This is a genomic window from Neobacillus paridis (assembly GCF_016765675.1).
Lineage (GTDB): Bacteria > Bacillota > Bacilli > Bacillales > Cytobacillaceae > Neobacillus > Neobacillus paridis.
Genome location: NZ_JAESWB010000045.1, coordinates 1 through 57671, shown reverse-complemented (window position 1 = coordinate 57671; position 57671 = coordinate 1). Strand labels below are relative to the sequence as shown.

Here is a 57671-nt window from a genome sequence, read left to right as displayed (position 1 = left end):
CCCTTTTGCATAGGTCACTACTTCTCCTGCTGCCGTTCTTCCTTTTGCATAAAGCGAGTCTTGATCCTCTACACTACGGAAACCATCCGTGATCACGACCCTAATTCCTTTTTTCGCCGCTTGCTGGATTAAGTTTTGGCTTTGTTCCTCCACAACTGGATTTAGCTTCGTCGGTAATGGTACAGAATGATCTATGTTTGGATCGGAAAAAAAACCGGATGCTTTTATAAAGAAAAATACTATCACCAGGACCATAAGGATATAAACAGTGCTGCCCATTCTTTTTCGATTCAAAACTTTCTAGTCCTTTCGCATCTATAATCCTTACTTTCTTAGACGAAAAATATAGCTTAATGGTTTCATCATTTTAACGCTTGGTTAGCCAAGCGAGATTTCAATTCGGCCAAAATGAAGCCATTGCATGAAAATTCCCTTATCTTGTAAAGAGTTAGATAAGAAATGGTTGCAGAGAAGTTCTACAAGATTGATAATATTTTGTAAAAGGTCATAATTGAGGAGTAGGAAAATGGATATTTTATTAAAACAAGTTTTTGTCGGCGCGCCAAAAACAGTCGGGAGAAAAGACGCCGCAAATGTCATGGATCGTGAGTGGACGAGTGCGATTTTTAAGGAGCCGGTTCAAGGGGCTGTTTGGGTCAGCAAAATAGGTTTAACTGGTGATGACCAGGCAGATAAGAAGCACCATGGCGGACCGGAAAAAGCCGTATTTGCGTATTCATATGAAAACTATTTGTATTGGCAAAAGGAACTGGACTTGCCTGAAATCACAGCTGGTGGTATGGGAGAAAATTTTGTGATGGAGCATGTCTTGGAGGATGCGATTTCTGTTGGAGATACCTTGCAAATTGGTGATGCAGTTGTTCAGGTATCTCAGCCGCGGCAGCCATGCTGGAAACCGGCGCGTCGCTTTCAAGTAAAAACATTGGCACTGCTGTTGCAGAATACTGGCAGAACCGGCTGGTATTTTCGCGTGTTGAAGGAGGGGCAGGTTCAAGAAGGACAAACCTTCACTTTAATTGACCGGCCGTATCCGAACTGGACGATTCAAAAATGCAATGAGATTGTCCATGCGAAAAAACCGGATTTGAAGTTAATGAAAGAGTTGGCGGAGTGCGATCTGCTGTCATCAGGCTTCCGGGATACGCTGGAAAAACGGCTGAAAACTGGTGGGGCCTTGGATATTAGGAAACGTGTATTTGGACCAAATGAATGACTGCTGTCTTGATTTTGTCCGTGAAATCCAATAGGAAAAGAAGATATTGATAGAGGGGGGCAAAACAATACGTAAATGGTTTTAAATGATAATGTTTGACAAATTTCCGAATAGTAGGAAAATGTAGTTAAAAAAATGAAACAGGTGAAGTTATTTTGGCAGGAACAGAAGAAATGCTTAAGGCTCTCAAAAATATCCTATCCCCGGAACAAGTATCGACCAACCAAACGATTTTACAACAGCATAGTAAAGATGAATCATATCATACTCCTAGCTTACCAGACATCGTGGTTTTTCCAATGACGACTGAAGAAGTCTCTAAAATTATGAAATTAGCCTATCAATACAAAGTGCCGGTTGTTCCGTTTGGCAGAGGGTCAAGCCTAGAAGGCCACGTGATTCCGTATAACAAAGGGATTACGATTGATTTTTCCTTAATGAATAAGGTTTTAGAGATAAAGGAAGAGGATTTTCTTGTAAAAGTCCAGCCTGGAGTTACCCGAACGCAGTTAAATAAAGAATTGAAGAAATATGGCCTGTTTTTCTCCGTCGATCCGGGGGCGGATGCAACCCTGGGAGGCATGGCAGCCACCAATGCCAGCGGAACCACCTCTGTCAGGTATGGAGTGATGCGTGATCAAGTCCGGGATTTGGAGGTTGTGCTGGGAGACGGAACGGTCATCCATACAGGAAATTTAGCGGCAAAATCATCATCAGGTCTTCATTTAAACGGTCTATTTGTCGGCTCTGAAGGCACGCTTGGCTGCTTTACCGAATTAACACTGCGAGTCTATGGGATACCGGAATACGTAATGGCTGCCAGGGCCTCCTTCCCAACGGTTCACGATGCCGTTTCTGCAGTGGTTGGGATATTATCTGCAGGAATACCAATTGCCAGGGTTGAGCTTATAGACGAACAGTCGATGAAACAAGCCAATTTATTCAGCGAAACAGATTATCAAGAAGTACCAACCTTATTCATGGAATTCCATGGAAATGAGGCCGGACTCAAGCAAGATGTTGAATTTATGAAAGAAATTGTCGCTGACTATCGTTGTCAAGGCATTGAATTTGAGACCGATCAGGCGGAACTTAATCGATTATGGGAAGCTCGCCATAATTTAGCTTATGCCTATATTCACGGCTATCCGGGCAAAAAACTAATGGTAACGGATGTTTGTCTGCCGATTTCCGAGTTGGCAGGAGCGATTGAACATGCACGGGAGGAACTTGAAAAATTTGGGCTTCCAGGTGGAATTGTCGGCCATGTAGGTGACGGTAATTTTCATGCATTGTTAATGATTGATGTGACGAGCCAAGAGGAAATCAAAAAGGCAGACAAATTTAATGAATCGATTGTATTATATGCACTCGAGCGCGGTGGAACGTGCACAGGCGAGCACGGTGTTGGCGTTGGTAAACAAAAATATCAGGAGAAAGAACACGGAGCAGCCTTAATGGTGATGGAAAAGATTAAACGGGCTCTGGACCCGGATAACCTTTTGAACCCGAATAAGATTATGAAGCTTACAGACTGATATCATTTAAAAGAATTGAGGCGGCTTTTAAAAAAGTACGCTTCTTTTTGCAATAAAAGCATGGTGACGCTAGAAAAAATCAATAGAAAGGCAATAACGCTGCTGCACTGGTTGCCATGAAGGAAGTATATCATAACTTTTTGATTGAACTTGAATATTTTTGGAAACAAAGTAACATAAAGCTTAAAGTTTAGAGGAGATCGAGATGGAACAGTATCAGCTTGTTTATGATGCACTAAATAAAATGAATATTCCCTATGACGTAGTGGAGCATCCGCCAGCTTTTACAACAGAGGAAGCAGACAGTTATATTGTTGGCAAGGAAGGGGTGCGGACCAAAACACTCTTACTGTGCAATAAAAAGAAGACAGCCTATTATTTAGTTATTATGGATGATGCCAAACGGCTCGACATGGAGAAACTGGCGGAAATGGTTGGTGAAAAACGGCTCAGCTTTTGTTCGCCGGAAAGATTAATGGAAAAAATGGGATTAATCCCCGGCATCGTTTCGGTCTTTGGATTGCTGAATAATACTGATCATGATATAAAGGTTTACTTAGATAACGAGATGCTATCCGAAAAATATATAAGTTTTTCTCCAAATGACAGTACAAAGACAATTTTTATATCAATAGAAGATATGTATAAATTCTTACTGGTGTTAGGCTACGAATATACCATTTTGGAGTTGTAATCATCGGATTCTAATAAAAAAAATGGGAGTATCCAGCAAAACAGAGCCATGTAACGTTTATGATAAAAAAAGTGATAAACTAGAATCATAGAAAAGAGGATGAGGAGACAACGATGAAATACGAAACAATTATATTTGATATTGATGATACCTTGTTTGATTTTGGTAAGGCCGAGGATCATGCTCTGCGAAAGGCCTTTGAACAATTTGGCTTGCCTTCAGGGGCCACGCAGTTCAAAATGAGTTATAAGGAATTTAATAAGCCATTGTGGCGGGATTTGGAAAAGGGGCTTATTACACTGCAGGAGTTAGGAGTAGAAAGATTTAGGCGGTTGTTCGTTCACCATGGACTTAAAATCGATGCCACTGAGTTTTCTCGCGTGTTTTTGGAATATTTGGGTCAAGGAACCTATCTAGTCCCGGGAGCGGAGGAATTATGCAACAGTCTTGAAGACTTCCAACTGGCAGTGATTACGAACGGTTTTGGTCAGGCACAGAAAGCTAGAATTGCCGGTTCGTCTTTGGCTGATACTTTTGAACAGATTATTGTCTCGGAGGAAGCCGGTTTTCAAAAGCCGGAAACGGGTATTTTTGAGTATGCTTTTTGCAAATTAGGAATTGCTGACAAAGACAGAGTACTGATGGTCGGGGATTCGCTGACTTCCGATATTCAGGGTGGATTGAATTTTGGGCTCGACACATGTTGGTTCAATCCGCACCATAAGAAAAACACAAGTGGTATAAAGCCAACTTATGAAATTCACAGACTGCAGGATCTCTTGGAAATAGTTGATAACATGGATTATCTGTTAACGGCATCTTCATGAAAAAACGTTATGCGATAACCAGTCATTCAAAAGGGGCTGTCCAGAAAGTCTATTTTTGAGTAAAAAACACCGAAAATAAAACCCAAGAATGCCATAAAATCAACATTCTTGGGTTTTTCTATTTTTAATTTTCGGGCTGAAAAACCACTTTTCGGACAGCCCCTTAGTTGAAATATCCTAACTTCCATTAAGTGGATACTTTGTTTCAGCACCTATGACTATTATTTCTTTATCCTTTGTCTTTCCCTCCTTGATTGATCACCAAAAAGCCAGATACGTCTTAAGATTATTTCAGCCAAAACGGCAAACCAAATGCAAGACCAATGACGACGATGATAAAAATCCATGAAAGCGGGTGGGCCCAGTTATTTGTCCAGCCAACGCCAAAGCGTTTTTCCAAAAAGATTGCTGGGTCTTTCGGATTAAAGTAGAACACTCCAAGCTTCCAATAACGGTCATCGTCGCGGTCAATCACTTTCCCATTTTCCATTGCAGCCTTTTTCCCTATTCTGCTGCCGCCTTGACCGGTAGTGACAGATAAAATGATCGAGCCCGCACAAACAAGAATCACATATACGATTGGTACGTAAAGCTGTAATTGTGTATTTATCGGATAGATCAGTGCCAACTGTGGCAGCATCAACATAGCAATTAGGCCGGTACCCATTAAAAGTGTAAACAGCGACCATCTTCTTCTAAAAATAATATTATGTTTTAGTGACTCTTCCGGATTTTCTGCAGAAACCTGCTGCTTTGCTTTCGAGATAATGACATTGATAAACAAAAACAACAAAGTTAAATAGATTTGGATAATTGGCATCAGCATAACTGAACGGTATGATTTCGTTCCCCAGTTGGTTACTTCACCGCTGAAGTTATATTGCATTGGAAATCTCGCAGGAATTTGCTGATAGTTTATAAGTGTTATTACAATGGTCACGATTGAAATCAGGAATGGAATGATATACCAGTAGTTCGAGTAAGTCAGTTTTTGGCGGCGAAATTGTGTATTAACGGTAATAACCTGCGGCTTTTTCGTCCATTCCGGATATCGACTTTTAAGCTCTTTCATTTGCCTGTGAAAAATAAGGTAGACGATAAAACTTGCCAAAATATAAGCACTAATTAAAATCGCAAATAAAATACCGACGAAATTTTCGTCCTGTCCCCTGGCAGTAAGCAAAAGAACAGCTGTCATGATAACAGCTAGCATGCTTGTTAACCAGGCGTATGTTTTACGCATTTTTTTTAGATCGGCCCGCTCAAATGCTTCTTCAGGGATGGACACCCCAAAGCTTTCAGTTTTTCGCGTCCAATAAGGTACAAAAATTAGGGCAATATACATGGGAACCATTATTACCAATAATAATAAGATCATTGAAGAATTCATGGTCAATCACTCCTTTATTGATAAAATTCGGCAAAAATTTGATGACATAGTTCTTGAAACTCTGCTTCGGAAACCCCTTTGCAAACGGATTCCGCGATCAAAGGGCGAATCTTGGCTGAAAGCTCTGTCCAGTAAACCGCATCTGCTTTTGGAACTCCATCGGGATTAATCACGACTCCCTTTTGGCGGTGGATTAAAATAAATCCCTCCTGCTTTAACTGCTGATAAGCTTTGTTAACAGTATGAAGATTTATTCCGAGATCCGCGGCCAGCGCTCGAACAGACGGCAAGGCTTCACCAGGACTCAGTTCTTTTTTCGCAATACCGGCGATAATTTGATTCTTTAACTGTGTATAAATTGGTTCCTCCGATTCCAGGTCAAGTGTAATAAACACATGCACCACCCTCCTTTGTGTTATCTGTTATATTAATAGTATAACAATTATAACATAATGTCAATATGAAATAGCAAAAACCTGCTGCCCAAAGTAACATGCGGCCAGCAGCAAGTAATGCAACTCCATCCGCAAGTAAATGTTCCCATCGTAAGTAACGCAACTCCATCCGCAAGAAAAGATTACCTAATCGCAAGTAGCGCGGCTCCATCGGCAAGTAAAGGCAGCCCTCATCCGTAAGTAACGCGCATCCAACTGTAAGTATCGACGTATACGAATTAAGACTGTGGAAATAATAAAATTTTCACAATACTTCACAGGGATTTCACAAATATGTTTTATACTGCAAAGGCAGACAGCTAATTCAATATTAAAACTAGACAAAGGGTGGAAATATGAGAAGGAAATCGCTGCTTATGCTATTAATAGGAACGATCATGATTATCGCTGCAGGTTGCGGTACGGCAAAGGAAAAAAATCAGAGCAGCCAAGATCAGGGGATGCCGGAAATGATAGATGTGACCTTGAAAATTGACCCAGAGCATCCACAGCCCAATAAAGAAGTTACAATCAGTGCAACGGTGACGCAAGGTAAAGAAAAAGTTGACGATGCGGATGAAGTGGTATTTGAGGTCTGGAAGGACGGACAAGAAAAACACGAAAAGATCAAAGGTGAGTCGAAAGGAAATGGGGTCTATTCGATTACCAAAAGCTTTTCGGAGTCTGGCGTCTATTACGCTATTTCCCATGTAACGGCAAGAGATATGCACAACATGCCAAAAAAGGAATTTACCGTAGGTGATGTCAGTGCTGATCAGCAAAAATGAACAACCGACCAAGCCCATGAAGCAGAACATCATGAGGGACATTAACTGTTCACAAATATTTACGCCTGGTTTCATGATCAGGCGTCTTCTTCATATATAATAAAGGAAGATTGAGGGGATTCGATGAAAAGGATCGGCATCATTTCTTTTATCATTTGTTTCATACTTCTGGCAGGCTGTAGTAAGGAAGAAATCCCAGTCCCTCCATCCATGAACAATATGTTAATTGTCTCCAATTTGAAAAAGCCAGAAATCTCCTTCGTTGATTTACAAAAGGGAAAATCGGAGGTAAGTAAATTAAACTTCCGAATTACCGCTATGGAAAAAATCAATCAAGATACGATTATTTTGGCTGGGGATCTTGAAGATTCACTCTACCGTCTTCAATTGAAAGATGGTGAATTAACAAAGTTAAAGAATACCGGCAAAGGTGTGAATGATCTGTTATATCGGCCCAAGGACCACCTGCTGTTTTTCTCCAATGGCAAGAAGAATAAAGTCGGATTTTACGATGTTGAAAAGGATACAGTTATCGCCGAAGTGAGCACCGATAAATTTCCGACCTCAATGGCAGTTAATGATAAGAAAAATCTTTTATATGTAGTAAATGTTAAAGCAGCCTCGCTCTCTGTCATTGACATCGGTTCCAAAAAGGTAATCTCTCATTTTCCCATCGTGACAAGACCGAATGGGATCTTTTTCGACGGGAACTATGTTTGGATCGGGGGACACGGACCCTATGGGTCACTAAATGAAAATATATATATTTACGATCCTGATACTGGGAAGGAAGTAGACCGTGTAAAGGTTGGGGTGATGCCGGTAGATTTCTACGGAGACGATTCCAGTGCATATGTATACGCGATTTGTCACGGCTCGAGCAGCGTATACAGAATTAATATTAAAAACAGATCGGTCAGCGAGCCTTTGGAGGTGGGGGCCAACCCATATGATATTATTGGAGACAAGCAAAGAATTTACGTGTCAAGTTTGGACGGAGACTCGCTAGCGATAATTGATCGCACCACATTTACAATTAACAGGGAAATTCGGCTGAAAAACGGGCCACATATGATGATTTTAGGTGAGGGAAATGAGTAAATATAAAGTATTGATCGCAGATGACGAAGTACAAATGCTGATGTTAGTCAGCTCCTATTTGGAAAAGGAAGGCTATGAAACTGTTACCGCTGAAGATGGAGCAGAAGTGTTAAGCCGCTGGAGCCAAGGGTCGTATGATTTAGTGATACTAGACATCATGATGCCGACATTGGACGGTTTTGCTGTTTGTCGAAAAATTCGTGAGGTGTCCAATGTACCGATTATTATGTTGACGGCTAAAAGTGAGGAGCTCGATCGAATTCGCGGTTTAAAATTGGGCGCTGATGACTATATTGTGAAACCGTTCAGTCCTAAGGAATTAATGGCCCGTGTAGAGGCATTGCTGCGGAGGTCAAATAATTTCCGACCACAAAAGCATGTGCTGGAACTTGGTGATTTGATCATTGATTTGGATGGTCATACGGCAGAAGTAAAAGGAAAACGGTTGAATTTAACAAGGAAAGAATTTAGTCTGTTAGAATTCTTTTTTAACCACCAAGGACAGGTGTTTTCGAGAGAGCAGCTGTTAGAGCACGTGTGGGGGTTGGAGAGTACTGGAACCTTGAGAACTGTCGATACTCATATCAAAACGCTGCGAATAAAACTAGGCTCTTCAGGTGATTTGATTAAAACGGTTTGGGGAGTGGGGTACAAATTCGAGGAGTAAACTATGGTCTAAAGCAGAAAATTTGGACAACCATTTCGATTGTAGCAGTCATCACGATCATCTTTGGAACAGGGTTAACCTACTACTTATATGAAAAATTTTATGTTGAAAAGCAAAAAGAAATCTTGATCATGCAAGGGGAAGAACTGAAAAAATTCTATCATCAAGCTGCCAATAAAACAGAGTTTAACAAACGCGTCAAATGGACAGACGAGAGTTCCGATGCCAAGGTGATTTTTACTGAAGATCCAATGCTATTAAGCGCTGGGATTCCTTATGAGGAGTTTGCTGATAATAGTTTAATTACATTTGATGAAAGACAGAAGCTGCTTGCAGGGAAAAAGGTCATTTTTATCAGGGAGCATCCGCGCTTTCATCAGGATATTCTGGCGGTTACAATCCCGCTATTGAAAAATGGTCAATTGGCAGGGGCACTGTTTCTTTATATGCCGCTTGCAGATGTTTATGAACCGTTTAAATCCATTCGACCTGTTCTGATACTATCATTGATTGTTCTCTTGATCATCGTGCTCTGGCTGGGACACAAAATGACGAATCGACTGATTAAACCATTAAAAGAAATGGAAGCTATTTCGAAAAAAATGTCCCAGGGCGATTTTTCCAAAAGGATTGAAGTTCAGCAATCGGATGAGGTAGGCAACCTGGCAGCATCCTTTAATACTCTTGCCTCATCGCTGGAGGCGGTTGATCAGAAGCGCCGGGAGTTTCTGCAAAATGTTTCCCATGAATTACGGACACCGCTTAGTTATATGAAAGGATATACGGAAGCAATTCTCGATGGGGTCGCAGGAGATACGGCGGCAGTCGAAAAGTATGTTACCATTATTCACAATGAAACGGATCGGATGCAGCGGCTCGTTCATGATTTGCTAGATTTGGCACAATTGGAGGATGATTCCTATCCGATGAGGAATGAACCTTTGCCGTTTGCCCAATTGATTACCGATGTGGTTGACCGCTTTGAACTAACAGCCAGTCAAAAAGGGATTCAGTTGATACAGAATCTAGATGATGAAATTATTGTCAATGGGGACTCCGATCGGCTAGAGCAAGTGGTCAGCAATCTTCTTGCCAACGCGTTTCGCTATACACCTCCGGGAAAACCGATTCAAATTACTTTAATGAAAGAGCGTATGACTGCCGTATTAAGGATTCAGGATTCGGGACCGGGGATTCCAAAGGAAGAATTGCCAAAGGTTATCGAGCGCTTTTATCGTGTTGACCACGCCAGAACACGAAAAGAAGGCGGTACAGGACTGGGGCTGGCAATTGTTTATCAAATTGTAAAAAAACATCATGGGGAATTCCTAATAGATTCCGATATCGGCTGTGGAACAACAGTCATGGTGAAACTGCCCCTATTTGTCGGATAAGAAGAGCATGGGGAGAGATCTTTATTCATCTTCCCATGCTCCAGCTATCTTTCAGATTGTTTTGACTGATTGTACTTATGGGGTATATTCCATTGTTGTTTTTTCGGTTGTTTCATTTTTTAAACTGTTCCTCTTTTAACCAAAAAATCCTAGTGCATATTTTACGGCCTCATGTATATCCTCTGTATCATATGCCTGCATATCCTCAAAACTAATCCGCATCTTTACATTTTCCAAGTCGTAGCCGCTGTCCAATTCAAGATCAAGCAGTACTTCATAGCCCTCGGAATTAACTGATGTATCAATGATATTAAAGGTTTGGATGGCTGTACCGGTGTCATACTCGATTGGGTCAAAGAAATCAGTCATTTGCATTCCTCCAGCGTAAGATTCAGTTGTAGCATTTGCTAATTTTTTGTTGTCCATACATGAACCGTTACAGTGATTAGGTAAAAGCTGCCAAAGCAGCTGGTGGTATTATCCTTTGAAATTTCTGAAAAAATATTGCCCTTATGGCGGTAATGAAGATTCCATAAGATTACAAAAACCCCTTGAACTTCATTTGTGATTCAAGTAAGATATAACTACGTTATTTTGAAAGGGTGACCAAAGGGCGATGATCAATTAATCCTATCTTAGAGAGCATTCGGAAAACGAAATTTATTCTGGGTAGGATTAATTGTGGCGTTTTTATAATTGGTATAGCATTTTTTATGGTGTACCATGACTTTTTGCGGCAAATTACCTCCTATCCGGATGTTGTGGATAAGGAGGTTTCTTTATGGATAAAGCAGATTCAAATGTGTCAATTGGGGCATTGTTTAAAAATAGAGTGATTCAGACGTTATTGCTTTCGACACTTTTTCTGCAAATTGGGGTATGGGTACGAAATTACTCGATTTTGTTATTTGTTGTAGAGCAAACGAATGAAAACCCGGTGGCGGTGTCATTCATCTCCGTTGCTGAGTTTGCGCCTATTTTTCTGTTTTCTTTTATCGGGGGAACGTTCGCCGACCGCTGGAAGCCGAAACGAACCATGATTTGGTGCGACTTTCTCAGTGCTGTTTCGATTTTTGTTGTGCTGCTGACGCTCGTTTTTGGCAGCTGGAAAGCGATTTTCTTTGCGACGTTTGTGTCTTCAATTCTCTCGCAATTTTCCCAGCCGTCAGGAATGAAGCTGTTTAAACTGCATGTGAAAGAAGAACTGATTCAAATGGGGATGTCCATTTACCAGACGATTTTTGCCTTGTTTATGATCCTTGGACCAGTTCTCGGCACCTTTGTTTACCAGCAGTTCGGCATAGATGTTGCGATTGCCGTAATGGGGGTAGCATTCCTGTTTTCGGCGGCAATTTTATTCTTATTGCCAGCCGACTTTGAAATGGAGAAGAAGGCAGAAACAACTAGCTTAGTCCAAGAAATGAAGGACGGGTTTCAGTATGTATTAAAAAGCAGGGTGCTGACTTTACTCGGCGGCTGTTTTGCCACAGCGGGCCTAGCGTTGGGATTAACACAGCCACTTGGTGTGTTTCTTGTCACGGAACAACTTGGCCTGCCGAAAGAACAGCTGCAGTGGCTGATGGCAGCGTTTGGTGTCGGTATGATATTAGGCGGCGGCTTAACTATAGGCATATCGAAGAAAGTTTCACCGCAGATCTTGCTCGCCATTGGAATGTTGGCATGTGCCATCGGATTTTTCGTGATGGGTATTTCCAAACTGTTCTGGCTGACTTTAGCGGCAGAATTTTTCAGCGGTGTATTTAATCCAGCGATACAGATTGGAATCAATACGATGATTTTGAAAAATACCGAAGCTGAATTTATTGGCCGGGTGAATGGAATTTTAAACCCAATCTTTATGGGAACGATGGTGGTCATGATGACCGCGAGCGGTTGGCTGAAGAAGACTTTCTCACTTGTCGCGATGTATGAAACCACCGCGCTGCTGTTCATTCTCGGCATTCTCTTTCTTGTTCCGCTATTCAGGAGTTCGGCTGCTGTATTGAGTAAAAGTGAAAGGGCATAACGGCTGAATAATGGGTGTCAGGAATGATGTTGTAATTCAATTATTCCTGGCGCCTTTTATTTTGAAAAAAATAATCTGGAAAGTGTGATTAAGTTAATTATTTTGCCAAAAGGTTTGTGATAGAATGGATTGTTGAAAAGAATGGAAGGTGGCATATGAAATGAGTTTCTACCAGGTTTTAGTTTTCATTCATATATTTTCGGCAATTATTGGCATGGGGCCAGGATTTATTCTAACCACAGTAGTTAAATCTGGAGATAACATGACAGAGTTAAGACACTCTTATGCGATTCGCCATCGTCTGCATATTTATGTAATGATTGGCGGTACTTTGCTTCTTGTGACGGGTTTGCTAATGGGGTGGATGAATCCAAGCCTATTTCAGATGGGATGGTATGTCACAAGTTTAGTGCTCTTTCTTGCCGCGTTGGCAATTGGCCCAATCATGTTAACACCAAGATCGAAACCAATTAAAACACTGCTTGCAACCCATAAAGGCGAAGAAATCCCCGAAGAATATCGCCGTTTATCAAAAGAACTGTTTTTCTATGAAAATGTTGAAAACATCATTTTTATGATCATTATTGCACTGATGATAACAAAACCTTTCTAAGCTTAACCAAACTTGGGCCTTACCTGTCCAGGTTTTTTTATTTTCTTAACTAATAGGGTCAAATATCATTATATTGGAAATATTTTAAAAATTATTAAATTCTATTTTAATATAAATGAATTATCAGGAGGATCCAAAGAATATTTTTAATTGGCAGGAACTTCATTGTTGCTAAATGAACAAAAAGCAAATAAAATAAAGTTTATATAAAAAATATAATAATAATATAATGACAAAATTATTTTAATCCTATTTTACTATACTTTTAGGGTTAAAAATTGTTCGAAAAAACATCAAAGATTGGAGAGGTGCGAATGAAAAAGAGGAAAATTAGTTTAGCGTGGCAAATTTTTATTGGACTGGCATTGGGGATTATGGTTGGTGCTATTTTTTATGGAAACCCGCATGTGGCTGAGATTTTACAGCCTATTGGAAATACTTTTATTCGTTTAATCAAAATGATTGTTGTACCGATCGTCGTTTCAAGCATTATTGTCGGAGTGGCCGGTGTTGGCGACATGAAATCGTTAGGTAAACTCGGCGGAAAAACACTCATTTATTTTGAAATCATTACTACTATTGCTATTGTAGTTGGCTTGTTTGCTGGAAACGTATTTCATCCCGGAACAGGTATTGATCGTTCACAACTAACCAAAACGGATATTAATACTTATGTGGAAACGGCGAAAACAACTGAAACCCATTCAATGGTCGATACCTTCGTCAATATCGTCCCAACAAATATTATTCAGTCATTGGCAAATGGCGATATGTTAGCGATTATATTCTTTTCTGTGATGTTCGGACTCGGAGTCGCGGCTATTGGAGAAAAAGGGGAACCGATTTTAAAGTTCTTTAGAGGAACGGCTGATGCCATGTTTTATGTGACAAACCAGATTATGAAACTGGCGCCAATTGGCGTTTTTGCTTTAATTGGAGTTACGGTTTCGATGTTTGGTTTGTCTTCGTTAATTCCACTTGGCAAACTAGTGATTGTCGTTTATGGCGCCATGGCTTTCTTTATTCTTGTGGTGCTCGGTATAACTGCAAAAATTGTCGGAGTAAACATTTTTAAATTTCTCAAATATCTAAAGGACGAACTGTTGTTGGGTTATTCCACCGCAAGTTCCGAGACAGTCCTTCCAAGGATCATGGAGAAAATGGAAAAGTTAGGATGTCCGAAGGCAATTACTTCGTTTGTGATTCCAACCGGGTATTCCTTCAACCTTGACGGATCTACTCTTTATCAAGCAATTGCAGCGTTGTTTATTGCCCAAATGTACGGCATTCATATGAGCATTACTCATCAGATTACTTTGGTGCTTGTGTTGATGGTTACATCAAAAGGAATTGCTGGTGTCCCTGGAGTATCCTTCGTTGTCCTTCTAGCGACATTAGGCAGCGTGGGAATTCCTGCAGAAGGGCTTGCCTTTATTGCTGGGATTGACCGGATCCTTGATATGGCCCGGACATGTGTCAACATTGTCGGAAACTCATTAGCGGCAATCGTTGTTTCCAGATGGGAAGGACATAAGCTTGATAAACAGGAAGAAAAATTAGCTGCATAAAGCAAAAAACATTGGGTGTCTGGCACTTTGATAGTGTCAGGCACTATTTTTTGTCCATCAGGATCCTTAGCCCAGTCCCTTTAAATGTAATTTCTTGTTCATTTTCTGTTCATATTGCGGCTATAAACTAGTGATGTCAAAAGGAAAGTGAGGGAAAGAAAATGAACATGGCGTGGAAAGAAATGAAGAAAAATAAAGGACGATTTTTAATTCTGGGCTCCATCATTTTTCTAGTTAGTTTATTAACATTTATTATATCTGGCTTAGCAAATGGATTATCACAAGATAACGCTGCACTCATTAAGGATTTGCCAAATGGTCAATTTTTCATGACAAAGGAAGCAAACCAAACCTATAATCTTTCAAAAATTAGTAATAAGACCCAAACTAGCGTGTTAAGAAAACACAAGGATGCTGTAGCATTTTCCATTCAAATGGGATTTATCAATGAAGGTTCTGGAAAACAGCGGAGCGTTGCTTTTGTTTCTTCAACTGCTTCGCCGTTATTTTCGAAGGTAAATAAAGGCGAGGTTGTTCTCGATCGTTCGCTTGAGAGTGATGGAATTAAGATTGGTGATACTCTAACGAATAATCAATACAATGGCAAATTTATTGTCAAAGGCTTTGTGGACCAGAGCAAATTTAGTCATGCACCTGTCGCCTTTATTAATATCGACGATTACAAACAAATTTACCGGATTCAGGAAATGCAGCTGATTTTCATACCGGGCGGGGATTCCGGAGAAACCATCACGGGCCTAAAATCCTTTTCGAAAGATCAGTTTCTGAACACTATTTCCAGTTATAAAGCAGAACAACTGTCACTTAATATGATGGTTTGGTTTCTCGTTGTTATTAGCGGTATGTTATTTGCCATCTTTTTTTATATGATGAACGTTCAAAAAATTGGTTTATACGGAATTCTAAAGGCGATCGGTGTGAAAACAAGTGTCCTGTTTACAATGATGTGGACGCAAATGATATTTATTACCATTTTTGCGCTGACTATTTCTATTGCACTGGGCCAGGTTTTTAATCTCATAGCACCCAAAGGGTTACCGTTTAGTTTAACGGTGGGAACTACTGTTCAATTGTCGCTTACATTCTTGTTGATCGGGTTTGTCGGAGCGACGCTTTCAGGAATTCAGATTAAGCAAGTCGGACCATTACAAGCAATCCAACAAGGAGAGGTTTAATATGACAATTTTTACAATCGATAAGGTTAGAAAAACGTTCATGAATGGTGAAATGAAGGACGAAATCCTTAAAGGAATCAACCTTTCTCTTAAGGAAGGCGAGGTGACAGCACTAGTAGGCGCCTCTGGCTCAGGGAAAAGCACTCTCCTTACTATTGCAGCAGGACTTCAGCCGGCCTCAGATGGTAAAGTATTATTTGAGGGGCAAAATATCACTGCTATGAACCAGGAACAGGTTCGGAAGATACGGGCAAGTAAATTTGGCTTTGTGTTTCAATTTGCCCATCTCGTACCGTTTCTTACCGTTGAAGAACAATTGATGCTGATGCTGGATGTTGCCGATACCAAGTTGAAAAAACGTCAACAAAAAAAGGAAATTGCCAAAATCCTTAAATTAGTTGGAATGGAACATAGAAAGGATGCTTATCCGGCTTCATTGTCCGGCGGGGAGAAGCAGAGGGTGGCAATAGCCCGAGCTATCATCCATAAACCGAAAATTCTTTTTGCCGATGAACCAACTGCCAGCCTGGATTCGAAAAAATCAAAAGATGTCATGCTCCTCATCAGGGATCTGACGAAAATGCTGAAAATGGCAACACTAATGGTGACTCATGATGAAGAAATGCTTTCCTATGCGGACCATGTTGTCAAAATGCGTGATGGTTTGGTGCAGTAGGAGAAGTTTCTATCAGAGCTTTTTTAACGTAACGAATAGAGGGATAGTTAATGACGAATATTCTGATTGTCGATGATGATATTTATATTTTACAGCTATTAGAGATTCAGTTAACCGAGCTGGGATACGGAGTATTTAAGGCGAAGGACGGTACCGAAGCGCTGCGGATCTTAAAAAAGGAAATCTGTCATTTAGCCGTCGTGGATGTAATGATGCCGTTTATGGATGGATTTTCACTGACAAAGGAAATCCGCAGGCAGTATGATATTCCAATTATTCTATTAACGGCCAAAAATCAAATTGATGATAAGGAGCAAGGCTTTCAGGCAGGTACTGACGATTATTTAGTAAAGCCGTTTGAACCGAAAGAATTAAGCTTTCGGATCAAGGCATTGCTGCGAAGATATGATCATCAACCGGATGATGCCATTGTTCGCATTGGCAATACAACGATTAATAAAAAAAGCTATGAAGTGACAATTGGGAATCGGACGTTCCTTTTGCCGTTGAAGGAATTTGAATTGCTTTATTTTCTCATGTCCCATCCAGCACAGGTTTTCTCCCGAGACCACTTGATTGAACAAATTTGGGGTGTGGATTATGAAGGTGATGAGCGTACGGTGGATGTCCATATTAAACGATTACGAGAACGTTTTTCGGGACTAACTGAGGATTTTCAAATTAAAACCATAAGAGGAGTCGGATATTCACTGGAGGCAAAAGGCCGATGAAGTCTCTTTATGTAAAATTTATCGTCATTACTGTTGGGATTATGATGTTAAGCAGTACTACTGCTTTCATCGTCTCTAATGTCTATTACCAGCAAAAATTAAAACCGTATAATGACCAAAAAAACACAAAAATTGCCCAGGATATTGCCACATTTGCTGGAAAGCATTCAGAAATTGATTTGAATGATTACCTAGAAAGCATCTCGGCCATTGGCTATCAAATCTACTTGGTTGATCCTAACGGTAAAGGAACATTTTTTGGAGCCACCTTCAGAGATAAACATTTGACTCATGCAACAGTTGAACGGGTACTGACTGGCAACGTTTATCATGGGATTCTGAATTTTCCTCGGAAAACCTTTGTCACAGGTTTTTTTGCCAATGAATTAAAAAATACCATTGGTGTTCCGCTGACATATAAAGGGAATATTTATGCTCTTTTCATTCGACCGGACATTAAACTGCTGTTTAACGAGATGCATTTTCTATTCGCCTGGATGCTTGGATTATCGATTTTTTTGAGCATTGTGTTGGTTGTTTTTAGCACCAAATATTTAGTCAGACCCATTTCAAAGCTAACCAATGCAACGAAATCACTGGCACGCGGCAACTTTAATGTTAAGCTCGACATCACTAGGCACGATGAGCTGGGCGAACTTTCCCATAGCTTTTTACAAATGGCGAGAAAATTAGAACAGATGGATGAAATGCGGAAGGAGTTTATCTCCAATATTTCTCATGATATCCAATCTCCATTGTCCAATATCAAGGGATATATAAACCTTTTGGAAAAGAACACCATTAGTCAGGTGGAACGGTCTGGATACATTTCAATTATTAATGCTGAAATTAAGAGACTTTCGACTTTAACCAAGCAATTATTGCTTCTTGCCTCACTAGATCGAAATGAAGATATTATGAAGAAAAAACGATTTAATCTCGGCAGGCAAATAAAGGAATTAGTGAGAAGTTATCAATGGATAATTGGGGATAAAGAAATCATGCTAAGCTACTCCTTGCCAGATATCGAAATCACCGGCGACCCTTCATTATTGAATACCGTTTGGGATAATCTGTTAACGAACGCGATTAAATATAACCAACCGAATGGCACTATCGAGATTTTGATAGAGGAAAAAGATAAGACGGTATTCGTCACTTTTAAGGACACAGGAATTGGCCTCAAGGAGACGGAAATCGACAGGATCTTTGATCGTTTCTATCGGGCAGATTTAGCAAGAACCCGCACCACCGAGGGAACCGGGTTAGGACTTTCGATAGTTGCTGCGATTGTCAAATTGCATAACGGTAATATTCGTGTTTTCAGTAAGGAAAATGAAGGGACTACTTTTGTTGTGAGGCTACCGATGCATTCCAATTAAATCAGACAAGCATGGAATTTTTGCCTTGGTGCTTTCTGAACGGTTACACGAAAGTATGTTACTGTTTAAAAAGCGCTATTTCCGTTTATATCCAATCATAAACCCCTATTGTTTTTAATAGAAAAGGCTGTTCATTTAGTTGGACAGTTTTTTTAGTGAAAAATTGCCATTTCGGGTATTTTTAGAGAAAATAGGTATATAGATATTTATCGGAAAAGGGCGTTTGTTATGAAACTTGTATATTGGATGTTTAAAATATTGGTTTTGCCATTGTTAATGTTCATTGGAATTAATTTCATGAAGACGGCAGGATGGTGGGCTCTGATTATGACAGTTAGCCTCTTTGTCCTGGTCAACTGGCTGCTTGACCGAAAAATCAACCAATATAATCATCAGTACTTTCTTAATAAATTTCCTGTTTTGGAGGGACTAAAGTATGGACAAATCATCTCGGTTGAATTGCTGAATGGAAAAGTTCTAGAGAATCGCATCTTTGCTTCCGCGCTTAGTTCAGAAATATTAATTGGTTCAGAACCGGTTTCTGATAATCAATTGGAGGATTTTTTAAACGGTATTAAGAAAACCCAATGGATAAGACTTAAAAAGGTAAAGTCGATTACCATCATGAAGGAAATCTGATAATCGACCGAAACTAGATTGGTTTTAATTATAATAGTGAAAACAGCATCAATAGAAAAATAATGATAAAGGTAAGAGCGGAACCAATAATGATTTGATTTTGGATACTCTCATCCTTATTTATTCTTTTTAATATAGCTGTTAAGTTTAAAAACCACAATACTCCCAGTATGGGGGTCATCAATAACCAAAAAAAATACTGTTCTATGAATGTCCTCCCGAAAATGATTCAAAAATTTTAACTCTAATATATTTCGTAAGATAACCTTGATTTTCCTTTTTTCTATTCAACTAATCTGTAAAAATCACATTGAAGGGTGGTGGGTTCTTCATTTGGATAATTTTTTTAATAATGATAAATCAGATCAGGGGGTGATAAAATGTCTAAAAAGGAAATGACTGGATGGGTAAAGTCAATCATCATTGCGCTTGGAATCACATTTGTGGTTAGGACATTCCTTTTTTCGCCTTACATTGTGAAGGGGGATTCGATGAAACCAACGCTTCATGATGAGGAAAAAATGTTTGTGAATAAATTGGTTGATTTTTCAAGAGGAGATATTGTCATTATTAGAGGACCGAAAGAAAACTATGTGAAACGGGTGATTGGTTTTCCCGGCGATAAGATCGAAATGAAAAATGACCAATTGTGGATCAATAACAGGATTTTTAAAGAACCCTATCTTTCAGATAATTTGAAACTGGCTCAGCAGCACGGAAGCCGGTTAACAGAAGATTTCGGGCCGATTATCGTTCCGAAACACCATTATTTTGTCATGGGTGACAATCGCTTGTACAGCAGGGACAGCCGTAACGAGCTTGGCTATATTAATGAAGATAGTATTATCGGCAAAAGTGAATTTGTTTTCTATCCATTAACGGACATCAGGGTTGTCAAATGATTTAGGAGGAAAATGAGAATGGAAAAAGTAAGACAAATCATCGCATTAGGCGGTGGCGGTTTTTCAATGGAACCGGAGAACCCGCTCCTCGATACTTATATTTTGCAGCAATCTCATAAACCAATACCGAAAATTTGTTTTTTAGCTACTGCGAGCGGCGATGCGGATGGCTATATTTCTAACTTTTATCATTTTTTTGAACGCCAAAATTGTGAGCCTTCTCATTTGTCGTTATTTAGACCAAGCACCAGGGATCTGGAAGGATTTATTTTAGATAAAGATATTATCTATGTCGGCGGTGGCAACACCAAGAATCTATTAGTTTTGTGGAAAGAATGGGGACTCGACAAAATTTTAAACAAGGCGTGAAATCAAGGAATTATTTTGGCAGGAATCAGTGCTGGTTCTATTTGCTGGTTTGAAGAAGGGATAACGGACTCTTATGGTGATCAGCTTGAACCTATTAAAGCTTTGGGTTTTTTAAAGGGCAGCAACTGTCCGCATTATGATGGGGAAGCGGAAAGAAGGCCGGCATATCACAGGTTAATAGAAACAGGAAAATTACAATCCGGCATAGCTGCGGATGACGGGGCCGCAGTCCATTTTATCGAGCAAGATCTTTATCAGGCTGTCAGCTCAAGACCTGACGCCAAGGCATACCAGGTCTCGTTTGCTGGAAAAATAATCGAATCGGAGCTTAAGACAAAGTACTTGGGGGCCGAAATCTAGAACATAATCATTGATTTACTAGTGATGAAGGACAAAACCGTGGTAGAATCAGTTGAAAGTGTCCTTCATAAGCGGTATGAAGGACAAAACCGTGGTAGAATCAGTTGAAAGTGTCCTTCATAAGCGGTATGAAAGACAAACCAGCGGCGGAATCAGTTGAAAATGTCCTTCATAAGCAGGATGAAAGACAAACCAGCGGCGGAACCAGTTGAAAGTATCCTTCATAAGCAGGATGATTGAACATGATCACGGGCATTTCCAGCAAATTAATTACTTGATAGAAAACAACCAATTTTGAAGGGAGCTGCCTCAATGGTAGCTCTTTTTCACATAAGATGTTCTGGAAGGATGCTGATGAAGACATATTTTTCGCTCCAGAATCGAAGGCAGTCCGATATAAAAGATTGTCGCAAATGTATCTCTCTCTCGCCTCGTGCAATCATAGTCTTGATGTATAACCTATAACTAAAAGGCCTGTTCTAACTTATGAAATGTACCGTTTGTAAAGGACATTTTATATAGAAAGAACAGACCTTTTTCTATAAAAAACAATTTATTTCTGCTGTGCAGCCAAGAATACTTTCTGTGCGGCTAGCACGCCTGCACCTGGTTCGAAAGAGTAGTTGAAATCCTGTAATCCTGCTTCCAACAAAGACACGGCTTGAAGAATATCACTTGGGAAGCAGTAACCCATATGGCCAAATCTAAAGATTTTTCCTTGAAGATGCCCAAGCCCGCCAGCAAAATCAAGATGGTATTTCTTTTTCAAATGACCTAAAAATTCTCCTAGGTTTAACCCTTCAGGCGCCTTAATTGCCGTAATCGTTGGCGAAGCATATTCATCAGCAGTCAACAAACCGATTGAAAGAGCCCTCATTGCTTGGCGGACCATATTTTTCATCAGTTCATGTCTAGTGACAGTTTGGGAAAACCCGCCTTCCTCCTCGATCAAATCGCAAACAGCAGATAGGCCAAAAATTAACGACACAGCTGGGGTATTTGGTGTCATGCCCTTCTCGGCCCATTCACGGTAGCTTAATAAATTTAAGTAATAGGATGGTGTTTGATTTTTTTCGATCACCTTCCAGGCTCTATCACTCACGCTTAACAGTGCAAGTCCAGGCGGCAGCATCATCGCCTTTTGCGATCCTGTCACTAAAATATCGATCCCCCATTGATCCATTTCAGCAGGGGCACCGCCGATACAGCTGACCCCATCGACAATAAAGAGGGCATCTGTTTGCGTACGGACGACTTGAGCTAAGCGGTTAACAGGATTCAAGATTCCTGTTGAAGTTTCATTATAGGTAGCAAAGACCGCCTTCACATTGGTTAATGGTTTTAAAAACTCAGACAATTCTTCTTCCGTACAAGCCTCGCCCCAAGGTTTTTCCAGCTTATGGACTTTGAAGCCGTACTTTTCACAAATAGAGACAAAATAGTTGCCAAACGCGCCGACGGTGATCACTACCACTTCTTCTCCGGGAGAAACGGTATTGACGGCTGCTGCTTCCAATGCGGCGGTACCACCGGATGGAATGAGTATAATCTCCTGCTTGGTTCCAAAAATAGGCTTCACCCGGTTTGTCGTCTCACGATAAAGTTGAACAAATTCTTCACTGCGATGACTGATCATATCCTGGTTCATCGCCAGCTGAACCTTTTTTGGAATCGGAGTAGGACCAGGATGACGTAAAATATTCGGATACATAAAAAAATTCCTCCCATAGATTTTTGAATCTTCGATTAAATTATAGCAATTATGTAACGTATTTAGTAGAGTTATACATATTCTCTTGGTGAAGGAGTATAATGAGTTAGGTTTTTGCTTTTTCGCAAATTGGTCAAAAACATTAATATGGAAAAATGAAGCAGAAAATTGGATTGCCGTTTAAAACTGTAGTCGACAAATCTTTAGAGGTGAAGAAAAAATGAAAGTTACGCTCTTTACAACATGTATCGTCGATATGTTCCGGAGCAATGTCGGAAAGGCGACGGTTGAACTGCTTGAAAGACTTGGCTGTGAAATAGAATTTCCTGAATCTCAAGTTTGCTGTGGGCAGCCTGCGTATAATAGCGGTTATGTAAAAGAATCAAAAGAAGCGATGAAACGGATGATCGAAACATTTAGCAATGCAGAATATGTTGTCTCGCCATCCGGTTCTTGTGCCTATATGTTCCATGAGTATCCTCATATTTTTGCAGGGGATCCTGTATGGGAGCCAAAAGCAAAAGCATTAGCGGAAAGAACATATGAACTGACGCAGTTCATTGTCGATATTTTAAAAATAGAAGATGTTGGTGCAAAGCTGGAAGGAACGGCCACTTATCATACCTCTTGCCATATGACAAGATTGCTGGGGGTCAAAGAACCACCGATAATTTTATTGAAAAATGTTAAAGGACTAAAGTTCACGGAGCTCCCCGGTAAAGAACAATGCTGCGGCTTTGGGGGCACCTTTTCAGTCAAAATGGCCCAAATTTCGGAGCAAATGGTGGATGAAAAAGTCCGTCATGTTGAAGAGACAGGTGCCGAATATCTTATTGGTGCGGATGCAGCCTGCCTCATGAACATTGGTGGCCGAATGGGGCGGCTCGAAAAGCCAATAAAAGTCATGCATATTGCAGAGGTCTTAAACAGCCGATAATAGATCAATGTTGGAAGGGATATCTGTAATTTTCAATTATATCAGCAATTTTAGACAGGATATCAGCAATTTTTCAATTATATCCGCAGAATTACTTTCAAGAAAAAGTGGAGGGATTTCCATGGCAATGAAGATTGGCACGGAACAGTTTAAGGAACGTGTTGATAATGGATTAAATGATGAATTCATGCGCGGTGCAGTGGCAAGTGCCCAGGATGGGATGAGTCTGAAGCGCAGAGCGGTTACCACTGATGAGCTGGGCAATTGGGAAGAGTGGCGCAATCACGCAGAAGAAATCCGCCAGCATGTTCTGGAACACCTGGATTTTTATTTGGAACAATTAAGTGAAAATGTGGCTAAACGCGGCGGCCACGTCTTTTTTGCCCAAACAAAGGAAGACGCCAATGAATATATCCGCAGCGTGGTCCAAATGAAAAAAGCAAAAAAGATTGTTAAATCAAAATCAATGGTAACGGAGGAAATCAGCCTAAATGCAATGCTGCAGGAGGAAGGCTGTGAAGTGGTCGAGACAGACCTGGGCGAGTATATTCTTCAACTGGATGACCATGATTCGCCGTCACATATCGTGGTTCCTGCTTTACACAAAAACAAAGAACAAATTCGGGAAGTTTTTGCCGAGAAATTAGGCTACACGAAAACATCCAAACCGGAAGAGCTTGCCTATCAGGCTCGTGTTACCTTAAGGGAAAAATTTTTAGAAGCGGATTTGGGGATAACCGGCTGTAATTTTGCAGTTGCCGAAACAGGTTCCTTCAGCTTAGTCACAAATGAGGGGAATGCAGATTTAGTGACAGCACTTGCAAAAACACAAATTACTGTTATGGGAATGGAACGAATTGTGCCTACCTTTGAAGAAATGGAAATCCTCGTCAGTATGTTAACAAGAAATGCTGTCGGACAAAAGCTGACAAGTTATATTACTGTGTTAACAGGTCCGCGTGAGGATCTGGATGTTGATGGACCAGAGGAATTTCATCTTGTTATTGTGGACAATGGCAGGTCCGATATTCTGGGCGGCGAGTTCCAATCTGTCCTGCAATGTATCCGCTGTGCAGCCTGTATAAATGTCTGTCCGGTATACCGGCAAATTGGTGGTCATTCTTACGGTTCGATTTATCCGGGACCGATTGGTGCTGTGCTTACGCCGCTATTGGGCGGTTATGATGAGTATAAGGAGCTTCCTTATGCCTCTACCCTTTGTGGTGCCTGCACAGAAGTCTGCCCGGTAAAAATTCCGCTCCACAACCTGCTTTTGAAGCATCGTGAAATGATTGTTGAAAAGGAAGGAAAGGCACCTGTTTCTGAAAAATTGTTAATGAAGGCGTTTGGCCTTGGTGCAGCATCTCCAACCCTTTATAAAATAGGTTCAAAACTTGCCCCAACTGCACTAAATCCTTTTACATCAGGGGATAAAATTTCAAAAGGTGTGGGGCCGTTAAAGGCCTGGACCGAGGCTCGGGATTTCCCGGCTCCCAATAAGGAGAGATTTAGGGATTGGTTTAAAAGCCGTGAGAAAGGAGACAAATAACCATGGTCGGTACCATTCAAAATCGTGATCAATTTTTAAATCAAATTGCTAATCGTCTTAATCGGCCGCGGATTACCATTCCGATCGAAAGACCCAATTGGAAATATCAGCCGCAATATGATGTATTTAAGGATACATCTCAGGATGAGCTGCTAGAAATTTTAAAAAAACAATGTAAAATAATCCACACCAAGATTTTTACGACGGATTTGGCGGGGCTTCCCGGGGTTGTGAATGATGTCGTTACGGAATATGGTGGCGGCCCGGTTGTGACCTGGAAGGATGAGCGTTTCTCCAAGTGGGGGCTCGATCCGCTTATGAAACAACAGTGGCCAGCGCACAATATTGAGCTGTTTGAGTGGGATTATACGTTGGGAGACGAAAATATACATAAGGCGGAGAATGCAAATGTTGGCATCACGATTAGCGAGATTACCCTTGCCGAATCAGGAACCGTTGTGTTGTTTAGCGATAAGGATAAGGGACGAACGGTAAGTTTCCTGCCGGCCACATCGATTATGTTGATTCCCAAGAGCAGCCTTGTTCCCAGAATCACTCAGGCGGCAGTAAAAATGCGAGAAATTTTTCAAGAAACTGGACATGTGGCATCATGCATCAATTTTATTACCGGTCCAAGCAATTCGGCTGATATTGAATTAAACCTCGTCGTCGGTGTCCATGGTCCGATCAAAGCTACTTATATTGTGATTCATGATCTGTAATTCTGAGGGTCGATCCTTGCTGGGGTCGGCTCTTTGTTGTGTTAATTTTTATGAAAGAGTGTTCAAAACAAGACTGTTTCAATTGAAGGGCAAAAAATATCATTTTTTAAGGCGGATATCTATCCGTTGCGGGCAGCCATCCATGTGAAAATGGATCCCAATAACAGTAAGCGAATCTTCAGTTTCGACGATTTAAGGCTTGTTGATGAAAATGGCGAGACATGGAATAAAATTGCTAACGGAATCACTGCTAATCAGATTTCACCAGAGGAAGCGATTATTTATCTGCAAAGTAATTATTTCCGTGAACCGAAGGAACTGTATCTTGTTCTGAACAAAATCCAAGCGGTCGATAAGGATGAAGACCATGTCATCGTCGATCCAAAAAATCAGAAAATCTTGAAACAGCCAAAAGGCCGTTTCTTAAGCAATTTGCGCGTAGAGGGAAATGATTTGATTTTTGATATGCATGCGAAAAAGGAATTCCGTTCCTTTCCATTTACAAAAATAACCGATGCCAGTGGAAGAGAAATACTCTCTAAATACAGTTCAATACTTGCAAGCGATGAAGAAGGAGTCACCGAACTGCACGTTAACATTCCCAATCTGAACACACGGCCAAATCCAATTTTCTTAGAACTAACCGCCTACCCTTCCTGGATCAAAGGCAATGAAAAAATAAAGATAAAATAAGGATGAAAAGAGGGTGCCTGACACCAATCAGGTGCCTTTTTTGAGTTTAAGTGTGCATTCGTATAAAGAATAAGCTAAAAGAATGGTACATAAAAATATATAAATGCCTAGGGATTACTAGAAAAGTGGAAATATTCGGTTATAATAGAGTTGTCATATGTCAAGACAGTTAATATACTAGTAGTGAACAAGAAAATGAAAAAGGAGGTTTTTCTTTATGAATAACCAGAGTATGTGGTCTTTAAAGTTTTCAACGGCGGCACTTGTGCTGATTCCTGTTGCCGTAGGCATTAACTATATTGGTAAATTCATAGCTGGGGTGCTGAAGCTGCCTTTGTGGCTTGATTCCATTGGCACGGTACTGGCGGCAATGCTGGGCGGCCCGATTGTCGGAGCATTAGCCGGAGCCATTAATAACATTATTTATGGGTTTACGGATCCTATTTCTTTTGTTTATGCGATTACGAGCGTGGCAATTGGATTGGCCGTAGGGATTTTGTTTTATAAGGGCTTTATTTCCGGCTGGGGAAAAGCAATGGTCGCCGGACTCATCATCGGATTGGTAGCTACGGTTGTTTCCACTCCATTAAATATCGGCTTTTGGGGAGGTCAAACGGGAAATGTTTGGGGGGATGCCCTGTTTGCATTCATACTGGCAAACACGGATTCAACCTGGCTTGCCTCTCTACTTGATGAACTCGTTGTTGATGTGCCTGATAAATTATTGGTCGTGTTAATAAGCTATGGGATTTACAAAGGATTACCGCGTAATTTTGTCCAATTATACAATAACAACGATAAGGTAGAAACTTTGGATTAAGCCGTATAAAAATTGTTTTATCATTTTTTATACTCGTAAAATATTAGCGGATTTTTTAGATATATTAGCTAATCTATAAGTTTTATTAGCGAATCTAGGACATTTATTAGCGAATCAAAAAGCAGCAATCTTTAGAAATGCCTCTGAAAAAGAAAGCCGGTGAAGCTGTTTGAAATCGATTAGCTTGTTTGTTGAGCGGGAATCGTTTGTACATGGGATCGATCCGATCACGAAACTCTACTATATTTTATTTGCTATCATCATTCCGATTATTTTGCCATCGTTCACGATTTCCGCCATTTGTTTAGGAACTAGTATAATCTTATTGATTTTTGCCAAGGTAATGCGCAAAACGTTGCCGGTTTACAGTTTTGTCTTTTTTGTCCTGATAACCGTCGTGATTATCCAGGGGTTGTTTAAGCCGGGAAATGAAACAGTGCTGTTGCAGCTTGGTCCGGTGGCGATGTATAAGGAAGGGCTGCAATTTGCTTTAACCATTGTCTTTCGGGTTACCAACATTGTTAGTGCCTTTATGATTTTGGTGCTGACAACAAAGCCCTCGGATCTGGTGGAAGCGCTTGTTCGCAAGGGAATGTCACCAAGAATCGGCTATGTCATTGTGTCGGTTTTTCAAATCATTCCGGAGATGATGACGACGATGAGTACGATTATGGATGCACAGCGGTCACGGGGAATGGAGACAGAAGGAAAATTGCTTGTTCGAATTAAAGCCTTCATCCCGCTGCTTGGGCCGGTTGTCCTAGGGTCGCTCATCAATACCAAGGAACGGGCGATGGCGCTTGAAGTGCGCGGCTTCAATTCCCGTAATCCGAAAACCTATTTGAATGAAGAAAAAACCTATCCGAATAGCCGATTTATACAGGCTGTAATGTTAGTCCTTACTGTATGTGCCGTGGCATGGAGGATGTTTTTATGAAAAAGATTGTGGTTGATCATCTGAAGTATAAATATCCACTGGGTGAAGAACTAGCCCTTCAAGATATTTCCTTTCAAATTGAAGAAGGAGAATTCATCGGAATCATTGGCAAAAATTCCTCCGGAAAGTCGACGTTGTGTCAGGCGCTGGTTGGTCTTGTTCCGCATTTTTATAAAGGTGCCTACGGCGGGAAAGTCATCGTGGATGGGCTTGAGGTAAAGACCCATACGATTGCCGAAATTTCCTTAAAGGTAGGAATGGTGTTTCAAAACCCGTTCACGCAGGTAACAGGCTCGAAAATGACGGTATATGAAGAAATTGCCTTTGGGCTCGAAAATATTGGCTTGCCGCGGGAAGAAATGCGCCGGCGAATTCATGAAGTACTGAAGTTGATGAAAATTGAACATGTGAAGGATCGCAGTCCGTTTGATTTGTCGGGGGGACAAATGCAGCGGATGGCCATCGCCAGTATCATCGCGATGAAACCTGATGTTCTCGTGCTGGATGAACCGACCTCACAGCTCGACCCGGCGGGTTCCGAGGAAGTATTTCAGGCAATTCAAGACTTAAGCGGCCAAGGAATCACTGTCATTATGGCCGAGCATAAAATGGAAAAAGTCGCCCAGTATTGCAATCGGGTTTTACTGCTGCATGAAGGGAAACTAGTTGATTTTGCTGCCCCTGAAAAAATATTCTCCCGCAATGACCTGGAAACATATGGAGTGGCTGCCCCGGTGTACACTAGAGTATGTAAAGCATTAGGTATGAAAAAACAAGGGTGTGACAGCTATCCGGTGACATTGAAGGATGCGGAACTGGCCTTAAGGGGGTCACTCGGATGATAAAAGTGTCCAATCTGTCCTTTTCCTACACCGGCGGAGGGGTCCCGGTGCTTTCTGATATTAATTTGGAGTTTGATCAGCGGACAACGGCGATCATCGGACAAAACGGTGCCGGCAAAACCACCTTTGTAAAGCTCTTAAAAGGCTTATTAAAAGCAACTTATGGGGAAATTTTGATTGGGGAATACGATGTAAAAATGAGAACTGCCGCTGAACTGGCGCGAAAAATTGGTTTGGTGTTTCAGAATCCCAACGATCAAATTTTTAAACGAACTGTTTTGGACGAGACCATGTTCGGACTGCTGAATATTAAAATGGGAAGATATACAGCCGAAAAGCTCGCGGTCGAGGCGCTGGAACTGGTCGGACTAGACGATAAATTATCCATGAATCCGCATGACTTAAGCTTATCGGAAAAGAAGCTGCTCTGTATCGCCTCGGTGGTGGCGATGGATACAGACATTGTGATTTTTGACGAACCAACGATCGCCCAGGACCACGCCGGTAAGGAAATCATCCGCCGAATCATTCAGAAATTGAAGGAAAAAAACAAACTAGTGTTAACAATCATTCATGATATGGATTTTGTTGCCGAGAATTTTGATAGGACCATAGTCTTTAATGAAGGGAAGGTTTTGCTTGATGGCAGTACAAGAGAAGTTTTTTCACAAAAAGACGTCCTTGAGGAAGCGAACGTCGAACCTCCCGGAATCACCCAATTGGCTAACCGACTAGGGCTAAAGAATACAATTTTAACAGTAGATGAATTTTTGCATGAATGCGCAAAATAGCAAAAAAGGCCTATACACCAGTACGTAGACTTGGACTCTCGAGGTGGGGGTCTTACTTCTCGTTAAGACGGGATAAAGGAAAAAACTCAATATTTTTATCGAGAAGAAAATGGGCACTACCTCCATTTTCTTTTTGTTTGTGTTTATGGAAAAAAGGCCTATAATGGTGTTAGAGTGTTCACTAAATTGTTAAAATTAACACTTGTCTTAAATTAAATTATCGATCTAATACAGGAGGATGGAAATGGTAAGAGCGGCAGTGGCTGGTGTAATTGGGTTTATGCTCATTTTTATTGAGTCGATGATCGTGATGAAGTTCAAAGGCTATGAAACAATTGAATTTGGCGGTATTGCCCCATTTATTAATGTATGGGCAATGAATTTCTTTTTTGCCTTTGCCATTCTCACACAGGTTACAAATTGGATTACCAGCAAGAGCAAATTAGAAGAGGATAAAAGTTATTAAAAAATCAAAGTAGCGCCGCAATGATTGGGAATTCCCCAGCTGCGGCGCTTTTGCTTTTGTTATTGTCCAGCTCAAGCTCCCAACGACTAGTGGCCATCCCACTTCTCCCTACGATAAGTCAACTTCGAATCACTAGCGTTCTTCGAGTTTCCTTTATCTCAGTCGAAGCGGGCCCCAGCCCATACGTCGTTGACCGGTCGCTTTCGCTTTTCTTATTTCCGATGCATTTTAAATTGTAAAAATAGTTCATTGTAAGTTGCCAGGTTGCGTTTGCCGAGGTTTTCGTACACCTCAAGTTTTTTCGTCAGTTCCGGTGCTGGATAGAAGCGCTTATCCTCAACGACCTCTTTATCTAAATACTTAAGAGCCTGTTTGTTAGGGGTAGAATAGCCGACATAATCGGTATTCTTAGCTGCCACTTTTGGATCGAGCATAAAGTTAATAAATTTATGTGCGGCATCGATATTTCGCGCCGTTTTTGGAATGACCATATTATCGAACCACAAGTTAGAGCCTTCTTTCGGAACGACATAGTCTAAATGGCCATTCTCCGACATAATTTCGGAAGCATCCCCAGACCAAACCAGACCGATGGCCGCTTCTTCATTCGCCATCAACATCTTAATCTCATCACCGACAATCGCTTTAACATTTGGGGTGAGCTTATCAAGCTTTGCTTTCGCCTCCAGCAAATGCTGCTTATTCGTATCGTTCAGCGAATAGCCTAAACTATTCAGCCCCATTCCGATCACTTCACGGGCACCGTCAGTTAACAAAATTTGATTTTTTAAATCAGGGTCCCAAAGATCATTCCAACTGGTAATTTTTTTACCATGGAGCATTTTCGAATTGTAAACGATGCCGACAGTGCCCCAGAAATAGGGGACGGAATATTTATTTCCTGGGTCAAATGACAGATTCATAAAGCGCGAATCAATGTTTTTTAAATTTGGCAGCTTCGAATGATCCAATGGAACCAGCAAATGCTCATGTCGCATTTTATCAATCATATATTCAGATGGGACAGCAACATCATAATTTGTTCCGCCTTGCTCAATTTTGGTCATCATCGCCTCATTGGAATCAAATGTTTCATAAATGACCTTGATACCGGTTTGTTTTTCAAACTGTTTGATTAGATCCTCATCAATATAGTCTCCCCAGTTAAAGACCGTGAGCGTATTAGCGCCGGAATAACCCTGTGAGGTGTTCAAACTGGAAACAGCATACAAAATAATCGCAGATGCCGCCGCAATAATTAAAAAGAAGCGAACCAAATGGTTCATTGTTTACGCACCCCCATTCCGCTCGGCTTATTTCGTTGGGTAATAAAGTAGTAGATCACCACAAGCAGCATTGTGAACAGGAACAGGATTGCTGATAAGGCATTAATATTTAGAGAAATGCCCCGGCGTGCCAACGAGTAGATTTCAACCGAAAGGGTCGAAAAGCCGTTTCCGGTTACGAAAAAAGTAACGGCAAAGTCATCCAGTGAATACGTTAATGCCATGAAAAATCCGGCAAAAATACCCGGTGTAATATAGGGGATGACGACCTTTGTCATTACGTCCCAGCCGTTTGCCCCGAGATCACGTGCAGCATCAATCAATGATGGACTCATTTCGGTTAACTTTGGCAGCACCATCAGCACCACAATCGGGATGCTAAAAGCGATATGTGACAACAAGACCGAGTAAAAACCAAGTTTAATTCCAGCCAATGTGAACAAAATCAGAAACGATGCCCCGATAATGACGTCTGGGCTGACAATTAGGACATTATTTAATGACAGTAGCGCATTTTTTGTTTGGTGCCTTTTGGCCATATGAATTGCTAAAGCACCAAAGATACCGATGATCGTTGAAAAAAGTGCTGACAGTAAAGCAACGACAACGGTATTCAGAACAATAATGAGCAGCCTAGTATCGTGAAACAGCTCGCGGTACCACTCTAAAGAAAAACCTTCAAAGTTATACATTGTCTCTCCCTTATTAAAGGAGTAGAAAATGAGAAAGAAGATTGGTGCATACAAGATAAAAAAGATCACGACTAAAAACAGCCTAGATAAGGGAGATATTTTTTTATCCATATTACACACCCCGCTTCTTGGTATTCGTCATGAGCATGATCAACACCATAATAATAATTAAAAATACGGCAATCGTCGAACCCATGCCCCAGTCCTGCGTTACCAGAAAATGCTGCTCAATCGCCGTACCAAGAGTAATCACCCGATTTCCGGCGATTAGCCGTGTCAGCATGAACAACGAAAGTGCTGGTATAAACGTTACCTGGCAACCGGACTTAACCCCGTCGATTGTTAACGGAAAAATAACCCGGCGGAACGTCGTCCACTTCGATGCTCCCAAGTCATTGGCAGCATCAATCAAGGTTGGGTTCAATTCATTCAGCGAGTTAAAAATCGGCAAAATCATAAATGGAATAAAAATGTAAACCGATACAAAGACAAAGCTGAAGTCGGTAAATAATATTTGCTGCTGGCCAATCCCAATGATTTTCAAAAAGCTGTTGGCAATTCCGTACGTTCCGAAAATACCGAGAAAAGCATAAGCTTTTAACAGCAGGTTGATCCAGGATGGAACGATAATTAATAACAGCCATAATTGTTTATGCTTTGTTTTTGTTAATAACAAGGCAGTGGGATAGGCGATAATCAGGGAAATGGCCGTAATTAAAAATGCATACCAGAAAGAGCTAAGCGTCATTTGCAAATATACCGGCGTGAAAAACTTCCGATAATTAGTAAACGTAAAATCGCCCTCAATATTAAAAAAAGAATAGTAGAGAACGAGGGCAATTGGAACAATTACAAACAGCAAAATCCATAGTAAATACGGTATTTTATATAAATTACGGGTCAGCTTATTTTCCATGGCGGTCCACATCCGCGTAGATTTCTATACGCCGGTCAAATTCTTCTTCGGTCTCCCCGAGGCGCATGACATGAATGGCTTCCGGGTCAAAATAAAGTCCAATTTCATCGCCGACTTTTGCCTTCTTTGTTGAATGAACCAGCCATTCGTTCCCGTCCTTATCAATTCCGCAAATCTCATAATGGACACCGCGGAATAGCTGAGAATCGACGCGAACCTGTAATTTGCCGCGTTCCAAAGAGGTAATTTCCAAGTCTTCAGGGCGGATCACAATTTCAACCGGTTCGTTTGCGTCAAAGCCGCCATCGACACATTCAAACTCCCGCCCAACAAATTCTACGAGGTAATCTTTAATCATTTTTCCACTAACAATATTGGATTCTCCGATAAAATCAGCAACGAAGCGGTTAATCGGTTCATCATAAATATCTGTTGGAGTCCCGCTTTGCTGAATTGTTCCTTTATTAATGACGAAGATTTCATCGGACATGGCCAGCGCTTCTTCCTGGTCATGGGTGACAAAAATAAAGGTTATTCCAAGACGGCGCTGAAGTTCGCGTAATTCATATTGCATTTCGGTCCGCAGTTTAAGGTCTAGGGCGGACAACGGTTCATCTAAAAGAATGACTTCCGGTTCGTTGACAATCGCGCGAGCAATGGCGACGCGCTGACGCTGACCACCGGACATTTCGCGAATTTCTCTATTTTCATAGCCGGAAAGATTCACAAAGCTGAGTGCTTCCTTCACCTTGGCATGTATTTCCGCATTTTTTAATTTTTTGATGCGCAGCCCAAAGGCAACGTTTTCAAATACATTTAAATGTGGAAAGAGGGCATAATCCTGGAAAACTGTATTTACCTGCCGCTTATTTGCCGGTAAATCATTGATTTTTTTTCCATTAAAAAAAATCTCTCCTTTTGACGGTTCGGTAAATCCGGCAATCAGTCTTAAGATTGTCGTTTTGCCGCAGCCTGAAGGACCAAGGAGTGTGTAAAACTTTCCACGCTCAATCTCGAAGCTGACATCGTCAAGAACAGGTGGATCGTTATCGAATTGTTTTGTCACATGTTTGAACTGAATAATGGTGTTATTTTCCATAGCAACCTCCCCCATCTTAGTAGTATAAAAATGTTATCAAAATTGTTGATAAAGTGTTGTCATCACCAGGGTTCAGTCCTGTCGGTACAATACCGTTAACTTCCGCTTTCGATGATTCGGGAACAATTATACAGGATGCACCGGAAAATTCAATAATTGTTTAAATTTCTACAAAAAAATAACACCCCACTTTTAAGAAAAAGTGAGGCGCCCATGTTTATCTATTATCCATTTTGTTTGATAGCATTATTTCCTTTAAAAGCAGTACGGCGGATGAATGGGATCACCCAGCGGTCAAGGCCGAAGTGACCAGCGTTATAACCTGCAGTTAGGATAATGGTGCCTAATAAAATATCTAATGGGTTACTTGAGACGGTACCAGCAAACATGAAAGAAAAGTTCATTACTAAGGCAAAGAATACAGCTGCTGTTGTTAGGCAGCCAAGGATTAAGCCTAAACCAATCAGTACTTCACCAGTTGGAACAACAACATTGAAAATATCCACGTTTGGAAGGGCAAAGCCTTTTAGGAAAGATACATACCAGCCATACTCTGTAGCACCAGTTGGACCTGTTACAGGATGGGCAATTGCGCCTTTTAAGAAACCAGAAGCATCAAATCCACCTGTAAGTTTGTGTAATCCTGCAGTAAAGAAAGTATAACCAAGATATAAACGTAAAACGGTTAAAATTCCTGCAGCAACTTTATTTTCCCTTAACCATTTTGAAAACATTTAAAACCACTCCCTAGTTAAATATGATTAAAATAATTATTACACTCTTAATATAGCAGGATTATTTTTTTATGGGAGTGGTTTGTTCATGAATTCACATTTCCGTAAAAAAGATATGAACGATTTGTTACATAGGGATGTTGGAAAGGTTCTTTATAAAAAATGGAAAGACATTGAAAAATTTCACAACGAGGGCCAAAGTATTCATAAAAGAAGGAGACTTGGTAGGGCGAAATTAATACTGCCGGTTCTACCAGTGAATACTTACTTTAATTGACCTTTCTGGTAAATTTGGAATGGCAATCGTTAATTTGCTATGCACTTAGTTTGTCCAATTTTGCTATAATGAAGGAAAATATCACTTTTTAAAGGATGATCTCTTTGCATATTGAGAAGAAATTGGGATTGTTGCTGGACGTTGAGACAACTGGATTGGGACCTAAAACGGATGAAGTGATTGAACTGGCTTTGAAGTTATTTTCCTTTCGGTCAGATACTGGTGAGGTTATTGAGGTGTTGGAGGAAGACTCTTTTTTACGCGAGCCGCTGTCGAATTCGGCCCGCAGGAATTATAACCGGGCATTTAAAGTTCATGGGATTCCTTATGAAGCCGTACGAGGAAAAAGTTTTTATGATATGAGGGTCAAAAAGTATTTTCATCATGCTGATGCGGTGCTTGCTCACAATGCTTCCTTTGATCGCAGTTTCCTATATCAGATGTACCCGGAAGTGAATGAGCTAAATTGGTTTTGTACGATGAGGAATATTCCATGGAAACAATACGGGTTTCCCAATGGTAAACTGATCACTCTTTTAGAGGGGCACAATATAACAAACTTCCAAACACATAGGGCGATGGACGATATTACATATTTGATGGAACTGCTGAAGAAGACAAGTCCGAAGGGAAATCTTTATCTGCAAGAGGCTCTGGACTACGGACCGATGAGAAAATATCAACCGGCCGCCTCACAATCAAGGCTGGGTTAACATTTTGTATAGTTGCTACGATCCAAATTGTTCCAGACTTTGTAAAAAAGAGACGGGATTGTGTAAAATTGTGCGTGAGTTATGTAAAAAAACATCCCGATTTTGTAAAATTATTTCATCGAACCAAGAGTAAAGGAGGGTGAATTTTTCCATAAAAATCAACCTTCTACCAGATAAAAAAAGCAGCCCCGATTAAAGTCGAGACTGTTGCTTTTTTTTCTAAAACATTTTATCAAAATGAACCCGTTTATTGATGAAATACATGATCGGCATCCCGACTGCCATTACGGCAAATTCACCAACAGCGGTGGTGAACCAGGTAAATAAAAACGGCAGACCATAAGCCAGTTGTAATTCAATTGCAATGAAGAACATCGTTACCGTGAACACAAGCGTATTGATAATCATCCGTACCCAAATTCCTCTAATAAAGCGGGCAGATAATATCGTAATAGCCAAAGCCAAAACTGACTGGCCGACACCGAAAATCAGATCATACTGTTTCATCGGTGAAAAGAACAAGTTTGTCAGGAATACACCTAGGACGATTCCGTAAAAAAACTTTTTGTTAAAGGCGACGAGATGATTAAACATCTCTGATACGCGGAATTGAATTTGACTAAAGCCAAATGGTGCAATGACTGTCGAAACAGCAATATACAATGCCGCAACAATGCCATTGACTACAATTCCTTGGATACTTGCCCGCGTCCCGTTTGACACAGATTGTCTGTCTTTTCCAGCAGTTATTTGCTGTGAAAAGCTATTTGTTGTTTTTTCCATCTTCATTTCTCCTTAGTTTTTTATAGTGGGATGGTTTCGAACCACTGCAATACTTACAAACTAATATATTAATATAATCGAAGTTCACAGTCAATGACATTATTTTCAAGAAAATTAAGGGGGTACACGTGAAAAGTTCAAAAAATGGGAAAGAATTCGTAGAAGGTGCATGTGGAAGGTCTAATTAACACATAACTGGGAAAATCCTCTGGAAAGTGCTCATGGGGAGGTTCAATGAACACATAGCCGGGGAAAAGCCTCTGGAAAGTGCTCATGGGAAGGTTCAATGAACACATAGCCGGGGAAAAGCCTCTGGAAAGTGCTCATGGGAAGGTTCAATGAACACATAGCCGGGGAAAAGCCTCTGGAAAGTGCTCATGGGAAGGTCTAATGAACACATAGCCGGGGAAAATCCTTTGGAAAGTGCTCATGGGGAGGTTCAATGAACACATAGCCGGGGAAAACCCTTTGGAGAGCACTCATGGGGAGGTACAATTACCACTTAACCGGGTAAACAACCATGATGCATGCACATTGTACAATTGCCATAATAAAACTCAGGGAAGCCGAACCCTCCTCTGAGTTATTATCGATAGCCCAAAGATTAAGTGGCCTTCGCCTCTTGATGAAAATTCTGTTTTGGTAAACAGGCGCTCGCTAACGCAGCAATCATCAACAAAAGAGCTGCAGTCACTAATGAACTTGTATAGCTCCCGGCACGGTCGAAAAATATCCCTGGGAGAAACGATCCGATGGCTGAACCAAGCTGATGACTCATATAAAGGAATCCCGTTACTATTCCTAAAGATGGGCCTTGAAAATAGCCCGCCAGCAATTTTACTGTCGGGGCAACCACTGCAAAATCTACAATACCAAAAGAAATGGCAAAAACAAATAATAGCCAAGGATGCTCAATAAAAAAGCCGATCCATTTCTCATTAGTTAAGAAGATTAATAAAAAGACAATTGTCAGCCCACGTAGAAAATAAATCCAAGCGACCATTTTCCGATTATCCCATCGGTCAGCTAAAATACCGGCAACAATTGTACCACCAGTATTAAAAATGGCAAGCAGACTGACGGCCGAACCTGTTACAGCAACAGAGAAACCACAACTTTGGGCGAGCGGAATAAAATGAGTATCCATAAGGCCCGTTGTTGTAAATTCACATATAAAATACGGAAACCAGAAGCCGCGATGGAGTAAGTAGTTCTTCTCTGCAACAGGCAGTGTTACATGATCTCCTAATGATGCCTGTGACTGTTTTTCTACACTTTTTTCCGCACCTAATGGTTTAATTCCGATATCTGCCGGATCAGATTTCAGGAAAATGGCCAAGATTGGAAAAATAACCAACAGGAGGAATCCTCCCAAAAGTAAAACGGTAGATTTCCAGCCAAACGCATCAATTAAGAATAGGGAACTTGATACCATCACCATTTTCCCGGCACCAAAGCCTGCTTCAACTAAGCCTAGAGCCAGTCCTTGTTTATCATGAAACCATTTGGTAACGGCGATCGAAGCTGTTACTCCGGAAGCCCCGCCGAACCCGAGTGAAGAGATGACACACACCATATAAAATAAACAACTGCCCAATGCTTTGAGCAAAAAATGTGAGGATCGTTGTGACACCCAGCAGAACGATACTATAAACAAAAATTCGCTTTACGCCATATTTGTCAATGAACTTTCCGATAATTGGCTGTGAAAGCGCGAAGACGATAAAGCTGACAAAAGAAATCGCTGAAACCATGCCCCTTGAAGCAGAAAATTCTTGCTCCCATGGTTCCATAAAAGCACCAAAGCAATATCGCAGTCCTTGTGCAGCTAATACTCCAATAAAACAAATCGCTAATATAAACCAGCCGTAATGAATTTTTTTAAACAAACATATGCCCTTCTCCCTTAATCAACCTTTTTCTTTATTATAATAAAGAAAAGATTAAATTTCCGGCAAGGCAATAAAAATACTTTATTACCCAAAAGGATTGAAGGAGTGCCTAGGATGTACCAGTGCAGCTTCTCCTATTTTTAGGGACTAATTGCACTGGCTCCCTCCTAGAATGTAGATATATAATTACCGAACGAGCGGATTATAACAAACCCTCCTAAGAATAAATTCTCAATCCAATGACACCAATGATAATTAACCCAACGCTGATTATCCGCCCAATGTTTTTTGATTCGCCGAACAGGTACATGTTAATGAGTACTGCACCGGCCGTTCCGATGCCTACCCAAACGCTATAGGCGATACTTAACTGCAAAAAATGAAATGAGATATATAAAAAAGCAAGCGATGCAGCGAATCCGCCAATATAAAGGAGACCATTTCGAATTGTTTTCTGCTGACTATACAATTTCAGCCCGGCAGCGCCGGTTACCTCACAAGCTGCTGCCAAAAGAACAAATAACCAGCCCATTATTAAGCAGCTCCTTTCATTGATGTTTTTTCTTCAGCTTTATTATCAGCCAGGTTTAACCCGATTACGCCAATAACGATTAAAATGATAAACAGAAGCATACTGTTATTGAATTTTTCGCCAAAAAGAAAGACATCCATCAGCACGGTACTAATTGTGCCGACGCCGGAAAAAATCGCATAAACCGTACCTGTAGGAATAGCTGCACAGGCCTTGGGGAGGATGTGATAATCCAAGAAAATAGTGGCAATAATCAGTATCCACTCCCACCAAGTTTCAGCTGTATTAAAACCATATACCCAAATCACTTCTAACAAACAAGTTAAAACGACATATATCCAGGATTTATTCATCTTAAACACCTCTCATAGATTGCCTCTTTCTTAGAATTCCCTGAATGAGCTGTCACATTATATTAGAATAACACATCTGCTGCGGTTTGCTCTGGAAAAATAGCTTAAAATGTTATTTGTGAGAAACCAATGTGATTTAAATCACGAATCGCACTTTGAAAGACCATTATAATAATTAAAATTAGGGGAAAATGAAAAGAGGATGGTGAAGAAAATTGGAATACAAATTTAAAACGCTTTATAGTGAGATTGGCGGACAAGAGACCATTAATCAGCTGGTTGAGGCGTTTTATCCGCGGGTATATGCAGATCCCGATTTAGCACCACTGTTTGTTGGGGATATGGAGGAAATCAAACGAAAACAAAAATTGTTTTTGCCACAATTTTTAGGGGGGCCAGCGTTATATAGCCAGGAGTTTGGACCACCTGCGATGCGCCAGCGGCATCTTCCACATGAAGTGACGCCAAAAAGAGCAAAAGCCTGGCTTCGCTGTATGAAAGAAGCGTTCGAAGAAATCGGTCTTGATCAAAATCCAGCCGGATTAGCCTTTTATGACCGGCTGACCCAAGTTGCCGGGATTATGGTCAATACACCGGATTCAGAAGAATAAAATAAAAATCCTCATCCTTTTATAAAAAGGGGTGAGGATTTTTTTGAATTTCGCTTTTTCGTGAAATGGATAAGGGACAAAGGCTCCCACTTTCTTTACGGGAGTACATTTTGAATCAACTATTTTTCAACACAATTACTTCATACGGGCGAAGTACGTTAGTCCCTACGGTTTCGTAATTTCCAAGAAGAACGTGATCATTTTTCAGCTTTGTACCAACTGCTTCATCTTCGACCACTACTTCTTCTCCGCTGAAATTACATACAACCAGCAGCCTTTCATCGTATAGCTTCCGTTCATATACAAATAATTGCGAATGATCCTTCAACAGCAGTTCAAAGCCCCCTTTGGTAATGATGTCCATTTCTTTCCGAAGCTGAATTAATTTTTGATAAAAATAAAAGATAGACGAGGGATCTTCCAAGGCTGCCTTCGCATTAATCTCTTTATATCTAGGGTTCACCTTAATCCACGGAGTTCCTGTTGTAAATCCAGCATTGTCCGTTGAATCCCACTGCATCGGGGTTCTCGCATTATCCCTGCCTTTGCCATAAATCGAATTCATAATCTCCTCATGTGAATAGCCCAATGCTCTACGCTCATTATACATATTGATGGTCTCGATATCGCGGTAATCATCAAGCGACGTAAATTTCACATTTGTCATGCCAATTTCTTCGCCTTGATAAATATATGGTGTCCCCTGCATGAAGTGGAGACAGGCGGCTAACATTTTCGCCGATTCTACACGATATGGGTCATCATCGCCAAACCGGGAAACAATCCGTGGCTGATCGTGATTGTTCCAATACAAGCTGTTCCAGCCTTTATTATGCAGCGCCGTTTGCCATTTAGCCAGATTCTCTTTCAGTTCCACCAACTCAAACGGCTTCAAATTCCACTTATCGCCGGGCGCGCTGTCTAAATCCATGTGCTCAAAGGTAAATATCATATTGACTTCCTTTCTCTCCGGATCAGTGTAAAGAACAGCGTCCTCTGGGGCAGCCCCCGGCATTTCACCAACTGTCATAACCGGATACTTCGACAGGACTTCTTGATTCATTTCCTGTAAAAACTCATGAATTCTAGGCCCGTTCATAAAATAACGGCCGCCGTCACCATATAATTGTCCCTTACGCTTATCACCATCAGGCAGCTCCGGATTTTTCGAGATCATATTGATTACATCCATCCGGAAACCGTCAATTCCTTTATCAAGCCAAAACTTCATCATGTTGTAGACTTCTTTACGGAGTTTTGGGTTTTCCCAATTCAGATCAGGTTGTTTTTTGGAAAACAGATGAAGGTAATATTCATCGGTCGTTTCATCATATTGCCATGCCGAGCCGCCGAAAACCGAGCCCCAATTATTTGGCTCTTGGCCTTCTTTTCCTTTTCGCCAAAAATAATAATCACGGTAAGGGTTGTCCTTTGACTTTTTTGACTCAACAAACCATATATGTTCATCAGATGTATGATTCACTACTAAATCCATCACCAATTTCATTCCACGGTTATGCACTTCGGTTAACATTTGGTCAAAATCCGCCATTGTTCCGAATTCCTTCATGATTGCTTGATAGTTACGGATATCGTAGCCATTATCATCGTTAGGCGAATCATAAACCGGACTTAACCAAATCACATCTGCACCCAATAATCTTAAATAATCCAATTTCTCAATAATTCCCTGGATGTCTCCGATTCCATCTCCGTTAGAATCCATAAAGCTGCGCGGGTATATTTGATAGACAACACTTTTCTTCCACCACTCATCATTTATGCTCAACGTTTTCCCCTCCATCTTAAATCCTCTTTTTTCGCCCAAAGTTGAATATGCAGTTCACCAGTTGTGCAAACGTATGCATCTTTATCCTTTGGACGATGGTAAACAGTTTCTTTTAACAACTCTCTTTCTTAGGAAGTAGTTTTATTGTTATTTTACTAAAAATAAAACGTTATTCAAAATGGTTAACGACAAATGATGTTATAAAACTTTTTAAAAAGTGGTTGTAAATTTTTATCTATGCATTATAATAAAAGTAAATTGTGCAATCGTTTTCGCAAATGTAAGCGCTGTAAAAAAATTTAGAAAACGGGACGCATAGCACAAAAACAAATTTTTCAAATATTTAGGAGGGGGAAAAATGAAAAAGACGCTTTCAATTTTTATGATGGTTGTCTTAATGCTTGGTGTTCTGTCTGCTTGTGGACCAAAAAAAGATTCAAGCAGCACCACAAATAGTAAGGAAGGTGCAAAACCGGAAAAACTGATTGTCTGGGAAGACCAAGATAAAGGAGTAGCATTAAAAGATGCTGCACAAAAGTTTGAAAAAGAAAATGGAATTAAAATTGGATTCAAAGAATTCAATATTACAAAAATGCAGGAAAACCTTGCATTAGATGGTAATACAGAAAAAGCACCAGACGTCATTACGATGTCACATGATGGGGTAGGACCTTCTGTCGTTAAGGGATACATTAAACCTCTTGAAGTAAGTGATGAAGTTCTATCTAAATTTACAAAGTCTTCAGTGGATGCTTTCAGATATGAGGGAAAACTTTATGCTCTTCCAAAAGCAGTAGAAACTCCGGTATTCATTTACAATAAAAAACTATTGCCAGAAGTACCAACAACGATGGATGAAGTTTACCAAAAGTCAAAAGAGGTAACGAAAAACGGAAATTATGGTTTCTTAGCCATTTGGGATGATTTCTATCATGCCCATGGAATATTTGCAGGATTTGGAGCATATGTATTTGGCCAAAAAGATAATCAACTTAATGTTAAAGATATTGGTTTAAATAATGATAAAGCTGTGGAAGCAGTTAACTATATTAATAAATGGTATGCAGAAGGCCTGTTCCCGCGTGGAATTATCGGTGAGAAATCAAATGACCAAATGAATGGGTTATTTAAAGAAGGTAAAGCTTTTGCTGTACAAAATGGTCCTTGGGCATTTAAAGATTATCAAGATGCAGGAATTGATATGGGTGTTGCACCGATGCCTAAATTACCAAATGGACAGCCGGTAAAAACATTTATGGGTGTCAAAGGTTGGTTCGTTACTAGCTTTAGCAAGAATTCAGAATGGGCACAAAAATTTGTTGAATATATTACCAATGAGGAAAATGCAAAGAAACGATTTGAATTAACTGGTGAAATTCCTCCGTTAAAATCATTAATCGAAGACGAAAACTTCGTGAAAAATAATGAAGGGGCCGCTGCTGTTATGGCTCAGTCACAAGTAGCCATTCCAATGCCAAGTGTTCCAGAAATGGCTGAGGTATGGGATCCAATGAAAAATGCTGTTCAAACTGTCGTAACAGGTAAGGCTGAGGCTAAAAAAGCACTTGATAATGCAGTAAAACAAATTAATCAAAATATTGAAACAAATCATAGTGGAAAATAATTTGATTTAAAAAGGCAGCGCCCCTATAGAGGTGGTGCTGCCTCAATTTTGTTTAAGCTAAAACAAAGGAATGAAGTAGAAAGGGGTTACCTTTCAGTGGAAAAAGTGAAAAAAACTAATCATGGGAAAGTTGCTGTAACACTTTCAGTAATACCTGGGCTTGGACAAATATATAATCGCCAATTTTTAAAAGGAATTGTCTTTTTAATTTTAACGTTCTCATTTATTGTGGTTTTTAAGGACATTTTAAACATTGGTTACTGGGGAATCGTCACACTAGGTGAGGAATTACCAAGAGATAATTCAATATTTCTATTAGTTTATGGGATTATCGCTATTCTTTTAACTATTTTTGGACTGGGATTCTTTTTATTTAATTTACGGGATGCATATAAAAATGGAAAAAAACGTGACTTAGGGATTCCTTTAAGCACGATAAAGGGCCAATATCACACCTTGATAAATGAAGGTTTTCCCTATTTAATGATCACGCCTGGATTTTTTCTTTTAATATTTGTTGTCATTTTACCTATCATTTTCGTGTTATTGCTTTCATTTACCAATTACAATTTATACCATCAATGGCCAGCGAAACTGGTAGATTGGGTAGGCATAGAAAACTATTTGAAATTGTTTACCTTAGATATATGGCGTAATACCTTTATAAATGTTTTCTCATGGACAATTATTTGGACTTTTGGGGCAACGACATTTCAAATTGCTCTTGGAGTCTTTTTGGCTGTGTTAATTAATCAAAAAGATTTAAAGGGCAAGGCGATTATCCGAACGATATTAATTCTACCTTGGGCTGTTCCTGCATTTGTTTCAATCTTGATCTTTGCTGGATTATTTAATGAAAGTTTTGGGGCCATTAACACAACTATTTTACATGCACTCGGCATTGGGCCGATTCCGTGGATGACTGAAGCAGCTTGGACGAGAATAGCGCTTATTTTTATTCAAACATGGCTCGGCTTTCCATTTATTTTTGCAATGGTTACCGGGGTACTACAAGCTATTCCTGAGGAATTGTATGAAGCAGCTACGATTGATGGAGCAAATATGTGGCAAAAATTCCGTCACATTACGTTCCCGTTAATTTTATTTGCTACCGCGCCAATTTTGATAACCCAATATACATTTAACTTTAATAACTTTAATATTATTTACCTATTTAATACGGGGGGACCGGCAATTTCAGGTCAAAATGCTGGTGGCACAGATATTTTGATTTCCTGGATCTACAATCTAACCGTAACAAAACAAGAATATGGAATGGCTGCCGCGATTACATTAATACTTTCAACGGTTGTCATATTAGTATCTCTTTGGCAATTTAGGAAAACAAATGCATTCAAAGAGGAGGATATAATGTGATATGAGCATAAAGAGGCAAAAAATCATTCGCTTGTCGCTGACATATCTTGTTGTTATGATCATGGCAGTAATTATCATTTATCCAATTCTGTGGGTAATAGGAGCTTCTATGACTCCAGGAACGAGTTTATCAAGCTCTTCCTTGATTCCTAAGAATCCTACATGGGAACATTTTAAAACCATTTTTAATCTCGAGAAAAGTAACTATCTGATATGGTATTGGAATACGTTGAAAATCAGCTTGATTACGATGGTATCATCAGTAATCGTCATTAGTTTTACGGCCTATGCATTTTCCCGATATCAATTTATTGGAAGAAAGCATGGATTAGTCACTTTTTTAATGTTGCAAATGATCCCGAATTTTGCCGCTTTGATTGCCATTTTTGTATTGGCGAGAGCAGCCGATTTACTTGATACCCATGCTGGTCTAATCTTAATTTACGTTGGTGGAGCCATCCCGATGAATACATGGCTGATGAAGGGATATTTAGATTCAATTCCGAAAGAATTGGACGAAAGTGCAAGAATGGATGGAGCTGGGCATATGAGAATTTTCATTCAAATTATTATGCCGCTGGCGAAGCCAATTATTGCAGTTGTTGCATTATTTAATTTTATTACCCCGTTTACAGATTTTATTCTAGCAAAAGTCATTTTACGTTCACCCGAAAAATATACGTTGGCGGTAGGATTATATGACTTAGTTTCAAGACAGTATGGGAGTGAATTTACTACCTTTGCTGCTGGATCAGTTTTAATCGCTATCCCTATTTCAATTTTGTTTTTATCATTCCAAAAGTATTTTGTTACAGGATTAACCGCTGGAGGAGTAAAAGGATAACAGGGAGGGAGACTTTCCCAGCCTATTAATAGCATGATAAGACTATATCGTATATGGAGTGAAGAGTGAATGTTAGAAGATTCTAGTTTTGCAATTCAGCCTAGTCAATCTAAGATTTTTGCGAAATCAACCTTTTTTGACATTGGTAATTTGGTTTCGAGCCAAAAGAGTGGACCAGAAGTTATATTGCAGACGGAAACCGGGAAGGTAATCATAAAATTTATTCGAGAGGATATTGTCCAAATTACCGCCAATCCATTAGGAGATTCATGCTTTGTCAGCAGTCCTGCTGTTGTAGCTGAATCTCAGCCTATTGATATAAAGTACAGAGAAGAGACGGACAGTATCTATTGTCATTCATTAAAGTTGATCTTAGCTATTACAAAATGTCCACTTCGTATAACTATTTTAGATGCAAAAGGAAACGTAATTGTAAGCGAAGGGCAAAGAGGAATGGGGTACGGGAGTTCAAAGGAAGTCATCTGCTTTAAAGAAATGTCGGAAACAGATTATTTCTATGGCTTTGGCGAGAAGACGGGGTATTTAAATAAGCGTGGGGAAAAATTGACGATGTGGAATACCGATGTCTACGCACCACATAATCCTGAGACAGACCCACTATATCAATCCATCCCATTTTTTATCACATTAAGAGATGGAAAAGCTCATGGAGTTTTCTTTGATCATACATTTCGCTCAACCTTTGATTTACAATCAGAGGAAAAATATTATTCTTTTTCGGCTGATGGCGGCTTATTAAATTATTATGTAATGGTTGGCCCAAGTCCGAGAGATGTGCTGGAACAGTATACATTCTTAACAGGAAGAATGCCAATCCCTCCGAAGTGGGCAATTGGTTATCATCAATCACGATATAGTTATGAAACGGAAGAGGAAGTTCTTACTCTTGCAAAAACATTTATCAAAAAGGAAATTCCTTTAGATGCCATATATCTTGATATTCACTACATGGATGGTTATAGGGTGTTTACTTTTGATAAGAATAAATTTCCAAATCCTGAAAAAATGGTTACCGAATTAAAAAAGTTAGGGATAAGAATTGTCCCTATAGTTGACCCAGGTGTAAAACAAGATGTGGAATATCCGATCTATAAAGAAGGAATTCAACAAGATTATTTTTGCAAATATATTGAAGGTCCTGTATATATTGGAGATGTATGGGCTGGGAGGAGTGTATTCCCCGACTTTACGAAAAAAAGTGTGAAAGAATGGTGGGGGACCAAACATAAATATTATACTGATCTGGGTATTGAAGGAATCTGGAATGATATGAATGAACCAGCCGTATTTAATGAATCCAAAACCATGGATCTTTCAGTGATGCATCATAATAACGGAAATCCAAAATCGCATCGTGAACTGCATAATCTTTACGGATTGTTAATGAGTGAGGCAACCTATGAAGGGTTGAAAAAAGAACTGAATGGTCTTCGTCCGTTTGTATTAACTCGTGCTGGTTATTCGGGCATCCAGCGGTATGCAGCAGTATGGACTGGGGATAATCGAAGTTTTTGGGAACATCTACAGATGACGCTGCCAATGATTATGAATTTGGGTCTTTCAGGAGTGGCATTTTCCGGTGCGGATGTGGGTGGATTTGCTCATAACTCTAACGGTGAGCTACTGACAAGATGGACTCAGGTTGGCGCCTTCACACCATATTTTAGAAATCATTCTGTATTGGAGTCAGTTCGCCAGGAACCATGGTCATTTGGCGAAAAATACGAAGAAATTATGAAACGATACATTGAACTTCGCTATGAATGGCTCCCACAACTGTATACATTATTTGTTGAATCAAACCGGACTGGGGCCCCGATTATGCGTCCGTTATTCTTTGAATATCCATCTGATGAACAAACGTATCAAATTTCTGATCAATTCATGTTTGGAGATAACGTGATCATTGCTCCAATCATGGAACCTGGTAAAACACATAGAACTGTTTTTTTACCGGAAGGAAGATGGGTGGATTATTGGACTGAGGAAGATTATGATGGAAAACAATATCATTTAGTCAAAGCAGAATTAAACACACTTCCTATTTTTGTGAAAAAAGGGAGTATGATTCTTCATGGCCAGAAGAAATTGTCTACCAATATTAAGGATGAGAAGTTGTTTCTGCATTTTTATTATGAACCAAATTCCACATCTTCTTTTACACTTTACGATGATGATGGCATGACGTTTTCTTATCTGGATGGTGTTTATTTCAAACAAACATTTGAGGTAAAAACAACTCTTGGAAAGATTGAAATATACACAAAAACAGAGGGATCTTATCAGCCGGAATGGTCAGAAATTGAGTTTGTCATACACGGATCACAAAAAGATTTTGATCTTTATTTAAATGGTAGTCAATTAGATATAATAAAAGAACAAGATAGGGTAACAGCTTTAATGTATCATTGAAAAATAAGAGATTTACCTTCTTTGAGAGGGGAAAAATATAATGACCGTAACCATTAAGGACGTAGCAAAGCTCGCCAATGTAGCACCTTCGACGGTTTCAAGAGTTATCGCAGATAGTCCGCGTATCAGTGAAGAAACAAAGCAAAAAGTAAAAAGGGCAATGGAACAGCTTGGCTACCATCCTAATATAAATGCTAGAAATCTAGTTAGTAAATCAACACAGACGATTGGACTTGTAATGCCAAGCTCAAAGGATGTTGGTTTTCAAAATCCTTTTTTTCCAACAGTGTTACAAGGAATTAGTGAGGGAGCACAGGAAAAATATTATGCTTTGCATATGACGACAGGCAAATCTGAAAAAGAAATTCTTGATGCGGTCATACAGATGGTCGAGGGGCGACGTGTTGACGGAGTTGTACTCCTTACTTCAAGGGTTCGTGATCAGGTCAGCTCATATTTGCGGAAAAGGAAATTCCCATTTGTACTAATCGGGAAGCCCTACCAAGATATTGAAGAAATTACGCATGTTGATAATGATAATATCCGAGCGATGAAAGAGGCCACGGAATACTTACTTCATTTAGGTCATCGGCATATTGCTTTCATTGGAGGGACCCGGGAACTGATGGTAACTTTAGACCGCCTGGATGGCTATGAAAAGGCCTTGCAGGAAGCAGGTATTCTGGTAAAACCTGAATATATTGTTCATGAGGAATTTTTACGGGAAGGCGGACAGGAGGCAGTCCGTGAATTAATGGCACTTGATGAGCCGCCAACAGCCCTTGTTGTCGCTGATGATTTTATGGCGCTAGGAGTATTGAACACGCTTGATGAATTGGGTATACAGGTACCTCAAGATCTATCGATAGTCAGCTTTAATAATGTTTTGCTTGCGGAAATGTCCAGACCCCCATTAACTTCGGTGGACATCAATATATTTGAACTTGGATACCAAGCAACGAAGAACTTAATTTTAATGATTGAAAATGATAAGGAACCTGTGAAACGGTTGATTATTTCGCATCGCTTGGTGGAACGTTCATCATGCGCTAAATACAACTAGGATTGGAAAGGATTTAACATGAAAAGAATATGGTGGAAAGAAGCTGTCGCCTACCAAATTTATCCCCGCAGTTTTATGGATTCCAATGGTGATGGGATAGGCGATATAAAAGGAATCATTGCAAAGCTTGATTATTTAAAGGATCTGGGAATTGATGTTATTTGGGTTTCTCCGATGTACCAATCCCCAAATGATGATAATGGCTATGATATAAGTAACTATCAGGAAATTATGGCGGAGTTCGGAACGATGGAGGATTTCGATCATTTATTGGCAGAAACCCATAAACGGGGGATGAAGCTGATTCTTGACCTTGTTATTAATCACACCAGTGATGAACATCGGTGGTTTATTGAATCTCGCTCTTCCAAGGATAGTCCGAAGCGGGACTGGTATATTTGGCGGGATGGAAAAGCCGGGAAGGAGCCAAATAACTGGGAAAGTATTTTTGGCGGCTCAGCGTGGGAATATGATGAAAAAACAGACCAATATTACATGCATATTTTTTCCAAAAAACAGCCTGATTTAAACTGGGAAAATAAAGCTGTTCGGACAGAATTATATAAAATGATTAATTGGTGGCTCGATAAAGGGATTGACGGCTTTCGGGTTGACGCGATCAGTCATATTAAAAAAGAACCGGGACTAAAGGATATGCCAAACCCAAAAGGGCTTAAATATATTCCGGCCTTCGACAAAATGATGAATGTAAAAGGAATTCATACATTTTTGCAGGAATTAAAGGAAGCGACGTTTGCCAACTATGATATCATGACCGTTGGTGAAGCAAACGGTGTAACGGTCGATGATACTCGCGACCTTGAGCTTTGGGTCGGTAAAACAGAAGGCAAATTTAACATGATTTTTCAATTTGAACATCTCAGTTTATGGGATGCCGAGAAGAAAAAACAGCTTAATATCATTGAATTAAAAGACGTTTTGTCACGTTGGCAAAAGGCACTTGAAGATAAAGGCTGGAATGCCCTCTTTATTGAAAACCACGATAAAGCACGGGTAGTCTCTACTTGGGGAAATGATCAAGACTATTGGCGGGAAAGTGCTACCGCTTTTGCGACAATGTATTTTCTAATGCAGGGTACGCCGTTTATTTACCAAGGTCAGGAAATCGGCATGACCAATGTGCAATTTGCGTCGATTGAAGATTATGATGATGTTTCAGCAAAAAATATGTATCGCTTAAGGCGCGAAGCAGGTGTGCCCCATCAAGAAATAATGGAGATCATTTGGGCCTCAGGCCGTGATAATTCACGCACACCGATGCAATGGTCTAATGTGGCCAATGCCGGTTTTACAACGGGTACGCCTTGGCTTAAAGTAAATCCAAACTACAAGCAAATAAATGTTGAGGCCCAGCAGCAAGATCCTGCCTCGATCTTAAATTTTTACAAAAAGATGATTCGCTTGAAAAAGCAGTACGAAGTCTTTACGTATGGTACTTATGATCTAGTATTAAAGGATGATCCGCAGATTTTTGCTTACACCCGGACGCTGAATGATGAAAAGGTAATGGTTATCACCAATCTGTCGACGCAGCCTGCATCAATTAAAGGCTTTACCTTTGATTACCAACATTTATTACTTAATAATATGGCTGTCGCTAAACATGAACCGCTTCAGGAGCTCAGGTTAAAACCCTACGAAGCAAGAGTATATCGGATAACGACATAATTGAAGGCGATTCAAGGGACTCTCTTGGATCGCCTTTTTAGACCAAAGAGTCCCCAAAAAGAACATGTTTAACTTTTCTCAAATTCGATCATGTTATTGAAACTGGATGGCATAAAGCCTGATCAAGCAGATACTTCTGCTTTTTTCCCGACGATTCGTTCCCACGGTTTCATCAACCAGCGTTTGGTAGCAAAGATTCCTCTTAACCATTCGTCAACACCCTGAGCAAGCCAGATACCCAAGAGGCCTAACTCAAAATGAATACCAAAGATATAGCTTAGGGAAACGGCCACTCCCCACATCGACACAATTCCAATTACAACAGGGAAACGGACATCGCCGGCTGATTTTAACGAGCTCATTAGGACAATATTCATGGCTCTTCCCGGTTCTACGAAAACAATCGCCCATAATACCGGAATACCGACAGCAATGATATCAGGATCTTTTGTAAAAATCTCTAAAATCGGTGTTCCAGTCAGGGCAATGATCAATGACGTCAACAAGGATGCCGCCATGGCAATTTTTAGGGTACGCAGACCGCGGCGAAGCGCCCGTTCAAATTGCTTTGCACCAATGTAACGGGCCACTAGTAACTGTGTACCTTGGGCAATTGCTAGGGTGAATAAGTAGCAGATCATATTAATATTTAAAATATATACCCGTGCCGCCAGAGAAGCCGTTCCAATTGATACGACGATACTGGTAATCACCAACTGGGATAATTGATAAGAAAGATTTTCCCCCGCGGAAGGAATGCCAATCGAAAGTACCCCATTAATATCTTCTTTTTTCGCATGAAAAACATCTTTAAAAGTGAGATTTAACGCAAGCCGATTATACACCAGGTAAATTAGTGCACAGACAGCAAAGGCCCGGGCAATCACAATCGCCCATGAAACTCCAGTAACACCCGTAATGGGAATTCCCAAAAATCCTCCGATGGCGATCAGATTTCCCACTAAACTAATGAAATCCATGATGACGGTAACCACCATCGACTCCTTTGTGTATCCATAACTCCTTAACGTTGCGCTTAAAGCCAGGGAAATGGATTCAAAAAAGAGGGAGAATCCGCAAATCTGAACAAAGATTAGACCGTAATCAAATACCATACCGTGAATATCAAATAACCGCAGTAAACGTTCGCCGAAGAAAAACACAATTGCCGCTACAATGATGCCAAACCAAAAATTTAACCCAAAAACCGATCGGGCTAATTGCCTTGCTTTTTTCAACTGTCCGGCACCGAGGTTTTGGCTGATTAAGACGGTAGCACCAATCGAAGTGACGTTAAAGATTAAGATAAAAATATTTAACAGCTGGTTGGCAACGCCGACCCCCGCAGCAGCTTCATCTGAATAGTGACCCAGCATGAAGGTAGCGAGAATCCCCATTCCCATATGAAGTGCCAATTCAATAAAAAGCGGCCAAGAAATATTGAAAAGAGTTTGTTCCTGATACTTATTTGTTTGCTCCTTCAAAAATGCGACTCCTTTTTCTAGTAAATGATAAAATCTCCACTTCATTTTACTCCTTTTTTACGGTGAGACAAAGACAAAAAATAATATCCCTTTATATGTATATTCGTGACCGAAAATAAAAAAACTGCCTGATAATCAAGTGGTACCAGCAGCAGTTTTTTTTTTCGTTAATGCCCCCATTTCATATTAATCGTTAAAGTGCAGCAACTGACGGGGGCAGCCGGACTTGTTTGGGTAGTGAGTTCAAAATTCACACCTGTAGGGGTATAACTTGTTTTAACTGGAACCTTAAGTCCAAGAGAGTGGATTAACCGATTCACTTCTGCTTGGTTTCCCTGCTGGGCCGCGCTCATAATCTTATGGGAAAATGGAAGATTTCCTAATCGATCAAGCAATATACTGCCTTGTTCCATTAACAGGCGAAATGATTTAATGGATTCGGAAAAAATTTTTGTATTGACAGGTGGATAAGTTCGAGGCGGCAGGATGCTTGGCATATAAACTGTGGTGCACGGTACTTGGAGATTAGCCTGAAAGTGATAAGGGTAGTGGTACATGTTGATCGCTCTCCTTCCAAAGGAAAAACACATGATGTAAGTTTCACTTTATATAGGCTATGAAATTTTTAGACTTTTGGACTTTGTCCTTTTTGAGGAGCTAAAAATTCTAAAAAAAGTACCCGAATTAGGTCCGAGCACTTTTCGCATTAATAGATTCTAATGACTCCGCTTGAGACATCGAGGTCGATCTTGTGTTTTCCACTGCCATGAGTTCCGCTTATATGCTTTTTGCCGTTTTCACTGGATCTGAGTGGAAAGTCATTGGAAATGATGCCGCTGCTGGCCTCTCCGTTAAGGGTAAAATCAGCATCTTCAGGTAAATCCAGCTGCACCAGACCTGAGCTAACATCGATCTTGATCGAATCGTTGACCTTATCAAGCTGTGCCTTCAATCTTCCGGAAGAAACATCTGCCTCCAATGCGCCTGAGTAATGACTGAGATTGATGTTCCCGGAGTTGACGTTAAACGCACTGGATTGGGTAGTTAAGGAATCGATATTGGCATTTCCTGATGAAACGTCATGTTTTAAGTGCTTCACATGAAGATTTTTGAGATTAATATTACCCGAGCCAATATCAACGGATAATTCCTCTAGTTTCATCGGCTGGTTTTGGGAAGTTCCGGAAAAGTTTACATTTCCAGAGCCTAAATCAATAACCATACTGCGGTTATAGTTTTCCGGAAGGTAGATTTTTAATTTGCTTTTTTCCGAAATAGACGACCAGTTAAACCAATTGAACCATTTCTTTTTCAAGGATACTTCCACCGTATCACCCTTGTCCGTAACTGTGAGCTTTTGTCTTCCTTGATAGACTGCTTTCAAGTCAGAACGGTCTTCAGGGATAATCTCTGTACTAACGCTTCCGACATCCACCTTAATGACATTGATATCTTTGGTAATAGCTGCTTGCCCATCGGCATTACTGACATTAAACCAATTGAACTGAAACGACTGATGAAGAATAAGATATAACCCAGTAATAACCAATAACAAAATTAAAATGCGCTTCATTTTTATACAACTCCTTTTAACCAACTTCTTCTACATTTAGAATATGAAATTCTTTGACTTTTCGCTATGTACTAGGGGTTTAATTGTTTCTAAGACTTAGGGCGTAGAAAAAGAATATTTTTCGATTCACGAAAAGTTTGGTTCCATGTTATGATATTCTTTGCAATGTTACAGCAAGAAGTGAAAGTTTGGAGATGCCCAATATGCTGCAAAAGCTAAATAAACGATTGGAAAAATTGATGCCGTTCATAACGCCTGTAAGTGTAATCATCGGTGTGTTACTAAGTACAAACCTTAAGGATTTTTCTTTTTTAGTTCCTTGGATTTTTGCTTTTATGACCTTTGCCGGGAGTTTGGGATCCAATTTCCAATCGCTGAAGGATGTACTGACCCATCCATTCCCCATTTTTATCGCGATGATGATTCTACATATCCTTATGCCGATTTGGGCTTGGGGGGTGGGACATATCATTTTCCCGAGTGACGCCTACACGATTACCGGACTTATATTAGCGATGGTCATTCCAACAGGGATTACAAGCTTTATTTGGGTGTCGATTTATAAAGGGAATATTCCAGTGGTTTTATCCGTAATCTTAATTGACACCTTCCTTTCGCCCATTATTGTCCCGTACTCGCTATCCATTTTCATGGGGCAAAAAATTGAAATGGATTATTTGGACATTATGAAGGGCTTATTGGGAATGGTTGTCGTCCCTTCCATTATTGGTATGCTGTTAAACCAAATGACGAAGGGAAAAATAAATAATCAATTAGGGGTGCGGTTGGCGCCTTTTTCAAAAATTTGCCTTGGCTTTGTCGTTATGCTAAATGGGGCCGTTGTGGCGCCATATTTAAAAAATGCTCATTTGAAGCTGATCGGTATCGCTACAGTTGTTTTCTTCATTGCCTTCACCGGATATTTATTTTCTTTTTACCTGGGGAAGCTGCTGCTTAAGAAGCGGGATAAAGTAATTTCCCTGACTTTTACCGGGGGGATGCGAAACATCAGTGCCGGAGCAGTTATTGGAGTTACTTATTTTCCATCGGCGGTTGCTGTGCCGGTTGTCATTGGCATGCTTTTCCAGCAGATTCTAGCCTCATTGAATGGGCATTTTATTGCCAGGTACTATGACAAAAGATTGGAAAAACAAGATTCTGTTACTGTGTAGAGAAGGAAGGGTTTTTTTATCATGACTGAATTAAATAAAAAAGAGAGTGGATGGTTGTCAGGAATACAAGGGATTCAGTGGGCGGTTTTTATGCTGACGAATATCATTGCCGTTCCGGTTGTGGTCGGTGCCGCCTTTCAGATGTCACCGGCGGAAATTTCCACCTTTATGGAAAGAATGCTATTTGTCAGCGGGGCCGCGACATTGGTCCAAATCTATTTTGGCCACCGGTTGCCGGTTGTTGAGGGAGCAGCAGGAATGTGGTGGGCCATTTTCATTCTTCTGGGGACAATGAGTGCTCCCGGGAATCGCGGGCTATTACTCCAGCAATTGGAAATGGGCCTTATGATTGCCGGGATTTTCTTAGGCGTCCTAGGGCTTTTGCCAGTCGTTGAAAAGGTTCGTAACCTCTTTACTCCGATTGTCACAGGGGTTTATTTAATCCTGCTTGTCAGCCAGCTGAGCGGTTCATTCTTCCAAAGTATTCTTGGTATCACTGCCACAGGCCATTTGGATGGAAAAATAACCTTGATTTGTTTGATTGAAATTATCATTATTTTAATTATTTCTTTAAAATTCGAGGGAATTTTGAAAAGCATGGGACCGTTAATCGGAATTGTCGTTGGCTGGCTGTTGTTCCATTTTTTCGGATTGATTCATCAAGGGAACGTTTATGAGCCTTCCGGCTGGTTTAAGCTGCCGCAGCTACTGGCTTGGGGAACGCCAGAGTTCGATGTCGGCATTGTCCTGACATCAATCATTACCTCCGTGGTGTTAATCTCTAATGTGATTGCCAGTATTTTAGTGGTAGGGATTGCGTTAGAAAAGCAAGTACAGCCGAAACAATATCAAAAGGGGATTTTTGGTAATGGCTTAAACTTAATCGTCTCCGGCTTGTTCTCCGTTGTGGGGGTTGTACCTTTATCAGTTTCTGCCGGATTTATCGGCACCACCGGCATTAAAAAGATGCGTCCAATAATCGTGGGTGCTGTTTTGATTATGGCTGCAGGGTTTTTTCCGTATATCGGCGGATTTTTAGCAACCTTGCCATTGGAAGTTGCCTATGCATCATTGTTTATTCCATTCTCACAAATGATGGGGTTTGGAATTCGTGATTTAATGAGTATCGGGCCGACCACCCGAAATTTACTGGTAATCGGGCTTTCTTTAATGGTTGGCATCGGGATGATGTTTTTACCGGCCGAGGCGTTTGCCAGTGTCGCCCCGTGGCTGCGGAACATTGTATCGAACGGACTTTTAGTTGGCTTGATCTTATGCCTGTTGCTGGAGCATGTTATATTTCCGTCAAAAAAAAGTTCATTATCAGCAAAACAATGATGGAATTTTTCCCTTCACCAAAATGGTGAGGGGAAGTTTTTTTACAGTGGAAATTGGAACACTTATAGTAAAGGATAGGGTTGACATGCAACCTTTTGGTTTTTTATACTGAGAAAGTGAAACCAAATGGTTTTATATGATAAAACAGAAAGCAGGTAAAAAGGATGGAAAATAAACTACCAGATATCAAGCAGTCCATCATCATTGAAGCACCGATTCAGCAGGTTTGGCAGCAGGTTTCCACTTCTGAGGGGATTGCTGAATGGTTTATGCCGAATGATTTCAAGCCTGAGGTGGGGTATGAATTTCATTTACAATCACCTTTTGGTTCTTCACCATGCAAAGTCACCGAATTTGATCCGCCTAATCGGTTATCTTTCACTTGGGATACAGAGGGCTGGTATGCCTCATTTATTTTAAAAGAGTTGGTAGATAAAACAGAATTTACTCTTATCCATGGCGGTTGGAAGCGGCCTGATGAAACGATTGAAAAAGCAGGTCAAAAAGCATCAGTTATTCATGAGACGATGTCAAAAGGCTGGGCGGGGATTGTCCAGAAGCTAAAGCAGCTTGTGGAGGGCTAAGTGTTGCAAACAGCACAAAAACGTGACGTGTTTCAAGCGGTTGCTGACCCGACACGGAGAGAAATCTTGAAACTTCTGGCTGAAAAGGAGCTGCCCATCTCGGAAATAAGTGCCCATTTTCCGATGAGCCGTACGGCTGTAGCGAAACATCTTCAAGTTCTTGCGGAAGCGGAGTTAGTTCGCGGCCGCAAGAAAGGGAGAGAAAAAATTTATTGGCTCCATCCGGAACCGTTAACTGAGCTGCGGGAATTTTATGAGCTGTTTTGGAGCAACAAACTTTCGAAACATAAATACGTGCTGGAAAGTGACCCGGATAATGAGTATTAACAGGTACTTTTACAATGATCCTCTCCAAAAGCACTTTTCACCAGATATTCTAGGCTTACGTGTACATTGATCCCTGCAATGTGCACCCCCAAGGAAGTTATCTCGTCAATGGTGTTCATGGATCCCCGCTATGAGCGCTTTCCTAGGGATAACTCTGCAAAAAGTGTTCATGGAGTCTCGCTATGAGCACTTTCCTGGGGAACACTCTGTCAAAAGTGTTCATGGAGCCTTGCTATGAGCACTTTCCTAAGGATAATCCCATCAAAAGTGTTCATGGAGCCTCACTATGAGCACTTTCCTAGGGAACACTCTGTCAAAAGTGTTCATAGAGCCCCGCCACGTGCACTTTCCTAGGGATAACTCGATTAAGTCCGTATAATTGTGTAAAAATAATGAGTCATTTTATTCACTTTTGGCAACACTGTTTTCAACCACGATAAACAATGAAAAGAGGAATAAAAATGACTCAAGTACAGTTTAACCTGAATA

57 protein-coding genes, 2 pseudogenes and 1 riboswitch (1 of these 60 running past the window's edge) are annotated in these 57671 nt (G+C 40.4%); of the genes and pseudogenes, 39 read left to right on the top strand and 20 right to left on the bottom strand.

Annotation, left to right across the window (positions count from 1 at the left end; all coding sequences use genetic code 11):
• Window positions 1–294 carry the 5' portion of a M15 family metallopeptidase gene (locus JK635_RS04680; RefSeq protein ID WP_438803819.1) on the bottom strand. It extends 294 nt beyond the left edge of the window, so 294 of the gene's 588 nt are visible here — the first part of the coding sequence; the start codon lies at window positions 292–294; its stop codon lies off the left edge, out of view.
• 232 nt (window positions 295–526) lie between these two features.
• On the opposite strand from JK635_RS04680, the gene JK635_RS04675 reads away from it, so the two are divergent.
• From JK635_RS04675 to JK635_RS04660, 4 genes are all read left to right on the top strand, one after another.
• On the top strand, window positions 527–1234 hold the full coding sequence (locus tag JK635_RS04675) for an MOSC domain-containing protein (protein WP_202652828.1): 708 nt from the start codon (window positions 527–529) through the stop codon (window positions 1232–1234).
• Window positions 1235–1407: 173 nt separating this feature from the next.
• Window positions 1408–2772 (top strand): FAD-binding oxidoreductase, encoded by a 1365-nt coding sequence (locus JK635_RS04670; protein ID WP_202652968.1) that lies wholly within the window; start codon window positions 1408–1410, stop codon window positions 2770–2772.
• Between the two features lie 205 nt (window positions 2773–2977).
• Window positions 2978–3466 carry a prolyl-tRNA synthetase associated domain-containing protein gene (locus JK635_RS04665; protein ID WP_202652827.1) on the top strand — a complete coding sequence of 163 codons (489 nt, stop codon included), beginning with the start codon at window positions 2978–2980 and terminating at the stop codon, window positions 3464–3466.
• A gap of 113 nt (window positions 3467–3579) precedes the next feature.
• Window positions 3580–4293: a YjjG family noncanonical pyrimidine nucleotidase gene (locus tag JK635_RS04660; RefSeq protein ID WP_202652826.1), complete on the top strand. Its 714-nt coding sequence runs from the start codon at window positions 3580–3582 to the stop codon at window positions 4291–4293.
• A 286-nt stretch (window positions 4294–4579) separates the two neighbouring features.
• Here the strand turns inward: JK635_RS04660 and JK635_RS04655 are convergent, their stop codons facing one another.
• The gene (locus JK635_RS04655; RefSeq protein ID WP_202652825.1) at window positions 4580–5683 is read right to left on the bottom strand and encodes a DUF1648 domain-containing protein; all 1104 of its coding nucleotides are present in this window, start codon (window positions 5681–5683) and stop codon (window positions 4580–4582) included.
• A 14-nt stretch (window positions 5684–5697) separates the two neighbouring features.
• Window positions 5698–6078 (bottom strand): GntR family transcriptional regulator, encoded by a 381-nt coding sequence (locus JK635_RS04650; protein WP_202652824.1) that lies wholly within the window; start codon window positions 6076–6078, stop codon window positions 5698–5700.
• 395 nt (window positions 6079–6473) lie between these two features.
• Between JK635_RS04650 and JK635_RS04645 the strand changes: the two genes are divergently transcribed.
• The 4 genes from JK635_RS04645 to JK635_RS04630 all read left to right on the top strand — a co-directional run bounded on the left by JK635_RS04645 (window position 6474) and on the right by JK635_RS04630 (window position 10067).
• On the top strand, window positions 6474–6905 hold the full coding sequence (locus JK635_RS04645; protein WP_235887883.1) for a FixH family protein: 432 nt from the start codon (window positions 6474–6476) through the stop codon (window positions 6903–6905).
• 123 nt (window positions 6906–7028) lie between these two features.
• Complete coding sequence (locus tag JK635_RS04640) at window positions 7029–8006, top strand: YncE family protein (protein ID WP_202652823.1); 978 nt, start codon at window positions 7029–7031, stop codon at window positions 8004–8006.
• Entirely contained in the window at window positions 7999–8673 is a 675-nt protein-coding gene (locus JK635_RS04635; protein WP_202652822.1) for a response regulator transcription factor, read from the top strand. Before JK635_RS04640 ends, JK635_RS04635 begins: the two co-directional genes overlap by 8 nt.
• Window positions 8643–10067, top strand: a complete 1425-nt coding sequence (locus JK635_RS04630; protein WP_202652821.1) for a sensor histidine kinase — start codon at window positions 8643–8645, stop codon at window positions 10065–10067. Before JK635_RS04635 ends, JK635_RS04630 begins: the two co-directional genes overlap by 31 nt.
• Window positions 10068–10202: 135 nt before the next feature.
• Here JK635_RS04630 and JK635_RS04625 read toward each other — a convergent pair whose 3' ends face one another.
• Window positions 10203–10436, bottom strand: a complete 234-nt coding sequence (locus JK635_RS04625; protein ID WP_202652820.1) for a hypothetical protein — start codon at window positions 10434–10436, stop codon at window positions 10203–10205.
• A gap of 412 nt (window positions 10437–10848) precedes the next feature.
• Here JK635_RS04625 and JK635_RS04620 point away from each other — a divergent pair, with 412 nt between their 5' ends.
• The 10 genes and pseudogenes from JK635_RS04620 (at window position 10849) to JK635_RS04575 (ending at window position 20529) form a co-directional block, all read left to right on the top strand.
• Window positions 10849–12093, top strand: a complete 1245-nt coding sequence (locus JK635_RS04620; RefSeq protein ID WP_202652819.1) for an MFS transporter — start codon at window positions 10849–10851, stop codon at window positions 12091–12093.
• A gap of 160 nt (window positions 12094–12253) precedes the next feature.
• Window positions 12254–12706: a DUF2269 family protein gene (locus tag JK635_RS04615; protein WP_202652818.1), complete on the top strand. Its 453-nt coding sequence runs from the start codon at window positions 12254–12256 to the stop codon at window positions 12704–12706.
• 314 nt (window positions 12707–13020) lie between these two features.
• Window positions 13021–14274, top strand: a complete 1254-nt coding sequence (locus JK635_RS04610) for a cation:dicarboxylate symporter family transporter (protein WP_202652817.1) — start codon at window positions 13021–13023, stop codon at window positions 14272–14274.
• 161 nt (window positions 14275–14435) lie between these two features.
• Window positions 14436–15470, top strand: coding sequence for an ABC transporter permease (locus JK635_RS04605; protein WP_202652816.1), 1035 nt, complete (start codon window positions 14436–14438; stop codon window positions 15468–15470).
• A 1-nt stretch (window position 15471) separates the two neighbouring features.
• Window positions 15472–16146: an ABC transporter ATP-binding protein gene (locus JK635_RS04600; RefSeq protein WP_202652815.1), complete on the top strand. Its 675-nt coding sequence runs from the start codon at window positions 15472–15474 to the stop codon at window positions 16144–16146.
• Between the two features lie 50 nt (window positions 16147–16196).
• Window positions 16197–16877, top strand: a complete 681-nt coding sequence (locus JK635_RS04595; RefSeq protein WP_202652814.1) for a response regulator transcription factor — start codon at window positions 16197–16199, stop codon at window positions 16875–16877.
• Complete coding sequence (locus tag JK635_RS04590) at window positions 16874–18259, top strand: sensor histidine kinase (RefSeq protein ID WP_202652813.1); 1386 nt, start codon at window positions 16874–16876, stop codon at window positions 18257–18259. The genes JK635_RS04595 and JK635_RS04590 overlap by 4 nt, the downstream gene beginning before the upstream one ends.
• Before the next feature lie 228 nt (window positions 18260–18487).
• A complete protein-coding gene (locus tag JK635_RS04585) occupies window positions 18488–18898 on the top strand; it encodes a hypothetical protein (protein WP_202652812.1) in 411 nt (136 codons plus the stop codon).
• 380 nt (window positions 18899–19278) lie between these two features.
• Entirely contained in the window at window positions 19279–19800 is a 522-nt protein-coding gene (lepB, locus tag JK635_RS04580) for a signal peptidase I (protein WP_202652811.1), read from the top strand.
• A gap of 18 nt (window positions 19801–19818) precedes the next feature.
• Window positions 19819–20529, top strand: a pseudogene (locus tag JK635_RS04575) (Type 1 glutamine amidotransferase-like domain-containing protein).
• A gap of 553 nt (window positions 20530–21082) precedes the next feature.
• On the opposite strand, the gene JK635_RS04570 reads toward JK635_RS04575, so the two are convergent.
• A complete protein-coding gene (locus JK635_RS04570) occupies window positions 21083–22240 on the bottom strand; it encodes a pyridoxal-phosphate-dependent aminotransferase family protein (RefSeq protein ID WP_202652810.1) in 1158 nt (385 codons plus the stop codon).
• Window positions 22241–22460: 220 nt separating this feature from the next.
• Here JK635_RS04570 and JK635_RS04565 point away from each other — a divergent pair, with 220 nt between their 5' ends.
• The 9 genes and pseudogenes from JK635_RS04565 to JK635_RS04525 all read left to right on the top strand — a co-directional run bounded on the left by JK635_RS04565 (window position 22461) and on the right by JK635_RS04525 (window position 29997).
• On the top strand, window positions 22461–23177 hold the full coding sequence (locus JK635_RS04565) for a (Fe-S)-binding protein (RefSeq protein ID WP_202652809.1): 717 nt from the start codon (window positions 22461–22463) through the stop codon (window positions 23175–23177).
• A gap of 121 nt (window positions 23178–23298) precedes the next feature.
• Window positions 23299–24726, top strand: a complete 1428-nt coding sequence (locus JK635_RS04560; RefSeq protein WP_202652808.1) for a LutB/LldF family L-lactate oxidation iron-sulfur protein — start codon at window positions 23299–23301, stop codon at window positions 24724–24726.
• A 2-nt stretch (window positions 24727–24728) separates the two neighbouring features.
• Window positions 24729–25448, top strand: coding sequence for a LutC/YkgG family protein (locus JK635_RS04555; protein WP_202652807.1), 720 nt, complete (start codon window positions 24729–24731; stop codon window positions 25446–25448).
• A gap of 78 nt (window positions 25449–25526) precedes the next feature.
• Window positions 25527–26141 (top strand): annotated as a pseudogene (locus JK635_RS04550) (DUF5643 domain-containing protein); the annotation flags it as partial.
• 217 nt (window positions 26142–26358) lie between these two features.
• Entirely contained in the window at window positions 26359–26961 is a 603-nt protein-coding gene (locus tag JK635_RS04545; RefSeq protein ID WP_202652806.1) for an ECF transporter S component, read from the top strand.
• Between the two features lie 169 nt (window positions 26962–27130).
• Window positions 27131–27898, top strand: a complete 768-nt coding sequence (locus JK635_RS04540) for an energy-coupling factor transporter transmembrane component T family protein (protein ID WP_202652805.1) — start codon at window positions 27131–27133, stop codon at window positions 27896–27898.
• A complete protein-coding gene (locus tag JK635_RS04535) occupies window positions 27895–28740 on the top strand; it encodes an energy-coupling factor ABC transporter ATP-binding protein (RefSeq protein ID WP_202652804.1) in 846 nt (281 codons plus the stop codon). Before JK635_RS04540 ends, JK635_RS04535 begins: the two co-directional genes overlap by 4 nt.
• Window positions 28737–29531, top strand: a complete 795-nt coding sequence (locus tag JK635_RS04530; protein WP_202652803.1) for an energy-coupling factor ABC transporter ATP-binding protein — start codon at window positions 28737–28739, stop codon at window positions 29529–29531. Before JK635_RS04535 ends, JK635_RS04530 begins: the two co-directional genes overlap by 4 nt.
• A 244-nt stretch (window positions 29532–29775) precedes the next feature.
• Window positions 29776–29997: a hypothetical protein gene (locus tag JK635_RS04525; RefSeq protein ID WP_202652802.1), complete on the top strand. Its 222-nt coding sequence runs from the start codon at window positions 29776–29778 to the stop codon at window positions 29995–29997.
• 212 nt (window positions 29998–30209) lie between these two features.
• Here the strand turns inward: JK635_RS04525 and JK635_RS04520 are convergent, their stop codons facing one another.
• The 5 genes from JK635_RS04520 to JK635_RS04500 all read right to left on the bottom strand — a co-directional run bounded on the left by JK635_RS04520 (window position 30210) and on the right by JK635_RS04500 (window position 34724).
• Entirely contained in the window at window positions 30210–31283 is a 1074-nt protein-coding gene (locus JK635_RS04520; RefSeq protein ID WP_202652801.1) for an ABC transporter substrate-binding protein, read from the bottom strand.
• Entirely contained in the window at window positions 31280–32086 is an 807-nt protein-coding gene (locus JK635_RS04515) for an ABC transporter permease (protein ID WP_202652800.1), read from the bottom strand. Before JK635_RS04515 ends, JK635_RS04520 begins: the two co-directional genes overlap by 4 nt.
• Window position 32087: 1 nt before the next feature.
• The gene (locus JK635_RS04510; protein WP_202652799.1) at window positions 32088–32891 is read right to left on the bottom strand and encodes an ABC transporter permease; all 804 of its coding nucleotides are present in this window, start codon (window positions 32889–32891) and stop codon (window positions 32088–32090) included.
• Window positions 32881–33990, bottom strand: coding sequence for an ABC transporter ATP-binding protein (locus JK635_RS04505; RefSeq protein WP_202652798.1), 1110 nt, complete (start codon window positions 33988–33990; stop codon window positions 32881–32883). Before JK635_RS04505 ends, JK635_RS04510 begins: the two co-directional genes overlap by 11 nt.
• Before the next feature lie 224 nt (window positions 33991–34214).
• Complete coding sequence (locus JK635_RS04500; protein WP_202652797.1) at window positions 34215–34724, bottom strand: DoxX family protein; 510 nt, start codon at window positions 34722–34724, stop codon at window positions 34215–34217.
• Between the two features lie 381 nt (window positions 34725–35105).
• On the opposite strand from JK635_RS04500, the gene JK635_RS04495 reads away from it, so the two are divergent.
• Window positions 35106–35714, top strand: a complete 609-nt coding sequence (locus JK635_RS04495; protein ID WP_202652796.1) for an exonuclease domain-containing protein — start codon at window positions 35106–35108, stop codon at window positions 35712–35714.
• Window positions 35715–35933: 219 nt separating this feature from the next.
• On the opposite strand, the gene JK635_RS04490 is transcribed toward JK635_RS04495, so the two are convergent.
• From JK635_RS04490 to JK635_RS04475, 5 genes are all read right to left on the bottom strand, one after another.
• Complete coding sequence (locus JK635_RS04490) at window positions 35934–36497, bottom strand: QueT transporter family protein (protein WP_202652795.1); 564 nt, start codon at window positions 36495–36497, stop codon at window positions 35934–35936.
• A gap of 6 nt (window positions 36498–36503) precedes the next feature.
• Window positions 36504–36548: riboswitch (PreQ1 riboswitch) on the bottom strand.
• A gap of 553 nt (window positions 36549–37101) precedes the next feature.
• On the bottom strand, window positions 37102–38073 hold the full coding sequence (locus JK635_RS04485) for an MFS transporter (RefSeq protein WP_306792906.1): 972 nt from the start codon (window positions 38071–38073) through the stop codon (window positions 37102–37104).
• On the bottom strand, window positions 37991–38386 hold the full coding sequence (locus JK635_RS24620; protein ID WP_306792905.1) for an MFS transporter: 396 nt from the start codon (window positions 38384–38386) through the stop codon (window positions 37991–37993). The genes JK635_RS04485 and JK635_RS24620 overlap by 83 nt, the downstream gene beginning before the upstream one ends.
• Before the next feature lie 220 nt (window positions 38387–38606).
• Window positions 38607–38921: a DMT family transporter gene (locus JK635_RS04480; protein ID WP_202652794.1), complete on the bottom strand. Its 315-nt coding sequence runs from the start codon at window positions 38919–38921 to the stop codon at window positions 38607–38609.
• 2 nt (window positions 38922–38923) lie between these two features.
• Window positions 38924–39274 (bottom strand): DMT family transporter, encoded by a 351-nt coding sequence (locus tag JK635_RS04475; RefSeq protein ID WP_202652793.1) that lies wholly within the window; start codon window positions 39272–39274, stop codon window positions 38924–38926.
• A gap of 215 nt (window positions 39275–39489) precedes the next feature.
• Between JK635_RS04475 and JK635_RS04470 the strand changes: the two genes are divergently transcribed.
• Window positions 39490–39885, top strand: a complete 396-nt coding sequence (locus tag JK635_RS04470) for a globin domain-containing protein (RefSeq protein ID WP_202652792.1) — start codon at window positions 39490–39492, stop codon at window positions 39883–39885.
• Window positions 39886–40000: 115 nt separating this feature from the next.
• Here JK635_RS04470 and JK635_RS04465 read toward each other — a convergent pair whose 3' ends face one another.
• The gene (locus tag JK635_RS04465; protein WP_235887898.1) at window positions 40001–41611 is read right to left on the bottom strand and encodes a glycoside hydrolase family 13 protein; all 1611 of its coding nucleotides are present in this window, start codon (window positions 41609–41611) and stop codon (window positions 40001–40003) included.
• A gap of 59 nt (window positions 41612–41670) precedes the next feature.
• Window positions 41671–41793: an alpha amylase N-terminal ig-like domain-containing protein gene (locus JK635_RS25005; RefSeq protein WP_202652790.1), complete on the bottom strand. Its 123-nt coding sequence runs from the start codon at window positions 41791–41793 to the stop codon at window positions 41671–41673.
• A 239-nt stretch (window positions 41794–42032) separates the two neighbouring features.
• On the opposite strand from JK635_RS25005, the gene JK635_RS04455 reads away from it, so the two are divergent.
• The 6 genes from JK635_RS04455 (at window position 42033) to JK635_RS04430 (ending at window position 50704) form a co-directional block, all read left to right on the top strand.
• Window positions 42033–43298, top strand: a complete 1266-nt coding sequence (locus tag JK635_RS04455) for a sugar ABC transporter substrate-binding protein (RefSeq protein ID WP_202652789.1) — start codon at window positions 42033–42035, stop codon at window positions 43296–43298.
• Between the two features lie 96 nt (window positions 43299–43394).
• Window positions 43395–44675 (top strand): carbohydrate ABC transporter permease, encoded by a 1281-nt coding sequence (locus JK635_RS04450; protein ID WP_202652788.1) that lies wholly within the window; start codon window positions 43395–43397, stop codon window positions 44673–44675.
• 1 nt (window position 44676) lies between these two features.
• The gene (locus JK635_RS04445; RefSeq protein WP_202652787.1) at window positions 44677–45519 is read left to right on the top strand and encodes a sugar ABC transporter permease; all 843 of its coding nucleotides are present in this window, start codon (window positions 44677–44679) and stop codon (window positions 45517–45519) included.
• A 69-nt stretch (window positions 45520–45588) separates the two neighbouring features.
• Window positions 45589–47952, top strand: a complete 2364-nt coding sequence (locus JK635_RS04440) for a glycoside hydrolase family 31 protein (protein ID WP_202652786.1) — start codon at window positions 45589–45591, stop codon at window positions 47950–47952.
• A gap of 40 nt (window positions 47953–47992) precedes the next feature.
• Entirely contained in the window at window positions 47993–49015 is a 1023-nt protein-coding gene (locus JK635_RS04435) for a LacI family DNA-binding transcriptional regulator (RefSeq protein WP_202652785.1), read from the top strand.
• 18 nt (window positions 49016–49033) lie between these two features.
• Window positions 49034–50704 carry a glycoside hydrolase family 13 protein gene (locus JK635_RS04430; protein ID WP_202652784.1) on the top strand — a complete coding sequence of 557 codons (1671 nt, stop codon included), beginning with the start codon at window positions 49034–49036 and terminating at the stop codon, window positions 50702–50704.
• 122 nt (window positions 50705–50826) lie between these two features.
• Here JK635_RS04430 and JK635_RS04425 read toward each other — a convergent pair whose 3' ends face one another.
• The 3 genes from JK635_RS04425 to liaG all read right to left on the bottom strand — a co-directional run bounded on the left by JK635_RS04425 (window position 50827) and on the right by liaG (window position 53761).
• Entirely contained in the window at window positions 50827–52188 is a 1362-nt protein-coding gene (locus tag JK635_RS04425; RefSeq protein WP_235887880.1) for an MATE family efflux transporter, read from the bottom strand.
• A gap of 167 nt (window positions 52189–52355) precedes the next feature.
• Entirely contained in the window at window positions 52356–52745 is a 390-nt protein-coding gene (locus tag JK635_RS04420) for a YuzC family spore coat inner layer protein (protein WP_202652782.1), read from the bottom strand.
• 149 nt (window positions 52746–52894) lie between these two features.
• Entirely contained in the window at window positions 52895–53761 is an 867-nt protein-coding gene (liaG, locus tag JK635_RS04415; RefSeq protein ID WP_202652781.1) for a LiaG family protein, read from the bottom strand.
• A 203-nt stretch (window positions 53762–53964) separates the two neighbouring features.
• Here liaG and JK635_RS04410 point away from each other — a divergent pair, with 203 nt between their 5' ends.
• The 4 genes from JK635_RS04410 to JK635_RS04395 all read left to right on the top strand — a co-directional run bounded on the left by JK635_RS04410 (window position 53965) and on the right by JK635_RS04395 (window position 57182).
• Entirely contained in the window at window positions 53965–54933 is a 969-nt protein-coding gene (locus tag JK635_RS04410; protein WP_202652780.1) for a bile acid:sodium symporter family protein, read from the top strand.
• A gap of 21 nt (window positions 54934–54954) precedes the next feature.
• Window positions 54955–56271, top strand: a complete 1317-nt coding sequence (locus JK635_RS04405; RefSeq protein WP_202652779.1) for a purine/pyrimidine permease — start codon at window positions 54955–54957, stop codon at window positions 56269–56271.
• 164 nt (window positions 56272–56435) lie between these two features.
• Window positions 56436–56855, top strand: coding sequence for an SRPBCC family protein (locus JK635_RS04400; protein WP_202652778.1), 420 nt, complete (start codon window positions 56436–56438; stop codon window positions 56853–56855).
• Window positions 56856–57182 (top strand): ArsR/SmtB family transcription factor, encoded by a 327-nt coding sequence (locus JK635_RS04395; protein ID WP_202652777.1) that lies wholly within the window; start codon window positions 56856–56858, stop codon window positions 57180–57182.
• The last annotated feature ends 489 nt before the right edge of the window (window positions 57183–57671 follow it).

Excerpts from the sequence above, each read along its gene's own strand:
- JK635_RS04675 (WP_202652828.1), top strand. The coding sequence starts at position 527 with ATGGATATTTTATTAAAACAAGTTTTTGTCGGCGCGCCAAAAACAGTC.
- JK635_RS04670 (WP_202652968.1), top strand. The coding sequence starts at position 1,408 with ATGCTTAAGGCTCTCAAAAATATCCTATCCCCGGAACAAGTATCGACC.
- JK635_RS04665 (WP_202652827.1), top strand. The coding sequence starts at position 2,978 with ATGGAACAGTATCAGCTTGTTTATGATGCACTAAATAAAATGAATATT.
- JK635_RS04660 (WP_202652826.1), top strand. The coding sequence starts at position 3,580 with ATGAAATACGAAACAATTATATTTGATATTGATGATACCTTGTTTGAT.
- JK635_RS04655 (WP_202652825.1), bottom strand. The coding sequence starts at position 5,683 with ATGAATTCTTCAATGATCTTATTATTATTGGTAATAATGGTTCCCATG.
- JK635_RS04645 (WP_235887883.1), top strand. The coding sequence starts at position 6,474 with ATGAGAAGGAAATCGCTGCTTATGCTATTAATAGGAACGATCATGATT.
- JK635_RS04640 (WP_202652823.1), top strand. The coding sequence starts at position 7,029 with ATGAAAAGGATCGGCATCATTTCTTTTATCATTTGTTTCATACTTCTG.
- JK635_RS04635 (WP_202652822.1), top strand. The coding sequence starts at position 7,999 with ATGAGTAAATATAAAGTATTGATCGCAGATGACGAAGTACAAATGCTG.
- JK635_RS04625 (WP_202652820.1), bottom strand. The coding sequence starts at position 10,436 with ATGACTGATTTCTTTGACCCAATCGAGTATGACACCGGTACAGCCATC.
- JK635_RS04620 (WP_202652819.1), top strand. The coding sequence starts at position 10,849 with ATGGATAAAGCAGATTCAAATGTGTCAATTGGGGCATTGTTTAAAAAT.
- JK635_RS04615 (WP_202652818.1), top strand. The coding sequence starts at position 12,254 with ATGAGTTTCTACCAGGTTTTAGTTTTCATTCATATATTTTCGGCAATT.
- JK635_RS04610 (WP_202652817.1), top strand. The coding sequence starts at position 13,021 with ATGAAAAAGAGGAAAATTAGTTTAGCGTGGCAAATTTTTATTGGACTG.
- JK635_RS04605 (WP_202652816.1), top strand. The coding sequence starts at position 14,436 with ATGAACATGGCGTGGAAAGAAATGAAGAAAAATAAAGGACGATTTTTA.
- JK635_RS04600 (WP_202652815.1), top strand. The coding sequence starts at position 15,472 with ATGACAATTTTTACAATCGATAAGGTTAGAAAAACGTTCATGAATGGT.
- JK635_RS04595 (WP_202652814.1), top strand. The coding sequence starts at position 16,197 with ATGACGAATATTCTGATTGTCGATGATGATATTTATATTTTACAGCTA.
- JK635_RS04590 (WP_202652813.1), top strand. The coding sequence starts at position 16,874 with ATGAAGTCTCTTTATGTAAAATTTATCGTCATTACTGTTGGGATTATG.
- JK635_RS04585 (WP_202652812.1), top strand. The coding sequence starts at position 18,488 with ATGAAACTTGTATATTGGATGTTTAAAATATTGGTTTTGCCATTGTTA.
- lepB (WP_202652811.1), top strand. The coding sequence starts at position 19,279 with ATGTCTAAAAAGGAAATGACTGGATGGGTAAAGTCAATCATCATTGCG.
- JK635_RS04570 (WP_202652810.1), bottom strand. The coding sequence starts at position 22,240 with ATGTATCCGAATATTTTACGTCATCCTGGTCCTACTCCGATTCCAAAA.
- JK635_RS04565 (WP_202652809.1), top strand. The coding sequence starts at position 22,461 with ATGAAAGTTACGCTCTTTACAACATGTATCGTCGATATGTTCCGGAGC.
- JK635_RS04560 (WP_202652808.1), top strand. The coding sequence starts at position 23,299 with ATGGCAATGAAGATTGGCACGGAACAGTTTAAGGAACGTGTTGATAAT.
- JK635_RS04555 (WP_202652807.1), top strand. The coding sequence starts at position 24,729 with ATGGTCGGTACCATTCAAAATCGTGATCAATTTTTAAATCAAATTGCT.
- JK635_RS04545 (WP_202652806.1), top strand. The coding sequence starts at position 26,359 with ATGAATAACCAGAGTATGTGGTCTTTAAAGTTTTCAACGGCGGCACTT.
- JK635_RS04535 (WP_202652804.1), top strand. The coding sequence starts at position 27,895 with ATGAAAAAGATTGTGGTTGATCATCTGAAGTATAAATATCCACTGGGT.
- JK635_RS04530 (WP_202652803.1), top strand. The coding sequence starts at position 28,737 with ATGATAAAAGTGTCCAATCTGTCCTTTTCCTACACCGGCGGAGGGGTC.
- JK635_RS04525 (WP_202652802.1), top strand. The coding sequence starts at position 29,776 with ATGGTAAGAGCGGCAGTGGCTGGTGTAATTGGGTTTATGCTCATTTTT.
- JK635_RS04520 (WP_202652801.1), bottom strand. The coding sequence starts at position 31,283 with ATGAACCATTTGGTTCGCTTCTTTTTAATTATTGCGGCGGCATCTGCG.
- JK635_RS04515 (WP_202652800.1), bottom strand. The coding sequence starts at position 32,086 with ATGGATAAAAAAATATCTCCCTTATCTAGGCTGTTTTTAGTCGTGATC.
- JK635_RS04510 (WP_202652799.1), bottom strand. The coding sequence starts at position 32,891 with ATGGAAAATAAGCTGACCCGTAATTTATATAAAATACCGTATTTACTA.
- JK635_RS04505 (WP_202652798.1), bottom strand. The coding sequence starts at position 33,990 with ATGGAAAATAACACCATTATTCAGTTCAAACATGTGACAAAACAATTC.
- JK635_RS04500 (WP_202652797.1), bottom strand. The coding sequence starts at position 34,724 with ATGTTTTCAAAATGGTTAAGGGAAAATAAAGTTGCTGCAGGAATTTTA.
- JK635_RS04490 (WP_202652795.1), bottom strand. The coding sequence starts at position 36,497 with ATGGAAAAAACAACAAATAGCTTTTCACAGCAAATAACTGCTGGAAAA.
- JK635_RS04485 (WP_306792906.1), bottom strand. The coding sequence starts at position 38,073 with ATGGTGTGTGTCATCTCTTCACTCGGGTTCGGCGGGGCTTCCGGAGTA.
- JK635_RS04480 (WP_202652794.1), bottom strand. The coding sequence starts at position 38,921 with ATGGGCTGGTTATTTGTTCTTTTGGCAGCAGCTTGTGAGGTAACCGGC.
- JK635_RS04475 (WP_202652793.1), bottom strand. The coding sequence starts at position 39,274 with ATGAATAAATCCTGGATATATGTCGTTTTAACTTGTTTGTTAGAAGTG.
- JK635_RS04465 (WP_235887898.1), bottom strand. The coding sequence starts at position 41,611 with ATGGATTCTAACGGAGATGGAATCGGAGACATCCAGGGAATTATTGAG.
- JK635_RS04455 (WP_202652789.1), top strand. The coding sequence starts at position 42,033 with ATGAAAAAGACGCTTTCAATTTTTATGATGGTTGTCTTAATGCTTGGT.
- JK635_RS04445 (WP_202652787.1), top strand. The coding sequence starts at position 44,677 with ATGAGCATAAAGAGGCAAAAAATCATTCGCTTGTCGCTGACATATCTT.
- JK635_RS04440 (WP_202652786.1), top strand. The coding sequence starts at position 45,589 with ATGTTAGAAGATTCTAGTTTTGCAATTCAGCCTAGTCAATCTAAGATT.
- JK635_RS04435 (WP_202652785.1), top strand. The coding sequence starts at position 47,993 with ATGACCGTAACCATTAAGGACGTAGCAAAGCTCGCCAATGTAGCACCT.
- JK635_RS04430 (WP_202652784.1), top strand. The coding sequence starts at position 49,034 with ATGAAAAGAATATGGTGGAAAGAAGCTGTCGCCTACCAAATTTATCCC.
- JK635_RS04420 (WP_202652782.1), bottom strand. The coding sequence starts at position 52,745 with ATGTACCACTACCCTTATCACTTTCAGGCTAATCTCCAAGTACCGTGC.
- liaG (WP_202652781.1), bottom strand. The coding sequence starts at position 53,761 with ATGAAGCGCATTTTAATTTTGTTATTGGTTATTACTGGGTTATATCTT.
- JK635_RS04410 (WP_202652780.1), top strand. The coding sequence starts at position 53,965 with ATGCTGCAAAAGCTAAATAAACGATTGGAAAAATTGATGCCGTTCATA.
- JK635_RS04405 (WP_202652779.1), top strand. The coding sequence starts at position 54,955 with ATGACTGAATTAAATAAAAAAGAGAGTGGATGGTTGTCAGGAATACAA.
- JK635_RS04400 (WP_202652778.1), top strand. The coding sequence starts at position 56,436 with ATGGAAAATAAACTACCAGATATCAAGCAGTCCATCATCATTGAAGCA.